Source organism: Rhodopseudomonas sp. BR0M22 (genome assembly GCF_010907035.1).
Classification (GTDB): Bacteria; Pseudomonadota; Alphaproteobacteria; order Rhizobiales; family Xanthobacteraceae; genus Rhodopseudomonas.
The window spans coordinates 1-57,671 of record NZ_QUMK01000008.1 but is presented as its reverse complement, the minus strand read 5'-3'; the positions used below and the strand labels follow the sequence as shown (position 1 = coordinate 57,671).

Genomic DNA, 57,671 nt, shown 5'->3' with positions numbered 1-57,671 from the left:
TGGTGCGGCTGGCGCAGGACATCGACACCCGTCATCTTCTGGTCGTCGGCGCCTACCGCGACAATGAGGTGGACGATGGCCATCCGCTCTCCTGCGCGCTGGCCGAGATCAGGCACAGCGTTTCGCATATCGAGGAGATCCGCCTCGCTTCGCTCGGCGCAGACGACGTCTGTGCGCTGGTCGCCGACGTTCTGCGCGCCGAGCCGGACCACGTCGCTCCGCTGGCGGCGCTGATCCATCGCAAGACCGGCGGCAATCCGTTTTTCGCGATCCAGTTCTTTTCGTCCCTGCTCGACGAGCAGCTCGTCAGCTTCCATCTGATGCACCACGAGTGGATCTGGAACGTCGATCTGATCGACGAGAAGGGCTTCACCGACAACGTCGTCGATCTGATGAGCCGCAAGCTCCACCGGCTCCCAGCTCGAACCCGGGAGGTGCTGCAGACGTTCTCCGCCCTCGGCATGAGCGCCGAAGCGTGCCTGCTGGCGCAGCTCCGCGACATCACCGTGGAGGATGTCCACGAGGCGCTGAAGGACCTCGTCGCCAACGAACTGCTGCTCCGCACCGAGGACGATTACCGCTTCGTGCATGACCGCGTGCGCGAGGCCGCTTACCGGCTGATCAATGCTTCGGATCTGCCGGCCGAGCATCTCGCCATCGCACGGCACTTCGCCAACACCGTTCCAACCTCGTCGGACGCCCTCTTCAGCATCGCCAACCACTACAATCTCGGCGCCCCGCTGCTGTCGTCGCGCTCGGAGATGGTTCTGGCGGCAAGCTACAATCTCGAAGCGGGCCGCGCGGCCAAAAAGGCGATCGCCTACAGTTCGGCGCGGGTCTATCTCGCGGCCGCGCTTTCCCTGCTCGGCGAGGAGCGATGGACCGGGCAGCCCGATCTGGCCTACGACGTCGAATATCTGCTCGCCGAATGCGAGTTTTTGACCGGCGCCCTGATAGAAGCTGACGAGCGGCTGCGCCACCTCGTCACCAAAGCGCGTGGCGACGTCGCAATTGCCGCCGTGGTTGCCCTGCAGATCACGCTCTACACCGCGATGGATCGCAGCGATTTGGCGATCGAGGCTTGTCTCGGATATCTGCACAATGTCGGCATCGTCTGGTCGCGGCATCCGGATCGCCAGGAGGCCAGCGCCGAATATCGACTGCTGACCCAGCGCATCGGCAGCCGCAGCATCGAGTCCCTGCTCGATCTTCCGACCTCGACGGACCGCTCGCGATCGGCGGCGCTCTCGGTCATGACGGCAGCGCTGGCGCCCGCGTTCTTCACCGATCTCAACTTGGTGTGCCTGCTGCTGTCCCGGATGGCCAATCTGAGCATCCAGCACGGCAACACCGACGCCTCGGCTCTCGCCTACGCGTATCTCGGCATGGTCGTCGGCCCCTGCTTCGGCGACTACGCCACCGCGCTCAAATTTGGCGACCTCGGGCTCCGCTTGGTCGAATCCCGCGGCCTCAGCCAATACAAAGCGCGCGTCCATCTGACTTACGGCGCTCATGTGCTGCCCTGGGCCCGCGCGCTCAACGAAGCGCAACCCTATCTGCGCCGTGCGTTCGAGGAAGCCAACGAGACCGGCGATCTGACTTATGCGGGGTTCTCGTCCTGCACGTTGATCACCAATCGACTGTCGGCCGGCGACCCGCTGGACGAAGTCGAGGTCGAGGCCGCCGCCCGGCTTGCGCTGATGAAGCGCGCAAAATTCGGCTTGATCGTCTACATCATCACCACGCAGCTCCAATTTCTGCGGTCGCTGCGCGGCGATACCGATGCGCTCGGCTCACTCAGCAGCGAGGGCTTCGATGAAGACCAATTCGCCAGTGAGCTTGCAGCGAACCGCAGCCTCGACATCGCATTGTGCTGGTTCTGGATCCGCAAGATGCAGGCGCTGTACTTCGCCGGTGATTACGTCGCGGCATTCGCAGCGCTGCGCAAGGCTCAGCCGCTGCTGTGGAGCACCGTCGGTCATCACGAATATTCGATCTACTATTTCTATGTCGGCGTGATCAGCGCCGCCAATATGGATTCGGCCACGCCTCCGGCGCCGCATGTCGAGCTGGCCGAACTCCTGGCCGACGCGCATCGACAGATGGCCACCTGGGAAGTCCACAATCCCGAAAACTACAAAGGAGCGCGTGCACTGCTGGAGGCCGAGATCGCGCGGCTGCAGCACCGCCCGTTCGAGGCGCTGCGGCTGTATCAGCAGGCGATCTCGTCGTCGCACCGCGGCCGGGTCTCACAGGTCGAAGCCATCGCCCATGAACTCGCGGCCTGCTTCTGCCGCCAGCAGGGACTCGACACCGCCTACCACGCCCATCTCGCCAAGGCGCGCGACGGCTATCAGCAATGGGGCGCCTTCGCCAAGGCCGCGCAGATCGATCGCGTGTATCCCGACGTCGCCGCCGCGCTTTCGGCATCGGCTCAGGTTCCCTCCAGCATTGCCGAGAGTTTCGATCTCGCCGCGGTGCTGCGCACCTCCGAGGCCGTCTCCAACGAATCCGGCGTGCCTCGGCTGATGGAAACCCTGATGACGTTGGTGCTCGAGCACGCCGGCGCGCAACGTGGTCTGCTGATCCTGCCGCAGGACGACGATCTGTCGATCCGCGCCGAAGCCAGGACCGCCGCAGCCGGGATCGAGGTCGCCCTACGCGACGACATCGCGTCGACCGACGAAGTGCCCCGGTCGATCGTCAACCTCGTCGCCCGCACCGGCGAAGCAATCACGATCGACGACGCTCTTGGCAGCCGATTTGCCGACGACCCTTACGTGGCGCGGCTGAAGGCGAGGTCGATCTTGTGCCTCCCGCTGATGAAGCGCAGCAAGCTGATCGGCATTATTTTCCTGGAGAACAACCTCACCGCCGGCGTGTTCACGCCGGGCAAGCTGTCGGTGCTCAAGCTGCTGTCGTCGCAGGCGGCGATGTCATTGAAGAACGCTTTCCTCGAAGAGAAGGACGCGCTGGTCGACGCCCTGCAGAAATCACAGTCCGAATTGATGCGAATGTCGCGGCTGACCGCAATCGGCGAATTGGTGATTTCGATCGCCCATGAAATCAATCAGCCGCTCACCGCCATCATCACCAATGCCGACGTCTGCCTGCGCTGGCTCAACAACGAACAGCCGTCGCTCGCCGAGGCCAAGAATGCCGCAAGCCGGGTGATCGAAAACGGCCGCCGTGCCGCGGACGTGGTTCAGACCATTCGCGGGCTGGCGGTGAAGTCGACGCCGCAAATGGTGCCGGTCGACATCAACGACGTGGCACGGGAAATCCTCTCGATCATTCAGAGCGAGCTGCGCCACCACAATATCCATCTCGAAATCCGGCTGGACAGCGGCGATGCTGTTGTTCTCGGCAATAAGGTTCAGCTCCAACAGGTGCTGCTCAACCTGACGATGAATGCGATCGAGTCGATGGCGACGATCGAAGGCCGCCGGATCCTCACGGTCGCCAGCGACACCAGCGATCCGGCCAACGTAACTGTCAGCGTCACCGATAACGGCCTCGGCTTCGATGATGATCGGATCGATCAGCTGTTCGAGGCGCTGGTCACCACCAAGCCGCAAGGCATGGGGATGGGCCTGTCGATCAGCAAATCGATCGTCGAAGCCCATGGCGGCCGGCTGCTCGCCACCTCGCTGAAACCGCACGGCGCGCGTTTTCAGTTCACGCTCCCGCGACCGGCTTAAATCCGGTTACCGCGCGGTTCAGTCCAGGCGAGTATCCGAGCCTGCCCGACGACGACGCGGGTCCATCATCCGAACATCCAAGTTCTCGTGCGAACCGACAAGAGCCGGAGGCACAGAGGCCGTAGATCAGGCTGGCTGAGATGCAGTCTTAATCAGGAGTCACGCGATGCCCGGTTCATCCTCTCCCACGGTGGTTCTGGTGCATGGCGCCTGGGCCGATGGATCGAGCTGGCGGCTCGTGATCCCGCATCTCCTCAGCCGGGGCATTCCGGTGGTCGCAGTGCAGAACCCGACCACGTCCCTCGCCGCCGACGTCGAAGCCACAAGGATCGTGCTGGATAGCATCCAAGGCGACGTCGTCCTGGTGGGCCACAGCTGGGGCGGCGCTGTGATTACCCAGGCCGGCAACGACCCGAAGGTCAAAGCCCTCGTCTTCGTTGCCGCGCTGCCGCCGAAGGTCGGCGAGTCGGTCGGCGATCTGGTCGGCTCGCACCCGCCTCCGCCGGGCCTGAGCCAGATCGTCGACGACGGCCATGGCCATCTCAAGCTCAGCGAAGCAGGCTGGATCAACGATGTCGCGCAGGATCTGTCGCAAGACGACGCGCGCGTGCTGGCGGTGCTGCAGCCGCCGCTGCCGACCACCACCTTCGCCGACAAGATCACCAAGGCGGCATGGGAAACCCGGCCGAACTGGTACATCGTCTCGACCGACGACCGCATCGTCAGCATCGAGCTCGAACGCGAACTCGCCGTTCGCCTGAATGCCAAGACCACCGAGCTGAAGGCTAGTCACCTGTCCATTCTGTCGCAGCCTCAGGCTGTCGCGGACGTGATCCTCGACGCCGTACTCACTGTCGCAGCGGCGTGAGAGCGTGTTCTGCCAAGCACCTCGATATGGAAACCAACAATGAGCAGCCCTGATCAGGAAGATGTGGCGCGATCGTCACGAGCGCCGACTCCCCGCGCCCTCCATATCACCCGACGCGATGCGATCGTGGGTGCCGCCTGCATCGCCCTTGTTCCCGGCACCGCCAGCGCACAGCCGGTCCACCCTCAGCGACCTTCACAAGGAGACCACGGAATGAGCAGCGGATTCGTCAAGACCAAGGACGGCGTCGACATCTTCTACAAGGATTGGGGCCCGAAGCAGGCCCAGCCGATCGTCTTTCATCACGGCTGGCCGCTGTCGTCCGACGATTGGGACGCACAGATGCTGTTCTTCCTGGCCAACGGTTATCGCGTGGTCGCTCATGATCGCCGCGGTCATGGCCGCTCGTCTCAAGTCGACACCGGCCACGACATGGATCACTACGCGGCCGACGCATCCGCAGTCGCCGAGCATCTCGACCTCAAGAAGGCCGTGCACATCGGTCACTCGACCGGCGGCGGTGAAGTGGCGCGTTACGTCGCCAAGTTCGGTGAGCCGCAGGGTCGCGTCGCCAAGGCCGTGCTGGTGTCTGCCGTGCCGCCGCTGATGCTGAAAACCGAGAAGAACCCCGGCGGCCTGCCGATCGAAGTGTTCGACGGCTTCCGCAAGGCGCTCGCCGGCAACCGCGCGCAATTCTTCCTCGATGTCCCGGCCGGCCCGTTCTATGGCTTCAACCGACCCGATGCGAAGACGATGCCGGGCGTCGTCAACAACTGGTGGCGCCAGGGCATGATGGGTAGCGCCAAGGCCCACTATGACGGCATCAAGGCGTTCTCCGAGACCGACCAGACCGACGATCTGAAGGCCATCACCGTCCCGACACTGGTGCTGCACGGCGAGGACGATCAGATCGTGCCGATCGAGGACTCCGCCAAGCTTTCGGTCAAGCTGCTGAAGAACGGCAAGCTGAAGACCTATCCGGGCTATCCGCACGGCATGCTCACCACCCATGCCGACGTGCTCAACGCCGACCTGCTGGCGTTCGTGAAGGAATAAGGCCCCGCGGCAACCAAGCAGCGGCCCGACCCGTCGTCGCGCCGGGCCGTTGCGTTTTACCTGGCTCCTACCAACCGTATTGCAACTGCGCGCCGAGATAATCGCTGCTGCGGCCACCGGCGGTGCGGATGGTGTCGCCGACCTCGAAATGCACTGCTTCGATCGCGCCGGTGAGATGTGCGTCGAAGGCGTAGTCGACGCGGAGTTGGCCGTAGGCGCCGGTCCAGGCGCTGCCAACGCCGGCGGTGCCGGACACCGGGACGTTCGGCTGCACGTAGATCGCGTCCGCCGTCGTGGCGCGCCATTGCAGGCCGACCGCCGCCATCAGCTTCAGCCGGCTCGCCGGCGACACGGTGATCGACGGCTTGAGATGGACGAGGTTCGCATAGCCGGTGAAGCCCGCCAGCGTGAAGTAATAGCCGTTCGGGAACAGTGGATTGAAGGTGCCGACGACGCCGTCGTTCGGTCGGTCGTCGCCGGATGCAGCATCGAACTGCAATCCGAGCCGTGGCTGCCAGACGGCCGGCAGCGTGTAGCCGGCGCGGGCTCCCACCGCCCAGGCGCGCGCCGCCGAGGCGCCTACCTGCCCGGTCTGCCCCATCGCTTCGAGGTCCCAATCGAGCGGGCCCTGCTTGCCGGCAAAGCGGATGTCGAAAATATGCCGGCGCTCATCGCCGGTGGCGTCGAGATAACGCGCGCCGGCGCGCTCATACAGCGAATAGTACGCCGACAGCTCGTTATTGCCGAGCACCTTGCGTTCGATGCGGAGCGTGCTGAAACGGAACTGATCCGACGAGCGATCGTCGAACGGCCGATCGTCGAAATACTGCACCGGCCGGCTGACGAAGCCGATGAACCGCCAGGTGCCGGTCTCCCAATCGGCCCACACAGCGTCGAACGACTGCCGCACGTTGGGGCCGTCGCGCGACGACACGAAACGCTGCAGGTCGAAGGCGAAGTCCTGCCGGCCGACTCGGGCCTTGAGCAGTCCGCCGGAGAACTGCTTGGTGTATTCGAGAAACGCCAGCCGCAGGTCGACCCGATCCTGATCGACCGAGGTGACATTCAGTTTATCGAACGCCCGATCGTCCTCGAGCTGGACGAACGCCCGCCAATTGGCATCGAAATGCACGTCGGCATGGACCTGCAGACGCTGAATGACATAGCTGTCGCGGGCATTGCCGGCTGTGCCGAACGCCGGGGCGTCGTTGAACTCGAACCGCTCGCGCAGATTGGCGCCGAACGACACATAGCTCTTCGGATCGGACACCCACAGCGGCACGTATTTGAGGGAATCGAACGGCTCGGTCCGCAGCTTCGGATCGGCCAGCACCGACCAATCCTCGGCCCAGCGGTTGGACTGGATCGCCGGCCGCGCCGGCGCATCGTCGGCCGCGCAGGCGAGACCGCCGAAGGCGATGAGCGCGACGGAGGCCAGCAGCGCCGAGCGGACGCGCACCGCACGCCGAACTTCCCCGCGCTCTCCGCCGACCGCCGTCACTCGGCCGCCGCCGCGTGCCGCTGCGCCGCGGCGTGGATCTCGGCCACGTAGCCGCCGGGGAATTGCAGCATCGCGGCCTTGCGGTCCTCGAACGAATAAGGCGGCACCAGCACCGTCACCCCTGCTTCCTTCGCCTTGGCCATCGTCGCATCCAGATCGGCGACTTCATAGCCCGTGGTCTCGTGGCCGTAAGGATACGGCAAATGCCCGTCGGTGACGAACACGGTCATCTTGCCGAATGCGGACTCGATCCGGATTCGCTTGATCTTGGCGTCGGGTTTCCCAACCTCGGCGCCGGATGCGACGCTGCTGTCCGACACGACCCGGCCGTGCGAGAACTTGACGAAGCTGCGCACGAACGCCTCGGCCCGATCGGCCGCGACATACACCCGGTTCTCCGGAACCGAAGTGAATGCGGCATAATCCGGCTTGGTCGTGTGCCAGTACAGCTGCATGTTGACCCCGCCGGGCCACTGCACCACCGCGTCGCGTCCGATCGGATCCGGGAAGGTCGACACGATCACGGACGCGCCCGCTGCGCGCGCCTGCCTGATCGCCACATCGATATCGCTGACCAGATAGCCGTTGCGCTCAGCGCCGAACGGATATGGGATCGGTGTCTTGAACCCGAACAACGACACCGTGCCCACCGGGGTCTGCAGCAACTGCGAGGTCGTGCTGCTCGGCGTCGGCGTCACGGTTGCGACCACCTGCTTGGTGCTCTTGCCACCGAAGGTGGCGAGAAAGCTCGCCACGAATTTATCGACGTCCTCGGGTGCCACATAGACATGTGTGGTGTCGTATTGCGGCGCGACCGCAACCGATGGGGTGGCATGGCGCGCTTCCTTCGCTGCCACCGGCGAACTCAGCACGGCGGCGATCGCCAGCAGCAGAAGGGGTTTCGAGATCTGTTTCACGGAAGTCTCCTCGCCAATATCAGGACGTCGATCGCCGTTGGTCGGACAGCATCGCCACCAGCACGAAGCCGGCGATCAGTCCGAGATGTTCAAAGAAGGCGTTGGCCTGCATCCCACGATCCGCTGCAGGCGCGGACCAGAACGCATTCGCCGTCAGCATCGCCACGAAGGTCAGGACGCCAAGCGCGCCGGCACCAAACCAGACCAGCCGATCGGCGAGCACCAGGAGCGAGCCCCCCAGTTCAACGATGATGGCGAGCGATGCCCACAGCCAGCCGGGATGCAGGCCGAACCTCTCCTGCTCGGCCACAGCCCCGGCGAAGTCGAACAGCTTCACCACGCCGCCGAGCAGATAGGCGGACACCAGCGCGAACCGCGCGGCGTGCCAGAGCAGCGGCGATGACAGGATCGTCGCCGCCCACCTCGGCTCGTCAGCCGGCCTCACCTCACACCGCCCAGCAAGCGCAGCCCAGCGCGCCCCAGAAGCTCTTCAGATCGGAGACCGGCAGCTTGCTCGACCACGCGGTGGCGTGATCGTGGCCATGCAGCGTGCAGCTGTTGGCGCAGCCGCACGACGTCATCGCCTGTACCGCGACCTTGCCGGCCGCACTTTCATCGTCCGCCCAGGCGGCGTAGCCGCCGAACCGGCGCACCGGCGACCAATCCGGCATCGCCGGCGGCGGCGCGCTGTCGTCGAGACCGGCGAACTCGCCGGCGCCATACACCACCTTGCCGCCGACCATCGTCAGCAGTGCGGTCGTATCGGCGATCTCGGCTTCGCTGCAGGAGAAGTAGTCGCGGTCGGGCACCACCACGTCGGCGAGCTGGCCGACGGCGATGCGCCCCTTGTTGCCTTCCTCGTTGGAGAACCAGGTGACGTTCTCGGTCCACATCCGCAGCGCGGTCTCGCGGTCGAGGCAGTTTCGCTGCGGCGTGATCCGCAGGCCGCCGACGGTGCGGCCGGTCACCAGCCAGGACAGCGACACCCACGGATTGTACGAAGCGACCCGGGTCGCATCGGTGCCGGCGGAGACCTTGACGCCGCTGTCGAGAATGCGCTTCACCGGCGGGGTCGCCTCCGCGGCGCCGAAGCCGTAGCGCTCGACGAAATACTCGCCCTGATACGCCATCCGGTGCTGCACGGCGATCCCGCCGCCGAGCGCTGCGATCCGGTCGATCGAGCGGTCCGAAATCGTTTCGGCATGATCGAAGAACCAGTGCAGACCGTCGAGCGGCGTGTCCTGGTTCACCTTCTCGAACACGTCGAGCGCGCGCGAGATCGTCTCGTCGTAGGTCGCGTGCAGACGCCACGGCCATTTGTTCTGCACCAGGATGCGCACCACCTCTTCGAGCTCGCCTTCCATCTCCGGCGGCATGTCGGGGCGTGGTACACGGAAATCCTCGAAGTCGGCCGCCGAGAACACCAGCATCTCGCCGGCGCCGTTGTGCCGGAAGTAATCGTTGCCCTGCTTGTATTTAGAGGTCTTGGTCCAGTTGAGGAAATCGTCCTTCTCGCCCTTCGGCTTCTGCGTAAACAGATTATAGGCGAGCCGGATCGTCAGCAGCCCCTCCTCGTCGAGCTTCTGGATCACTGCGTAATCGTCGGGATAATTCTGGAAACCGCCGCCGGCGTCGATCGCACCGGTGACGCCGAGCCGGTTCAGTTCGCGCATGAAGTGGCGGGTGGAATTGACCTGATAGTCGAACGGCAGCTTCGGGCCCTTTGCCAGTGTCGCGTAGAGGATGTTGGCATTCGGCTTGGCGAGCAGCAGGCCGGTGGGATTGCCATTGGCATCACGGGTGATCTCGCCGCCGGGCGGTTCCGGCGTGTCCTTGGTGTAGCCGACCGCGCGCAGCGCCGCGCCGTTGAGGATCGCGCGGTCATAGAGATGCAGCAGGAACACCGGCGTGTCCGGCGCCACGGCGTTGAGTTCGTCGATGGTCGGCAGCCGCTTCTCGGCGAACTGGTGCTCGGTAAAGCCACCGACCACGCGCACCCATTGCGGCGGTGGCGTGATCGCCACCTGACGCTTCAGCATGCCCATCGCATCGGCGAGCGAACGCACGCCGTCCCAGCGCAGCTCCATGTTGAAGTTCAGGCCGCCGCGGATGATGTGGAGATGGTTGTCGATTAGGCCGGGAAGCACCCGCAGGCCCTTCAGATCGATGACGCGCGTCGACGGACCTGCGAGCGGCAGGACATCGCGATCGTGGCCGACCGCCGTGAACCGCCCGTCCGTGATCGCCACCGCACTGGCGGTCGGGTTGCTCCGGTCCAGCGTCGTGAACAGGCCGCGATGCAGGATGACGTCGGGCGCGTTGCTCATGAGTGCTTCTCCATCTGGTGCGGTTCGGAAGTCGTGGACGCGTCGGCGGCGCGGCGCCCCGGCAGCATGCCGAAGATGTGCGGCGTGCACCTGGCGTCGCGCCACGCGGCCGCAAGGCTGTGGCCGGAGATGATCTGGCGCGCCACCGGCACGATCTGCTCGCCGGCCAGAATGCCGAGCAGTCCGATCAGCGCCACCAGCGGCGGCGCGGGCGAGCGCACGTTGAGCAGGCTGTAGATGACGCCGACCAACAGGCCGGCACCGAGCGACAGCAGATACACTTTCATCGTGCTCTCCCCGCGCCGGCCAGATCAAGCGGCCTTGGTGCCGCCCTCGGAGGCGTGTTCGCCGAGCGCCCACTTGGAGAAGCGGATCTGGATGCCGTAGGGCGAGTGCGCTCGCAGGATGTCCATCATGCCCTCATAGGTCTCCGAGCGCGCCCAGTCCTGCTGCAGTTCGAACGCGTACTGGCAGGAAGTGATCGGCACTGCGCCGGCCTGGATCGCCCGCTCCATCGAACGGTTGTGCGCTTCCATCGACAGATCGCCGCAGGCATCGGCCGGGATGTAGATCTCGTAGCCTTCCTTCAGCATGTCGAGCGTCGGGAACATCACGCAGGCTTCGGTCCACAGCCCGGCGATCACGAACTTCTTGCGGCCGGTGGCGGCGACGGCCTTACGGAAATTCGGATCGAGCCACGAATTCATCGAGGTACGGTCGATGATGTCGAGATTCGGAAACAACTCCGTGACTTCCGGCATGAACGGGCCGGAGAACGAATCCTTGGCCACCGTGGTCAGCACGGTCGGAATCTTGAACAGCTTCGCCGCCTTGGCGAGGATCTGGATGTTGTTGAACACCACAAGACGATCGTGCGACTGCACGCCCTGATACATCGCCGGCTGATAATCGATCAGCGCGATCGCGCTGTTCTCGGGCGTGAGCATATCCAGTTTCGACATCGGAACTCTCCAAGTTCGGGGCTGAGCTGAAGCAACTGGCGCAATCATGCCCTGCCGGCGCTTCGATCGCTTGGACGAACCCGTCGCCGCTTGCACGAACGCGCGGCGCCCTGCCCATGCTGACGACGACATCTCAGCGCAGGGCTTTGAGCGGTCAGCACTGATCGCATGCTTCAGCAGCCTGATGACGGGCGATCCCCCTGCTTGCGCCGCACGCAAACATTCAAACCGCATCAAGGTCCTGCAATCTTGCATGCCGGCGGCGCGTTAGGTTTCCGCTTTGGCAACCAGCGCCGGACAGATCACGGGCGCCTTCAACCCAGCGAGGACCGATGAGCAGCGTTGAAGGCGACCAGCGGCCGGCGACTCCGCCACGTCCCTCGTCCTGGGCAGCCTTTCACCACATCGCCTTCACGGTGGTGTGGACGGCCACCGTGGTGTCCAACGTCGGCACCTGGATGTTCAATGCCGCCTCCGGCTGGTTAATGACCAGCCTCGAGGCAGACCCGCTGCAGGTCGCGCTCGTGCAGGTCGCGTCCAACCTGCCGATCTTCCTGTTCGCCATTCCGGCGGGCGCGCTCGCCGACATTGTCGACAAGCGCAAGTTTCTGATCGTGGTGCAGATCGTCCTGACGCTGTTTGCCAGCGCCAGCGCCGCGCTGGTCTGGCTCGGCCTGATGACGCCGCCGCAACTGCTGCTGTTCACCTTCCTGCTCGGCGCCGGCGCCGCTTTTGCCGCGCCCGCGTTCCAATCGATCGTGCCGGATCTGGTGCCGAAGCAGGACCTCGCCTCCGCGGTCGCCAGCAACGGCGTCGGCATCAATATCAGCCGGGCGATCGGCCCGGCGCTGGGCGGCGTCGCGATCGGCAGCCTCGGCATCGCCGCGCCGTTCTGGATCAACGCGGTCAGCAACCTTGCGGTGATCGCCGCGCTGATCTGGTGGCGCCCCGCTCATCCGCGCAGCGGCACGCTGCCGCCGGAACGGCTAATCGAAGCGCTGGTCACCGGCATCCGGCATGCCCGCCACAACACCGAGCTGCGCGCGACGCTGGTGCGCGCGGTGGCGTTCTTCTTCTTCGCCAGCGCCTATTGGGCGTTGCTGCCGCTGGTGGCCCGGTCGCGGATCGCCGGCGGCCCGGAGCTGTACGGCATCCTGCTCGGCGCCGTCGGCGCCGGTGCAATCGGCGGTGCGCTCGTGTTGCCGAAGCTGAAGGCCGCGCTCGGCCCCGACCGGCTGGTCGCCGCCGGCACGGTCGGCACTGCGCTGTGCCTGGTGATGCTCGGCCTCGCCCGACAGATGGAACTGGCCGTCGCCGCGTGCCTGCTCGCCGGCGTCTCATGGATCGCGGTGCTGGCCAGCCTGAACGTCTCGGTGCAGGTCGTGCTGCCGGATTGGGTGCGCGGACGCGGCCTGGCGATGTTCGTCACCGTGTTCTTCGGCGCGATGACCGCAGGCAGTGCGCTGTGGGGCCAGATCGCCTCGTCGTTCGGGCTGCCGATCGCGCATTTCGCGGCTGCGGCGGGCGCGGTGCTCGGCATCGTGGCGACATGGCGGTGGAAACTGAAGGCCGGCGCCGATGTCGATCTGTCGCCGTCGATGCACTGGCCGACGCCGATCGTCAGCATCGATGCCGAGCCGGATCAAGGGCCGGTGCTGATCACGGTCGAGTATCGGATTGGAAAGGACGATCGCGCCGCGTTTCTCGCCGCGGTGCGGCATCTCAGCCGGCAGCGCCGCCGAGATGGTGCGTATCAATGGGGCGTGTTCGAGGATGCGGCCGATCCTGGACGCTTTGTCGAGACCTTCAAGGTTGCCTCATGGCTGGAACATCTGCGCCAGCACGAGCGCGTCACCAATGCCGATCGGGTATTGCAAGAGCAGATCCGGCTATTTGATGCCGAGCCCAAGGTGACGCATCTCATCGCCGTGCCGCATCGGCACGACAAACGGCTGCCACCGGATCGCCCGATCGCACCTTAGCCGCTTCAACAGCTCGTGCCGGCGCGCGAGCGCCTTTACGTCTTCCCCTCTGCCTTGCGCAGCAGATAGATGTCCATCACCCAGCCCTTTGCGGCGCGCACCTGGCGGCGGACGCGCTGAATTTCCGGCGCTATCTCCGGGAGCTTGCCCGCCACCAGCACTTCATCGTCCATGCCGAGATTGGCGCCCCAGAAGATCTCGGCGCCCTCGGCGTCGATCTTGGCGAAAGTCTCCTCGCCGTCGAGCATCACCACCGTTGTTTCACCCGACCAACGCCCCGCGGCGGCAAGCTTGCGCCCTGTCGTGACCATGACGGGTTCACCGATGCCGTTGAGCGCGATGCCGTGACGCGCTGTCAGCGCCTGCACCGCGGTGATGCCGGGAATGATCTCGTAGTCGAGCGCCATGCCGCACCCGCGCAGCCGGTCGAGAATACGGATCGTGCTGTCGTACAGCGACGGATCGCCCCACACCAGAAACGCGCCGCAGCCGTCCTCCGGCAGTTGCTCGGTCATCGCCTGCTGAAAGCGGCTCGCGATCTGGGCGTGCCAATCATCCACCGTGGCGCGATAGTCCTGCGGCTGCGCCTCGCGCTTCGGAATGTCGATGGTGACGAAGCGATAGCCGGGCGCCGTGATGAAACGCTTGCAGATCTGCTCGCGCGCGAGGCGCAGCTCGGCCTTTTCGTCTCCCTTGTCGGGAATGAAGAACACGGTGGCGCGGTTCAGCGCCTCGACCGCCTGAACGGTCAGGTAGTTCGGACCGCCCGGCCCGATTCCGATCAACAAGATCTTCCGCATCGTCGTCCTATTCCGCCACGCGAACGCCGCTTCACCGCGCCAGCGCCAGCAAGGCATCGAGATCGAGATTGGTTTCGCAATGATCGGCGAGCGCGTCCAGCGTCTCCTCGACCCGGCGCTCGAAATCGAGCCCGGAGGACGCCGCACCGAGCTGCGCCAGCCACGCGGCGCGGAACGCATCGCCGCCGAAGATGCCGTGCAGATAGCCGCCGCTGACGCGGCCGTCCGCCGATACCGCGCCCTCGGGACGCTCGCTACCGCCCTCCTCGAGCCTCAGCCATGGCCGCGCCAAACCTGGCCCGGTGGTGCGGCCCATATGCATCTCGTAGCCGACGACACGGCATCCGCTGACCCGATCGACCGCATCGATCTCGATCAGGCGCTTGTCGCCGGAAATCTCGGTCTCGATGTCGAGCAGGCCGAGCCCCGCGGTCTCGCCGGCAGGCCCTTCGATGCCTTGCGGATCGCGCACCACGCGGCCGAGCATCTGGAAGCCGGCGCACAGCCCGACGACGCGTCCGCCGCGGCGGACATGAGCGTGAATGTCGATATCCCAGCCCTCGCGCCGGATCAGGTCGAGCTCGGTGCGGGTCGCTTTCGAGCCCGGCAGCACCACGACATCGACATCGGCCGGAATCGGCGAGCCCGGCTGAATCCACTGCAGGTCGATGTCGGGCTCGGCCACCAACGGATCGAGGTCGTCGAAATTGGCGACGCGCTGCAGCCGCGGCACCGCGATCTTGAGCCGACCCCGGCTCGCCGCCGCGGCGCGCTCCAGCGCCAGCGAGTCTTCGGCCGGCAGCCGGTCGGCGCCGGGAAACCAGCGCAGCACGCCGAGGAACGGCCAGCCGGTCTCGGCCGTGATCGTTTTGCAGCCGGGCTCGAACAGCGAGAAGTCGCCGCGGAATTTGTTGATCAGATAGCCGACGACTCGGGACCGATCGCCCTCGCTCAGCAGCACGTAGCTGCCGACCAGCGCCGCCATGGTGCCGCCGCGATCGATATCCGACAGGAACACGACCGGCAGATCGGCCGCCTCGGCGAACCGCATGTTGGTGATGTCGGAGGCGCGCAAGTAAACCTCGGCGCCGCTGCCGGCACCTTCGACCAGTACCAGATCGGCCTCGGCGGTGAGCCGCTCGAAGCTGTCGACCACCGCCGGAATCAACCGCTGCCGCATGTGGTGATAGATTCGCGCCGGGCAGTTGCCGAGCACGCGTCCGCGCAGCACCACCTGGGCGCCGATCTCGGACTGCGGTTTCAGCAGCACCGGGTTCATGTGGATCGACGGCGCGACGCGACATGCGCGCGCTTGCAGCGCCTGGGCGCGGCCGATCTCACCGCGGACCAGCTCACCGTCCGGACCGAGCGGCAGATCGGAGTCGGATGCGACCGCGGCATTGTTGCTCATGTTCTGCGCCTTGAACGGCCGCACCACCAGCCCGCGCCGGGTGAAGGCACGGCACAGCCCGGCGACCACCATGCTCTTGCCGACGTCCGAACTGGTGCCCTGGATCATCAGCGAGCGGGCGCGCCGCGGACCAGTGGTCGCGCGCGGCGTGAATTGGATCCGGGAGATGAGCTCCTCGACATGGGCGTCGGTCATGAAACTACTCGATGGCAGGGAGTTGAGAGGAAACACCGCAGGCGCCGGCGTCCGCGGTCGACAGTGATCGGCAGCAGCGGCATCACTCAGCCAGGACCAGCCATCGCCACGACGCCTAGCAACAGGCCGATCTGGATCATCTGTTCGGTGGCGCCGAGCACGTCACCGCGATAGCCGCCGATCAGGCGCAGCGCGATCCACGGCGCCGCCAGACCGAACACACCCGCGGCGAGCAGTCCGACGATCGCTGCCGGCGGATTGAGCATGACCAGCCACAGAGCGCCGAGCACGCTGAACGCAGCCAGCCCGAACCAGCCCGCGCTGCTGATCGCGCGGGTCGGATAGCTCAGCTTGCCGGTGGCTGCGTCACCGGCGTAAGGCAGCGCCGACATCGCCGCGACGATGCCGGTCCGCCCCAGACTATAGCCGGCCACCAGAGTCGCGACGCCGAGCCACGGCGGCAGGCTCGCCAGCGCCGCGACGCGGATCGCAAAACTGAGGACCAGCGCCACCGCACCATAGAGGCCAAGGCGGCTGTCCTTGATCAGCGCCAGGCGCTGCTCGCGGGTGCTGCCGCCGAACAGGCCATCGGCGGTGTCCGCGATGCCATCCTCGTGCAGCGCGCCGGTGAGCGCCGCGCCCGCCGCCACAGCCATCATCGCCGGCACTACCCCCGACCAGATCAGCGAGCCTGCGAGCAGCACGCCGCCGCAGACCAAGCCGATCCCGGCGCCGACCAGCGGAAAGTACTTCGATGCGCTCAGCAGCCAGTCGTCGTCGAAACGCGCGGTGCGCGGCGTCGGCACCAGCGTCATGAACTGCACGGCATTGAGCAGGGATTGGAACTGCCGGCTCACGGTCGGGGTCCGAGCCGGCCCGCCAGCACGTCCGACAGCGCGGCGAGATCGTTGAGGATGCCGGCGGCGGCGCGCAACAACGGCACGGTCATCAATGCGCCAGTGCCCTCGCCCAGCCGCAAGCCGAGATCGAGATACGGCGTCGCCTGCATCGCTTCGAGCAGCACGCGGTGGCCGCGCTCGGCCGAGCGATGCGAGAACACGCAGTAATCGCGCGCCGCGGGCTGCAGCCTCACTGCGAGCAGCGCAGCCGCGCTGGCGATGAAGCCATCGATTACCACCGGCCGCCGCGAGGCCGCGGCGCCGAGCACTGCGCCGGCCATCATCGCAATATCGAAGCCGCCGAATTCGGCGAGCACGTCCAGCGGCGCCGTCGGCTGCGCCCGCGCCGCCGCCTGTTCGACGATGGCGCGCTTGTGCGCGACGCCGGCATCATCCATCCCAGCCCCGCGGCCGACGCAATCGAAGATCGGCTCGCCCGTCAGCGCGTGGGTGATCAACGCGGCAGAAGTGGTGTTACCGATTCCCATCTCGCCGATCGCGACGATGTCGAGCCCGCCGGCGACATCCTCGCGCACCAGATCGGCCGCCGCCGTGATGGCACGCGCGGCCTCCTGGTGAGTCATTGCCGGTTCGTGGCGGGCGTTGCGGGTGCCGCGGCGGATCTTGCGATCGATCAGCTTGGGATGTGGCGGCATATCGGCATCGATGCCGCCGTCGACGATCCGCACCTCGGTCGCGACCGCTTTCGCCAGAACATTCACGCCGGCACAGTCCGCCAGATACGCCTCGACCATCGCGCGAGTCACGCTCGCCGGATAGGGCGACACCCGATCGGCAGCCAGACCGTGATCGCCAGCAAAAATGAACACAGACGCACGCTCGGCCCGCGGGGGTGCCGGATGCCAGATCAGCCCGAGCTGCACGGCGAGTTCTTCGAGCCGGCCCAGCGAGCCCGGTGGCTTCGCCTTGCCGTCGAGACGTGCTCGCAGCTCAGCCTCGGGAGTGGGATCGATCAGCGGAACGGAAAGAATGCGTGGATCGAGCAAGGGCGCGTGCATCGGAAAGCTCGGCAATAGCAATGCGCTGCCGCCGCTTCCGCGGGGCAGTGAGGACGATCGAACGAAGTCGCGGCGACGACAGCGAAGCTGATCGCGCGGATTCGTTCGGGCGACGGCAGGATATCTCGGCAAGAAGCGGAGGCGCGCGTCAGATCGGCGGTCGGTGCAGCATGTCTGTGTCCTTCTTCGACCCACCGTCGAATGGCATGGTTTCAGGACTTCGGCCGGTCTCCTGGCTCGCGGACATTGTCCCGGTCGCCTTCCCGAGCGGCTGTTGCGCCGTGCTCAGTGGCGGTGTGACCGGAAGCGGTCCGCTTACAGTTGCGGGGGCAGCCGCGGACTTGGCGATTGCTCGCCGCACCGCATTCCCGTTTCACCCTTCGAACGAAGGGCACCGAAGCGAGCGGCACCACAGCACGCCGATGCCCCGGGCGCAAGATTGACAACGCCCCGGAGCCGCCCTCTAAGACGAAGGTCCACCAGGCCGCGCTTTTCTTGGCCGCTGTCGAGCGGCTCAGGCGCATCATCTCGACCGGATTGACCGCACCTTGCTGTGGGACGTGACAGTGATAGGCGGCGGAATCGCCGGTCTTTGCGCAGCGATCGCCGCACGCCGCGGCGGCGCCGCGGTCCGCCTGCTCGAAGCGGCACCGCGTCCGCTGCGTGGCGGCAATGCGCGCCACGGCCGCAATTTCCGGCTGACCCACGAGACGCCACTCGACTACGTGCCCGACACCTACACGGCCGCAGAATTGCGCGCCGAGCTGCGCTGCACCACGGGCGACACCGACCGGGCGTTGACGGAGCTGCTGATCGAACGCGCAGACAGCATCGCCGGCTGGCTAATCGATCACGGCGTGCATCTGCAGCCACCGGGCACTGGAGTGATGCCGTATTCGCGCCGCACCGCGTTTCCGCTCGGCGGCGGCAAGGCAATGATCAACGCGTTGTACGCGACCGCCAACCGGATGGGCGTCGCAATCAGCTACGACAGCGAGGCACGGTCGCTGCAGCGTGCCAAAGACGAAGGCTGGACGATCAACGTCCGCTCCGCTGGAGCGGACGCCGCCATCCGCACGCGGAGCGTTGTCGTCTGTGCCGGTGGCCCCGGGGCCGACCCAGCCTGGTTACGCGAAAAATTCGGCAGCGCCGCCGAAGGCTGGATGGTCCGCGGCACGCCTTATTCGGACGGTCGCCTGCTCGATCTGCTGATCGCGGCCGGCGGCTGTGCGATCGGCGATCCGACCACCTGTCATGTCGTTCCGGTCGATGCGCGCGGCCCGCAATTCGACGGCGGCATCGTTACCCGGATCACGTCGATTCCGCTCGGCCTCGTGGTCGACCGATCCGGCGCGCGCATCGATGTCGCAGGGGCCGGATCGCAGCCGACGCACTACGCCAAATGGGGACCAAGGATCGCCACCTGCCCCGGCCAACTCGCTTATCTGATACTCGATACCGATGGGCTCGCGCGCGCCGCGCCGTCTGCGCTGGCGCCGATCACCGCACCGGGCCTGAGCGACTTGGCGGCCATGCTCGCGATCGATCCAGCCGCATTGCTGCAGAACATCGATCACTTCAATGCAACGCCGGCCAACGCCGCGCGGACCATCACAGAACCACCATTCGCCGCCTATCCAATGCGGCCGGGGCTGACGTTCGTGCACTACGGCATCAAGGTCGATCCGACGATGCGGGTGGTGCAGGCTGACGGAAGCCGCCACGACGATCTGTTCGCGGCCGGCATGATCATGGCCGCGAATGTACTGCGCCGCGGCTATCTCGCCGGGCTCGGCATCACGCTGTCGGCCGTGTTCGGCCAGATCGCCGGCGAGGAGGCGGCGCGCCATGTCCGCGGCTGATCCGATGCTCGAGGCCGAGCGCGTGCTGCGGATCTGCAGCGCCTGCATGTATTGCGACGGGCTCTGCCCGGTGTTTCCGGCGATTGACGGCAAGCACGGCTTCGACCTGAGCGACGTCAGCTACCTGTCGAACCTGTGCCACAATTGCCAGGGCTGCTGGCATGATTGCCAGTACGCGCCGCCGCATCCGTTCGCCGTCAACCTGCCGGCGACATTCGCCGAACTGCGGCAGCGCTCCTATGCGGACCATCTGTGGCCGCCGATACTCGGTCGCGCCTTTCGTGCATCGTCGCTCGCCGTGCCCGCCACCGTCGCGCTCGCGCTGCTGATCAGCTTCGCGCTGGTGCTGGGCACGGGCTCACCAGAAGCATTACGGGCCACACACGCTGGCGAAGGCGCGTTCTATCGCGTGCTGCCGTGGCCGGCGATGGCCGGGCTCGCGGCCGCCACCTTCGGGTGGGCAGTCATCGCGGTCACGCTGGCGACCCTGCGATACTGGCGCACGATCGCGCCAAAGACGACGATCAGCGAGATCGTGCGCGCACTGCCGGTTGCCCTCTCCGACATCATCACGCTGCGCCACCTCGGCGGCGGCGGCCCCGGCTGCCATGACCATGATGAGCGAACCTCGCAGCGGCGACGGATCTTGCATCACCTGACCGCCGGCGGCTTCGTGCTCAGCGGCCTGTCGACGATCGTAGCCTCGGCTTATCATCACCTGCTGGGCGTGATGGCGCCCTACCCGGTCGCCAGCCTGCCGGTGATGCTCGGGCTCGGCGGCGGCGTGACGATGACCATCGGCGCTGTCGGGCTGCTGGGACTGGAAGCGTGGGCCGATCCCGCGCCGAGCGATCGCGGCGAAACCAGACTGAACGTTGCCTTTCTGATTCTGCTCGCCCTGGTCGGCGCCAGTGGGCTTGCGGTGCTCGGCTTCCGCAGCACGCCGGCGATGGGGCTGCTGCTCACCACTCATCTCGGGCTGGTGTTCGGGCTGTTTGCCGCTCTGCCTTTCAGCAAAGCGCTGCACGCGCCGTTCCGGGCGGCGGCACTGCTGCGGGCCGCGATCGACAGCCAGCGCCGCGCGTCGGCACGGGCTCCGGACGCAGCCAGCGACTCGCCTTGATCCCGATCAAGCTTGCGCGATTTTGATGATGTTTCGTCGGCCGGCACCCGACCATCAAGGTCGATTGACAGTTCGCCGTTTCCGTCCCAAACATCGCGCGCCGACGGTGTCCTGTCCTCGGACAGGACGAAGAGGGAATATCGGAAGGCCGCTGCCCGCAGCGGCCGAGCCGAAGCTGCCCCCGCAACTGTAAACGGCGAGCCGACGCAACACGCCACTGGATAACTTCCGGGAAGGCTGCATCGGCGACGACCCGTGAGCCAGGAGACCTGCCGTCGCCTGCTATGATGACGTCGTTTCGGGCGGGGTGCCCCGGGATGTCTTTCGGCGGTCCGGAGTGCAGGTCCGTTCGCCGGTTTTGAGCCATCGCCCGCGATGGCCAACCGACGAGATTCGGCGCGATGCCGTCCACTGCGCTCCATCCCGGTGTCTTTACCGGTTCTCAGCCGTCGCTTCCGCCGGACGCCGCCGAGATCGCGGTGCTGTCGCCCTGCGCCGAGACGCTGGCGGCCTTCGCTCAGGCATGGCCCGGCAACGCCCACCGATTGCGTGTGAGCGATCTCGGAAGCTTCGCTGCGCAGGCATGTGATCGCTCCCTCGACGCGTCGCCGCTACGCGCGCTCCTGATCGCTCTGCCGGATCAGGCGCGTCCTTGCCGTGGAGCCATCGAAGCAATCGCCGCATTCGCCGGCAGCCGACGCATTGCCTTCGCGGTCCTCTCTACCCGCGGACAGCCCGACGTTCCGAGCGAACTGATCACCAACCTGCCCCCCACCACGCTCCGTCGCCTGAACAGGCTCTACATTCAGCGCTCTGGCGACGCCGCACGCGCCATCCTGATGCAGCTCGCCCTCGCCGCGGGCCTCAGCATCTCTGCCATGGACGCGCCGAGCGAGAGCGTGACCGCCGAAGCCAACCAGCATCCCTCCATTCTCCCCGAGCTGATCGAGGACGCCGTCCGATGACCTACGCTTACGAACGAGACGGCGACGCGATCTATCGTCAGTCGTTTTCGATCATTCGCTCCGAAGCCGCGCTCGATCGGTTCACCGCCGACGAGGAAAAGATCGCGGTGCGGATCATCCACGCCAGCGGCATGGTCGAAGTCGCGGGCGACATCGTGTTCACGCCCGGCTTTGTATCGGCCGGCCGCGCCGCGCTGCAGGCCGGCGCGCCGATCCTGTGCGACGCCCAGATGGTTGCCAACGGCGTCACCCGCAAGCGGCTGCCGGCCGACAACGAAGTGATCTGCACGCTGAACCATCCCGACGTCCCGGCTCTCGCCGCAAAGCTCGGTACCACCCGATCCGCCGCTGCGGTCGATCTGTGGCGCGACCGATTGCAGGGTGCGGTGGTGGCAATCGGAAATGCGCCGACCGCGTTGTTCCGCCTGCTCGAAATTCTGGCCGAGCCCGGCGCACCGCGCCCCGCGGCGATTATCGGCATCCCGGTCGGATTCGTCGGCGCAGCCGAGTCCAAGGACGCCCTGCTGGCGGACTCGCCGTCGCCTTGCGTGATCGTGCGCGGCCGCCGCGGTGGTAGCGCGATGACCGCAGCCGCAATCAACGCCCTGGCGAGCGAACGCGAATGAGCGCACCGACCGTTTACGGCGTCGGTGTCGGCCCCGGCGCACCCGACCTGATGAGCGTCCGCGCCGCGCGGCTGGTCGGCGAAGCGCGGGTGGTGGCGTATTTCCGCAAAGCCGGACGTCCCGGCCACGCGCGCCGCATCGCCGACGGTCTGTTGGCGGACGGCGTGATCGAAGAGCCGATGGACTATCCGGTGACGACCGAGATCGCCCTCGACGATCCGGCCTATGCGGCGACGCTGCGCAGCTTCTACGAACAATGCGTCGCGCGGCTTTCCGAGCACATCGCTCAAGGCCGCGACGTCGTCGTGCTGTGTGAAGGCGACCCGTTTCTGTACGGCTCGTTCATGCATCTGCACAGCCGGCTGGCGCCGCGCGTCCGTGTCGAAGTCGTGCCCGGCATCTCCGGCATGGCGGCGTGCTGGACCGCGAGCGGCACGCCGATCACTTACGGCGACGACGTGCTTTGCGTGGTGCCGGCGACGCTCGGACCGGACCGGCTGAAGGCGGCGTTCGCCACCGGCGATGCGATCGTGATCATGAAGCTCGGCCGCAATCTGCCGAAGGTCCGCCGCGCCCTCGACGACGCCGGCCTGCTCGACCGCGCGATCTATGTCGAGCGCGGCGCGATGGCCGATCAGGTTGTGATGCCGCTCGCCGACAAGACCACCGACGACGCGCCCTACTTCTCGATCGTGCTGGTCCACGGACAGGGGCGACGGCCATGACCGGATCTGTCGTTGTCGCGGGCCTCGGGCCCGGCGCGCAGGAACTGATCACACCGGAAGTCAGCGCCGCGCTGGCGCGCGCCACCGATATCGTCGGCTACGCACCTTATGTCGCTCGCGTCGCCGAACGCGACGGCTTGCAGCGGCACGCTTCCGACAACCGCGAAGAACTCGATCGCGCCGGCTTCGCGCTGCGGCTGGCGACCGAGGGCCGGCATGTCGTGATCGTCTCCTCCGGCGATCCGGGCGTGTTCGCGATGGCGGCGGCGCTGTTCGAGGCGATCGAGGCCGGCGATCCGTCGTGGCGCGAGCTCGACATCCGCGTGCTCCCCGGCATCAGCGCGATGTTCGCCGCCGCGGCGCGGATCGGCGCGCCGCTCGGCCACGATTTCTGCGCCATCAACCTGTCGGACAATCTCAAGCCGTGGGAGACCGTCGAGAAGCGGCTGCGCGCCGCGGCCGAGGCCGATTTCGTCATCGCGCTGTACAACCCGATCTCGAAGGCCAGGCCGTGGCAGCTCGGCCGCGCCTTCGAGCTGCTGCGCAGCATCCATCCCGCGTCCGTGCCGGTGATCTTTGCGACCGCTATCAGCGATCCGCGCGAACGCATCGACGTGGCGCCGCTCGGCGAGGCGGTGCCGCAACGCGCCGACATGCGCACGCTGGTGATGATCGGCTCGTCGCAGACCAAGATCATTCCGCGCAGCAGCGGCGCTGCTTTCGTCTACACTCCGCGGTTCTCTGGAGCGCTGTCGTGACCAAGCCAGGCCATCACCTCGGCGACCGTGGCGACACTGCGCCGATCCGGCACCGCGGGCCGCTTCACCATGATCACCGGCAGCCCGAGTTCGCGCGCCGCAGTGATCTTGGCGACGGCTGCATCGCCGCCGGCATTCTTGGCGACGACGATCTCGGTACGGTGCGCCCGCAGCAGCGCGCGGTCGCCGGCGAGATCGAACGGTCCGCGCGCCACGACCACCTCGACATTCGGCAGCGGCAGCGGCCCGCGCGGTGGATCCACCAGCCGGACCAGATAAGCGTGCTGGGGCTGCGCAGCGAACAGCTCGAGGTTCTGCCGGCCGATGCCGAGAAACACCCGCCGCGGCGCTGCGCCGAGCGCGCTCATCGCCTGGTCGAGATCATCGACGTCGGTCCAGCGATCACCGGCGACCGCCTGCCACGCCGGCCGCTCCAACGCCAACAGCGGCACGCCCGCTTCTGCACAGGCGATCACCGCGTGGCGACTCATCTGCGCCGCGAACGGATGCGTCGCGTCGACGACGCGCTCGATCCGCTCGGCGCGCAAGTAATCGGCCAAGCCGCTGATGCCGCCGAAACCACCGACCCGAAACGGAATCGGCGGCGGCTTCGGCTGATCGGTGCGGCCGGCGAACGACAGCACCGCGTCAATGTTGGGCTCGGCGGCGATTGTCCTGGCGAGCGCCGAGGCATCGGCCGTGCCGCCGAGGATCAATACGCGCGAGCGGTGCGATGAAGGGAGCGTCATGATCACCAGCGATGACACGACGCAGCCCTGGCTGTCCATCGTCGGAATCGGTGAGGACGGCATCGACGGGTTGTCGGCGCGCGCACGGGCGCTGCTGGACACCGCCGAGCTGATCATCGGCGGTGATCGCCACCTCTCCCTCGTCGCCGCGTTGAACAAGCCCACAATGCCGTGGCGCGTGCCGTTCGCGGCTTCGCTCCCCGACCTGCTGGCGCAGCATGGCCGCCGCGTCGCCGTGCTGTGCTCCGGCGATCCGTTCTGGCACGGCGCGGGATCAGTCCTGGCCGATCACCTTGCGCCGACAGAATGGACCGCCGTCCCGGCGCCATCGACCTTTGCCTGGGCTGCGGCGCGGCTCGGCTGGCGCCTGGAAGACACCGTGACGCTCGGCCTGCACGCGCGGCCGGTCGCGACGCTGCGTCCGCATCTCCGCACGCAGGCGCGGCTGATCGTATTGGTGCGCGACGGCGCCGCGGTCGGCGAGATCGCCGCGTATCTCGCGGCGAACGGTTTCGGCGCGTCCGAACTGACCGTGCTCGAAGCACTCGGCGGCCCGCGCGAGCGCGTGCGGCGAACCACCGCCTCGATCTTCGCATTCCCTGACGTCACCGCGCCGGTCGCACTCGGCATCGCCGTCGCCGCCGAGCCGGACGCCGTGATCATGCCGTGCGTCAGCGGCCTGCCGGACGAGCTATTTCAACACGACGGCCAGCTCACCAAGCGCGAGATCCGCGCGGTGACGCTGTCGACGCTGGCGCCGCGCGGCCATGAGCTGCTGTGGGACATCGGCGCCGGTGCCGGCTCGATCGGAATCGAATGGCTGCTGGCAGCGCGCAGCAATCGCGCGATCGGGATCGAGACGCGCGCCGATCGGCTCGCCACCGCGCGCGCCAATGCCGAGGCGCTCGGCGTGCCGCAGCTCGATCTGCGGCTCGGCGCAGCGCCCGAGGCGCTCGCCGGACTGCCGACGCCTAACGCCGTGTTCATCGGCGGCGGCGCCAGCCGTCCGGGCGTGATGGATGCGGTGTGGCAGGCGCTGCCCGCCGGCGGCCGGCTGGTGGTCAATGCGGTGACGCTGGAGACCGAGGCGCTGCTAATCGACTGGCATCGTCGTCACGGCGGCGAGCTGCTGCGGCTCGGCGTCGAGCGCGCCTCCCCGGTCGGCGGCCTCACCGGATGGCGCGCGGCAATGCCGGTGGTGCAATGGAGCGTCCGCAAATGACCGCGGTCGTGATCGGCATCGGCTTTCGTTCCGCCGCATCCGCGTCGTCGATCATCGACGTGATCGAAGCCGCGCGCCGCACCGCCGCACCGCACCTGCCATCGGCGCTGGCAACCGCTGCCGACAAGGCCGCTCACAATGGCTTACGTGAGGCAGCGACGGCAACGGCTCTCCCGGTGTTGCCGATCGAAGCGACTGCGCTCGATCAAGCCGCCGCGCGTATCACCACGTCCTCCGCCGTCGTCGCGCATCACCGCGGCGTCGGCAGCGTCTGCGAAGCCGCGGCGCTGGCTGCCGCCGGACCGACCGCGCGGCTGATCATGTCCCGTTTGATCTCACAGGATCGCCTCGCGACAGCCGCGGTGGCGATCGAGGAGCCGCTGCCATGACCGTCCACTTCATCGGCGCCGGCCCGGGCGCACCCGACCTTATCACCGTGCGCGGCCGCGACCTGGTGATGCGCTGCCCGGTGTGTCTTTATGCCGGCTCATTAGTCCCGCGCGAGATCGTCGCACTGTGCCCGAAGGACGCGCGCGTCGTCGACACCGCCCCGCTCGACCTCGACGCCATCACGGCGGAGTTCGTCGCAGCCGACGCGGCCGGCCATGATGTCGCTCGGCTGCATTCCGGCGACCTGTCGGTGTGGAGCGCGATGGGCGAACAGATCCGCCGGCTGGAGCAGCACGGCATTCCCTACACCGTCACCCCCGGCGTGCCGTCGTTCGCGGCGGCGGCCGCCGTGCTCGGCCGCGAACTGACACTACCGGAAGTCGCCCAGACCGTGGTGCTGACCCGGACCTCGGGCCGCGCCTCGGCGATGCCGCCACGCGAGACTCTGGAAGCCTTCGCCGCCACCGGCGCGACGCTGGCGATCCATCTGTCAATTCACGTCCTTGCCGATGTCGTCGAACGGCTGCGTCCGCATTATGGCGACGATGGCCCGGTCGCGGTGGTGGTGCGCGCGAGCTGGCCGGAGCAGCAGGTGATCCGTGGCACGCTCGGCTCGATCGCCGCGCAGGTCGCCGCCGAAGGCATCGACCGCACCGCATTGATCCTGATCGGGCCATCGCTCGCCGCCACCGATTTCCGCGAGAGCTCGCTGTACGCCCCCGACTACGATCGCCGCTATCGCCGCTCGGCGGAGGACGGCCGTGACCGCGACTGATCCCGGACTAGCACCGTCAAAGCTTGGCCGGCCGCCCGGACTGATCATCGCGGCGCCGTCGACGAGCAGCGGCAAGACCACGGTGACGCTGGCGCTGCATGCAGCACTGCGCCGCCGCGGCCTCACCGTGCAGCCCTATAAATGCGGGCCCGATTACATCGATCCAGCGTTCCATGAGATCGCCGCCGGTCGGCCCTGCTACAATCTGGATTCCTGGTCGTTCGGCCAGGATCGCATCACGTCCCTGCTCGATGCCGCGGTAGATGCCGATCTCTGTCTCGCCGAGGGCGTGATGGGGCTGTTCGATGGCGGCAGCGCCATCGGCGCCTGGGGCAATGGCGCGACCGCCGATATCGCCGCGTTCACCGGCTGGCCGGTGGTGCTGGTGATCGACGTCGCCGGTCAGGCGCAGTCGGCCGCTGCGCTGGCGCTCGGCTTTGCCCGCTATCGCAGCGATGTCCGCATCACCGGCGTCATCCTCAACAACGTTGCGAGCGCACGCCATGAAGCGCTGGTCCGCGATGGCTTCGCCGCGCACGACCTTCCGGTGCTGGGCAGCTTCGAGCGCCAGCGCGATCTCACGCTGAAGAACCGTCATCTTGGCCTGGTGCAGGCGCGCGAGACCGCGAAGCTCGACACCCGCCTGCAGCAGCTCGCCGACAGCGCTACGCGCGGTATCGACCTCGACGCGCTGATCCGCGCCGCGCAGCCGGCGCGACCGATCGCATCGACGATCCGGCCGCTGCCGCCGCCGGGTCAGCGCATCGCGCTGGCGCATGACGATGCGTTCTCGTTCATCTATCCGCACCTCATCGCCGGCTGGCGCGCGGCCGGCGCCGAGATCGTGCCGTTCTCGCCGCTGAACGACGAAGGCCCCGATCCATCCTGCGACGCTGCGTGGCTGCCGGGCGGCTATCCCGAACTGCACGCCGGCCGGCTCGCGGCGGCGACGCGGTTCAAGGCCGCGCTCGGCGCATTCGCGGAAGCCCGCCCGGTGCACGGCGAGTGCGGCGGCTACATGACGCTGGGAGCCGGCCTGATCGATGCCGACGGCACGCGCCATGCGATGGCCGGACTGCTCGGCCTCGAAACCGACTTCGCCAGTCGCAAGCTGCATCTCGGCTACCGGCTCGCGACCTTGCAGGCCGCAGCCGCCGGCCACGCCGCAGGCAGCGTGCTGCGCGGCCATGAATATCACTATGCGCGCGTCGTCGCCGTGGCGGACGAGCCGCTCGCCGAGATCCGCGATCCCGCCGGACAGCTCACCGATGAGACCGGCAGCCGCCGCGGACACGTCACCGGCACCTTCTTCCATCTGATCGATGTCGCCGAGGAGGCGATCGCCTGATGTCCAAGTCAATCGAAAGCGCCGCCGCCAACGGCCGCATCACGCTGGTCGGCGCCGGCCCGGGCGATGCAGACCTGCTGACGCTGCGGGCGATCAAGCGGCTGCAGGCCGCCGACGTCGTGCTGTACGACGACCTCGCCGGCGAAGACTTCATGGCGTATCTCGATCCCAACGCCGAGATGGTCGCGGTCGGCAAGCGCGCAGGTCATCCCTCACCGCGCCAGGATGAAGTCAGCCGGCTCGCGATCAGCTACGCGCTGCGTGGCAAGCATGTGGTGCGGCTGAAGGCCGGCGATCCGACACTGTTCGCCCGCGCCGACGAGGAGTTGCGCGCCGCGCGCGAGGCCGGTATCGCGGTCGAGATCGTGCCCGGCATCACCACGGCGACCGCCGCCGCGGCGACGATCGGCGCGTCGCTGACCAAGCGCGGCGTCGCGCGCCGGGTGCAATTCGTCACCGGCCACGATGTCGACGGCCGCCTGCCGCGCGATCTCGACCTCGCAGCGCTGGCGGATGCGACGGCAACGACCTGCGTCTATATGGGCAAGGCCACCTTCCCGGCCCTCGCGGCGCAACTGATCGCCCGAGGCTTGGACGCAGCGACGCCGGCCGTGATGGTCGAGAGCCTCGGCTCCGACACCACAAATGTCGAACGCGGCACCGTCAGCGAGCTTGCCGCTCGCCTCACCGCCGACCGGCCGGCCGGCCCCTGCATGATCCTGTACGGCGCCGCGCTGGAGGAGCAGCGATGACGGCGACGGAGGGAACGACCGCCGGTCGGATGCGCGGTGCGCGCCGCCGCTGCGCGAAGTTGCTGGTGACGCTCGGCTTGATGGCGATGGCGTCGTCGCCGGTGCTCGCCGCCACCAAGCGCATTGCGTCGATCAACATGTGCACGGATCAACTTCTGATCGCGCTGGCCGATCCGGAGCAGATTGTCGGCCTCGGCCCTTACGCGCGCGATCCGCGTCTATCGTGGCTGGCGACCGAGGCCGAGCGGTTTCCGGCGCTCTCGGGCGAGGCGGAAGATTTGCTGGTGAAGGCGCCGGACGTGGTGCTGGCGGGCCGTTACGGCAAGCGCGCCACCCGCGAACTCCTCAAAGCGCAGAACATTCCGCTCGAAGAGTTCGACGTGCCGCGGACCATCGACGAGGTGAAGGCGCAGATCCGGCGGGTCGGCGACATCGCCGGTCATCCGGAGCGATCGGACGCATTGATCGCAACGATCGAGCGTTCCGTCGACCACGCCAAGGCCGCGACGGCGCACGGACATCGGCATGTACTGGTGCTGTCCCGGCGCGGCTGGGTCAGCGGTGGCGACAGCCTGATCAGCTCGTTGCTGCAAACCGTCGGCCTGACGAACGGCGCCTCCGCGCTTGGCTTCGATTATGGCGGCTTCGCATCGCTCGAAGCTATCGTCGCATCGCGGCCGGACCTGCTGCTGGTCGCCGAAGACCAGCCCCGCGCCGAGGACCAGGGCAAGGCATTCTTGCTGCATCCCGCGATCCAGCAGGCCTATCCGGCGAACCGCCGGATCGTCGTTCCCGATCAGCTCACCATCTGCGGCGGACCGATGCTGCCGGTGGCGATCGATCGGCTGACCGCCGCGATCGAGCGGATCGAACGAACCCAGGGACTCGCGACCGCCGAGCGGAACTGAGACGGTCACTCATCGCACAGCCTCATCGCTCGGCTCACGGCGGAACAGGATGTAGAGCGCCGGCAACACCAGCAGCGTCAGGATGGTCGACGACACGATGCCGCCGATCACCACGGTGGCGAGCGGGCGCTGGACTTCGGCGCCGGCGCCGGTCGCCAGCGCCATCGGCACGAAGCCGAGCGAGGCGACCAGCGCGGTCATCAGCACCGGACGCAGCCGCGTCAGCGCGCCCTCGCGCACCGCTTCGACCATCCGCCGCCCCTCGGCGCGCAACCGCCCGATGAAGGTGATGATCACTAGGCCGTTGAGCACTGCGACGCCGGACAGCGCGATGAAGCCGATGCCGGCACTGATCGACAGCGGGATGTCGCGCAGCAGCAGCGCGAAGATGCCGCCGGTCAGGGCCAGCGGCACGCCGCTGAACACCAACAGCGCATCGGCCGCCGACCCCAGACTAATGAACAGCAGCAGGACGATCAGCAGCAGCGCGATCGGCACCACGATGGTCAGGCGCTGCGTCGCGGAGACGAGCTGTTCGAACTGCCCGCCCCAGCCGATCCAGTAGCCCGCAGGCAGCTTCACCTTGTTGCCGATCAGTTGTTGCGCCTCGGCGACGAACGAACCGAGGTCGCGGCCACGCACGTTGGCAGAGACCACAATGCGGCGCTTGCCGTCTTCGCGGCTGATCTGGTTCGGCCCCGGCGCCACCACGATCTCGGCAAGCTCTGACAGCGGCGCGTAACGCATCTGCTGCAGAGGCGACGAGCCGAACGAGGCCGGTGTGGCCTTCGCCTGCCCCTCGGTCGGCGGCAACGGGATCGGCAGCGATTTGATCGCTTCGATATCTGTGCGGATCTGATCCGGCAGCCGAACCACGAGATCGAAGCGGCGGTCGCCTTCGAACACCAGCCCGGCCGATTTGCCGCCCACAGCGATCTCGACGAGGTTCTGTACCTCGGCCACGCTGATGCCGAACCGCGCCAGCGCTTTGCGGTCGAGCTTCACCGTGAGCACCGGCAGCCCCGCCACCTGCTCGCTCTTGACGTCGGCAGCCCCCTTGATGGTCTGCAGCACCGCCTGCACCTGACCGGCGAGCTGCGTCAGAACATCAAGGTCGTCGCCGAAGATCTTGACGCCGACGTCGCTGCGCACGCCGGAAATCAGTTCGTTGAAACGCAGTTGAATCGGCTGCGACAGCTCGTACAGGCTTCCCGCTACCTGTTCGGCCGCCCGCTCGATCTGCTCGACGACTTCGGCCTTTGGCTTTTTCGGATCCGGCCACTGCGCGCGCGGCTTCAGCATGACGTAGCCGTCCGAAATCGACGGCGGCATCGGGTCGGTCGCGACCTCGGCGGTGCCGGTGCGGGCGAACACATCCTTCACCTCCGGAATCGCCAGAATACGCTTCTCCAGCGCGATCTGCATGTCGAGCGACTGCGTCAGGCTGGTCCCGGGAATCCGCATCGCCTGGATCGCGGCATCGCCCTCGTCGAGGCTGGGGATGAACTCACCGCCCATCCGCGTCGCGGCGTAGCCACTCACCAGCACAAGCACGACCGCCCCCAAGACGACGGTCCAGCGGAGCCGGATCGCAAGATCGAGCAGCGGCAGATACGCCCGATGCGCCAGCCGCATGAACCAGTTCTCCTTCTCCGAGACCTTGCCGGTGACCAACAGCGCGACCGCGGCGGGCACGAAGGTCATCGACAGCAGGCTGGCGCCGAGCAACGCTATCAACACGGTCAGCGCCATCGGCGTGAACATCTTGCCTTCGACGCCCGTCAGCGTCAGCACCGGCAGATACACCACCGCGATGATCAGCGTGCCGAACAGGCTCGGCTTGATCACCTCGCGCGAGCCGGCGATGATGGTGTGGAACCGCTCCTGGCGGGTCAGCAGCCTGCCTTGCCGCTGCTGCTCGTGGGCCAGCAGCCGCAGGCAGTTCTCGACGATGATCACCGCGCCGTCGATGATGATGCCGAAGTCGATTGCGCCGAGACTCATCAGATTGGCGCTGACCTTGTTCTCGAACATCCCGGTGATGGTGAACAGCATCGCCAGCGGGATCACCAGCGCTGTGGCAAACGCCGCTTTGAAGTTGCCGAGGATCAGGAACAGGATCGCGATCACCAGCAGCGCACCCTCGACGAGGTTCTTCTCCACCGTCGCGATGGTTGCGTCGATCAGATGGGTGCGGTCGTACACCGCACGCAGCGACATGCCGTCCGGCAGCGACTTCTCGATCTGCTCGAGCTTGGCGGCGACCCGCTGCGCCACGGTGCGACCGTTCTCGCCGATCAGCAGCATCGCGGTGCCCAGCACGACCTCCTGGCCGTTCAGCGTCGCGGCACCGGTGCGCAGATCGGTGCCCTCCTTCACCTCCGCGACATCCATGATCCGAACCGGCAGGCCGCTGCGCGATCCGATCACGATCTGCCGGATCTCCTCGACGTCGCTGACCTGCCCCGGCGTGCGCACGAGATATTGCTCGCCGTTCTTCTCGATGTAGCCGGCGCCGACATTGGCGTTGTTGCTGGCAAGCGACGTCATCACGTCGCGAAAGCCGAGGCGGTAGGCCATCAGCTTCACCGGATCGGGTAGGACGTGGAACTGCTTGGCGAAGCCACCGATGGTATTGACTTCATTGACGCCGGGGACGTTGCGCAATTGCGGCTTGATGATCCAATCCTGCGCGGTGCGCAGATCGCTCGGCGTAAACGGCTTGCCGTCGGCGCGCGTCGCGCCCTGTTTCGCCTCGACCGTGTACATGTAGATTTCGCCGAGACCGGTGGAGACCGGCCCCATCGCGGTGTCGATTCCGGTCGGCAGCACGTCCTTCGCGCGCTGAATGCGCTCGTTGACGAGCTGCCGGGCGAAATAGATGTCGGTGCCGTCCTTGAAGACGACCGTCACCTGGCTGAGCCCGTAGCGTGACAGCGACCGCGTGTTGACGAGGTTCGGCAGCCCGCCCATCGCGGTTTCGATCGGGAACGTGATCCGCTGCTCGACTTCGAGCGGCGAATAGCCGGGTGCGTTGGTGTTGATCTGAACCTGGACGTTGGTGATGTCCGGCACCGCGTCGATCGGCAGCCGCGTGAAATTCCAGGCGCCGAACGCGCCCATCATCAGCACGCCGATCATCACCAGCCAGCGCTGGCGGACGGAGAAGGCGAGCACCTTGTCGATCATGCGCGGCCTCCGGCGATCAGCAGTCTCATATCAATGTTCATGCGATGCCGATCCCTTGCCGAGCTCCGCCTTGACGACGAAGCTGTTGGCCGCCGCATAGCGCTCGCCGGCCTTCAGGCCGGAAATGATCTCGACATTCTCGGCATCCCGTGCGCCGAGCTGCACGTCACGCACCTCGAAGTCGTCACCACTGCGGACGAACACCACGTTGCGGTTCTCGACGGTCTGGATCGCCGAGGCGCGGATCGCCAACGCGACCGGCTTGGCCGAGAGGATCAACCGCGCCGACACGAACAAGCCGGTGCGCAGTCGCAAGCCGTCGTTGGCCACCACGGCGCGAGCGAGCGCGCTCTGGGTGTCGCTGCTGCCGACCGGCGAGATGTAGGACAGGCTCGCTTCGATCGGCTTGCCGCCATCGGCGACGTCGATCAGCACCTTGTCGCCGATCCGCACTCGCGGCAGGTCGCGGCGATACACCGAGAAGTCGACCCACACGGTGGAGACGTCGGCGACGATGAACGCCGGCTTCTGCTCGGAGGCGTATTCGCCGAGCGAAATCTGACGATCGATCACGGTGCCGGAGATCGGCGCGCGCATCTCGTACACGCTGAGGCTCTGATTGCTCTCGATCCTGGCGAGCAGCTCGCCCTTCTCGACAGCGTCGCCGATCCGCTTCTTGATCTCGCGCACCACGCCGGGAAACCGCGGCGTGACCTGAACCAGCGTCTCCTGATTGGGTTGCAAGATGCCGTTGAGCACCAACGACTCGTGCAACGTCTCGGCCTGGGCAGTTCGGATCTCGATGCCCGACGCCGCCACCTTGGCGTCGCTCATCTCGACCTTGCCCTCTTCGTCATGGCCGTCGTGATCGTGCCCCTTCTCGCCCCCGGCGTGGGCATGCCCCTCGGTTTTCGTCGAGACGTGTTGCGCCGGCTCGCGCGATCCGATCGGCGCGTAAGTGGAAACGGCGGCGCCGAGCGCAAACATGGCGGCGGCACCACAGATCAACATCAACGGCTTCATCATCGCGCGCCTCCCCGCGCCAATGCGAAAGGATTGCCAACCAGACCCTCGATGGTGGCGACGGCGACGTGGAAATTCTGCTGCGCCTCCTGCTCACGCAGCCGCGCCTGGGCGACGCTTGCCTGCGCATCGAGAACTTCGAGCAGCGAGTAGCGCCCCTGGCCGTAGCCCTCAGAGATCGCGGCGGCGGCGTCCCTGGCCTTCGGGATCGCGGTGTCGCGCAGGATCGCCAGCTCGCGCAGTGAGCCTTGCAGCGAGTCGTAGGCACGTCCCGCGATCACGATCAGTGTGTTGCGATTGGCCTGGCGCTCGGCCGCGATCTTCGCCAGGTTCTCCTGCGCCGACAGGATGTTGCCCTGGTTCTGATCGAACAGCGGGATCGGCACCGACACGGACAGGCGCACGGCGCTGTCGCCGGTCTCGTTGTAGCGGCGCAGCCCGGCCGACACGGTGACGTCCGGATACGGCTTGAGGCGAGCCAGCAGCAGCTCGGCGTTGCGCTGCGCATACACCGCCTTCCAGCGCACCAGCTGCGGATTGGCGTCGATCGCAGCGATCACCGACTGAAACGCCGGCGGTTTGCCGATCGCCTCGAGGCGGCCGGACACGGACGAAAATCGCGGCGAAGTGTCTCCCATCAGGATCGCCAGCTCGCGGCGCGCGGTGTGCAATGCCGATTTGGTGCGCTCGCGATCCGCCTTCACCAGCGCCGACGCGACCTCCGCCCGGCCGGTTTCAGCGACGGACGATGCGCCCGCCTCGACCCGGCGCTGCAGCAGCGGCGTGATCGCATCGATCGCGGCGATCTGCTCGTCGAGGATATGGATGCGCCGCTGCAGCCCGAGCACCGTGACGAAAGCAATCGCGGTCTCCGACAGCACTTCGAGCCGCACCGCCTGGCGACCAATGGAGGCTGCATCGAGCCCCGCCTGCCCGGCAGCGATGCGGGCGTCGCGCTTGCCCCACAGCTCGAACATCTGGCTGATCTGCAGCGTCGATTCCGCAGACCGGGTGCCGCGATAGGTGCCGGAGCCGAACGAATTGTCCTGTTCGTAGGAGATCTCCGGATTGATCAGCGCGCCGGATTGGATGCGTTGTCCCCGCGCGATACCGATGTCGCGCTCGGCGGCCGTAAGCCGCGGACTGGCGTTGAGGGCGCGCTGCAGCGCGCTGCCCATGGTCAGCGTTTGCGCACGCGCTTCCCCAACCAGCACACCGCCAGCGAGAACAGCCACCGCGCACGCGAGCCGCGTGGCGATCGAAAATTGCATGATGAAGACCTGACGGACGACGGATTCAGGGCGCGCGGCGCCCAGCGGTCATGTTCAGATCAGGGCTTTTGGTGGCGGAGGGTCGATGACGCGGAGAATGCTGCGGCGTTCGGCGTCTTCATGCCGCACAGGCGAGGACACGAGCTCGGCTGCAGTCGCGACGACGCTCGGGCTCGGCAGCGACACCGAGAAGCAGCCGTGGCAGTGGTGATCGGACGCAAGCACATTGTCCGAATGGTCACCGCCGTGCGACGGCAGCGTGACGATCGCGGTCGGGGAACCCGTGGTCACATCAAGATCGCACAGCCCGTGCACGGCGCCCGCGAGCAGATACATCACCAGCACGGCCATAGCGATGGCCTGGCGCGAAACGCGCGGCAGGCGATGCTGGAAGATGCGGGCAATCAGCGTCACGGCGGCTCTCTCGGGTCGAGGCAGCCGGATAGCACGCGGCTCGCATTCGTGTCGATCCGCAATAACATAACAAAATCGCGGCGGATCGATCTGTCGCAGCGCGGGAACCCGCTCTTTCGAGCCTACTGCAAAGCAGCCGTGACCGGCAGATCGTCGAGCACGCAGCTTCGCCAATCGGTTCCACATCCCGTCGGCCAGCTTCCACCGATCGCCATGAACAGCGCTGCCGCATCCGACAGGCGCGTCGCCTCGGCCTGAACATGCGCGATCGAAGCGTTGAGATAGGTCTGCTGCGCGTTCAGCACCACGACCTGATTGACCTGCCCGAGCGCAAGTTGCTTGCGAATGATGTCGAGGCTGGCCTTCGCCGCGGCCTCTGATTTGGCGGCAGCGCGCACCAGGGCGGCATCGTGCTGCAGGCTCTGCAGTGCGTCGGCGACGTTCTGCAGCGCCGAGATCACGGCCTGGCGATACTGCGCGTCGGCTTGCTCAAGCGCCGCCTCGGCGGAGCGCTGCTTGTGCAGCAAGGTCATGCCGTCGATGATCGGCTGGGTGGCGTTGGCGGCCAGCAGATAGAACCCGGTGCCAGGTGCGAACAGTTGCGCAAAGTTGGTGGCGCTGGCGCCAGCCGTGCTGGCGCCGACGCTGATATTCGGCAGGCGCGCCGCAACCGCAACGCCGACCTGCGCGCTCGCCGCGTGCAGATTGGCCTCCGCAGCCCGCACGTCCGGCCGCCGCCGCACCAACGTGCTCGGCACCAGCACCGGGATGTTGCGCGGCAGGCTGAGGCGCGCCAGCTCGAAACGTTCCGGAACCTGCGCAGCCGAATAATTGCCGGCCAGGGCGGTCAACAGATCGCGTTGAATCGCCAGTTGCTTCTCCAGCGGCGGCAAGGTCTGCTCGACCTGGGCAAGCGCCGCCTCTTGGGTGAGGACATCGACCTGCGCCGCCTGCCCTGCCTCGAACTGCGACTTCAGGATGCCGAGGATGTCGCGCTCGATCGCCACGATCTTCTTGGTGGCAGCGATCTGGCCGCGCAGCGAGGCCTCCCCGATCGCCGCGGTGACGACATTCGCGGTCAGTGTCAGATGCGTCGCCTCCAGCAGGAACTGCTGCTGCTCGGTGACGGCATCGAGGCTCTCCACCGCGCGCGCGTTGCCGCCCCAGATGTCGAACGTGTAGGCGATGTTGAGCTGGGCGGTGTGCAGCGACAGCCGCTGCTGGGGCGCATCGGAGGCTTCGTTGTTCGACGACAATTGCGTCGATGGACCATAGCTGGCGCTGACTTGCGGAAAGAACAGTCCGCGCTGCGCCAGCGCATTGAAGTGCGCCACCTTGATCGCAGCATCGGCCGCCTGCAGGGTCGGATTGCGCACCACCGTCGCGCGCACAAGCCGATCGAGCGGCTCGGAGCGGAACGCCGACCACCAGCGGGTCGGCACATCCTCGGCGGCCACGAAGGGCTGGGCTTTGCCTGGCGGCTTCGCCGGCAAGGCAGCCGCCGTGTAGCGATCGACCTCGGGGGACGGCGGCTGCACGAAATTCGGCCCGACCGCACAGCCGGCGAGACAGACGCACGTGCCCAGGGCGCCGAGCCAACGCAGCATTACGGCTCTCCCTGTGGTGCGGCCTGGGAAGTCGCGCTGGTCCGCCCCGCCTCCTCGCGAGCAAAAGCGAGCTTGCGCAGCGCCGGCGCCACCGCCAGCAGCAACAGCGGACCGATGAACATGCCGCCGACCACAACGGTCGCCAAGGGCCGCTGCACCTGGCTGCCGATGTCGTGCGACAGCGCCGCCGGGAACAGCCCGACGCCGGCCGACAGCGCCGTCATCAGCATCGGCCGCATCCGCTGCTCGGAGGCCTGCCGCACCGCATCGGCGACGCTCACGCCGCTGGCGCGCAGTTCGCGGAAGTAAGTGATGTTGAGGATGCCGTCCATCACCGCGACGCCGAGCAGCGAGATGAAGCCGATCGCGGCCGAGACGCTGAATTCCAGTCCCGACAGATACAGCGCGATAACGCCGCCGCCGGCCGCGAACGGAATGCCGAGCAGTGCAATCAGGCTGTCGCGCAGCGTATTGAACAGCGCATAGAGCAGCACGAACACCAGCAGCAGCGTGATCGGCACCACGATCATCAGCCGCGCTTTGGCATCCTGCAGATTGTCGAACTCGCCGGACCAGATCAGCCGATAGCCGGGCGGCAGCTGCACCGCGTCGTTGACCCGCTGCTGTGCCTCGGCGACGGTGCCGCCAAGGTCGCGGCCACGGACGCTGAACTTGATCGGAATGTAGCGCTGGCTCCTCTCGCGGTAGATGAAGGAGGCGCCGGTATCGAGCGAGATGGTGGCGACTTCGCTGAGCGGGATATAGGCGTTGACGCCGCTCGGCGTCGCGTAAGCGATCTTCAGCTCGCGCACCGCGTCGACGCTTTCGCGAAATTTCGGGTCGAGCCGCACCGCGACGCCGAACTGCCGATCGGCTTCGAGCACCGTGGTGGCGATGCTGCCGCCGACAGCCGCCTGGATCACCGAATTGACGTCGCCGGTGTTGAGGCCGTAGCGCGCAGCGCGTGCGCGATCGACCTTGATGTTGAGGTTGGGCTGGCCGAGCAGATGGAATACGCCGAGGTCGGCGACGCCGCGCACCTTGGCCATCTCCTGCACCACCTGCCCGGCGAGTTGCTCCAGCACCTGCAGGTTGGGGCCAACGATCTTGACCGAGTTGGCGCCCTTCACGCCGGACAGCGCTTCCTCGATGTTGTCCTGGATGTACTGCGAGAAATTGAAGGTGACGCCCGGCAGCTCGGCGTCGAACTCCTTCTGCAACTGCTCCGCCAGCATCTCCTTGGTCAGGCCGGCCGGCCATTCCGAGAACGGTTTGACCGGCGCGAACAGCTCGACATTGGAGAACGCCGACGCATCGCTGCCATTGTCCGGCCGGCCGTGCTGCGACACCACGGTGATGACTTCCGGATGCCGCAGCAGGATCTCGCGCATCTTTCGGACGTAACTGGTGCCGGCATCAAGCGACATCGTCGGCGGCATCGCCGCCCGGATCCAGAAATTGCCCTCCTCCAGCGCCGGCAAAAACTCACTGCCGAGACGGCTCGCCGCCAAACCGGCAACACAAAGGAAAACCAGGCCAACAACCGCCGCGACCTTGGTGCGGCCAAGCGACCAGCGCAGCACCGGCTCATAGGCGCGGCGCAGACCGCGCACGATCGCCGTCTCGTGTTCTTCGATCGCTTTCGGCAGCAGCAGCGACGCCAGCACCGGCGTGATCGTGAAGGTCGAAATCAGCGCACCCGCCAGCGCGTAGCCGTAGGTGCGTGCCATCGGCCCGAAGATCTGACCTTCGACGCCCTGCATGGTGAACAGCGGCACGAACGCCGTCACCGTGATTGCCGCGGTGAACAGCACCGCCTTGTCGACCTGCAGTGCGCTCAGGAAGATCAGCCGCAACCGATCGGTCCACACCTGCGGCTCGCCCATGCCGGCGCCGCTCTGCTGCAGTTGCGCCAGCATCCGCCGCTGCTGCTCGGCAGGCGATTGCAGATTGCGGAAGATGTTCTCCATCATGATCACGGCGGAATCGACGATGATGCCGAAATCGACCGCGCCGAGCGACAGCAGGTTGGCATCCTCGCCGCGCAGCACGAGAATGATGATCGAGAAGAACAGCGCGAACGGAATGCTGGCGCTGACGATCAGCGCGCTGCGCAGATCGCCGAGAAAGACCCATTGGATCAGGAACACCAACAGGCAACCGACGATCAGATTGTGCAGCACCGTCCGAGTGGTTACTGCGACGAGCGCGCCGCGATCGTAATACGGCACGATCTTGACGCCGGGCGGCAGGCTGCCGTCGCGATTGAGCTTGGCGACCTCCTCCTCGACCTTCGGCACGATATCGTTGGTGTGCTGTGTCCGCCCCATCACCACGATCGCGGCGGCGACGTCGTCGCTACCGTCGCGCCCCGCGATGCCGAGCCGCGGCACGTAGCCCACCGAGACCTTGGCGACATCCTTGATCTGGATCGGCAGCCCGCCCGATTGGGTCAGCACGACGTTCTCGATGTCCTGGACCTTGTAGCCATTGGCGATGGAATCATCGCCGCCGGAATCGACTAACCCAATGCCGCGGATGTTGACCGACTGCTGGCCGATGGTGATCTCGCGCGCACCGACATTCAGGTTGGCGTTGCCGAGGGCCGATACCATCTGCGGCACGGTGATGTTGTAGGCCTCCAGCTTCTGCAGATCGGCATCGACGTTGAACTGCTTGGTGGTCCCGCCCCAGGCGTTGATCTGCACCACCCCGGGCACCGTCATCAGCCGCCGCGCCACGATATAGTCCTGCACGGTGCGCAGATTGGTCAGCCCGTAGTTCGGCGGCCCGACCAATTGATAGCGAAAGATCTCGCCGACCAGGCTCGACTGCTGAATGGTCGGCACCAGGTTGTTCGGCAGCGAGATATTCTGCTGGATCGAATTCGCCGCCTGGGTCAGCGCGAAATAATAGTCGACACCGTAAGCGAAGGTGACCCGGACGAACGACAAGCCGTAGAACGAGGTGGAGCGAATGTTGACCACGCCGGGCGTCGGATATAGGCCGACCTCCATCGGGATGGTGTAGTACTTCTCCATCTCCTCGGCTGACAGCCCCGCGGCCTGGGCGGTGATCTCGAGGATCACCGGCGCGGGATTAGGATAGGCTTCGACATTGAGCCGAGTGAACGCCGCGATGCCGGCGCCGCAGAACACGATCAGCGCCAGGACGATGATGGCCTTGCGGGTCAGGCCGAACTCGATGATGCTTTTAAACACGATGAACGCCGCCGGCTTTTGTGTCGGTCAGCCGCTTGCGGCGTTCGCGAGCTTGTTGCTGAGGAAGATCGCGCCGGTCCCCACCACCAGCTCACCCGGCGCGACGCCGTCGAGGATCTGCCGGCGGCCGTTTTGCGCCAGACCAATCTTGACCAGCCGGCGCTGAAAGCTGCGGCGGTCGCGTGTCACCCACACCGACATGGTGCCGTCGCCCTCGCGCACCACCGCGTCGAGCCGCACCGCGGGTGACGTAACCGGCTTCGCCACCTCGATCGTGAAATTGGCCAACATGCCGGGGCGCAGCAGATTGGCCGGATCGTCGATCTCGGAACGGACTAACTGGCGGTGCGAACTCGGGTCGATGCTGCTGCCGAGTGCGGTCACCCGACCGCGAAACACCTGACCAGGATAGGCCGCCACCCGCGCCTCGACCGGCTGACCAAGCCGGAACGCGGGCGCATCGGTCTCAATAACGTTCGCCACCATCCATTTGATCGACAGATTGGCGAGCGTCAGCGGTGGAGGCGCGCTGCCGGGTTGCACGTAGAGGCCCGGCGCCGCGTTGCGTGCGGTCACCTGCCCGTCCACCGGGCTGCGCACGATCAGGGTGGAGTCGACGTGGCGCTCGGCGATGATGCGGTCGATCTCGGCTTCCGACTTGCCGAAGATACGGACTGCATCTCGCGCTGCCTTGTGATTGCCTTCAGCGGTCTGCTGATCGGACGTGGCCTGATCGACATCGCGCTGCGGCGCGCCGCCGGTCTTGAGCAGCTGGCGCACCCGGTTGAGATTGCGGTTCTGCAGCTCCAGCACGCCGGCGGTCGCCAGCAGCGTCGACTCCGCCTGCAGCAGGTCGGAGCTGTCGATGGTAAACAGCGGAGCGCCCTTCTTCACCTCGTCGCCGAGATTGAAGAAGGTGTCGATGATCCGTCCGGCATAGGGCGTGAACACCTGTACCAGCAGGTTTTCGTTGTAGGCGATCGATCCCAGCGCGTCCTTGGTAATAAGGAATTCGCGCTGCTCGACCGGTTCGATGCTGATCGCCTCGACCTGTTTGGCCGAGAGAGCGATCGTCTGCTGGGCGAGATCGATGCCATCCCGGCTCGTGTCCACCGGCTGCGCTCCGGCCGTCGCGACGAGACTGCCGGATCGCATGGCAAGCGCCACGCACCCGCCCGCAACCAGAAGCGCGACCGCGGCAGCGTAAATCGGTGTCTTCCAGCTGTGCTGCATCTGCGCCCCGCAGTCGAACAGATCGGCCGTTTCCGGACGCCTTCGCTGTGGTTAGCAGACCGAGCTTACACCAACCTGACACGGCGCCGTCGTGCTCGCAAAATTACCAATTACGGCGCAGATCTGCCCGCTGTACGCTCGCGGCTTGCACGTGGTACGAAGCACAAGCACAGACCGTCAAAGCTTTGCCCCGCGATGCGCCTCCTGATCGTCGAAGACAACCTCGAACTGGCGGACCTGATCTCGCGGGGCGTCAACGCCGTCGGCTACGATGTCGATATTGTCAGCGGCGTCGAGGATGCGCGCGCTGCACTCGCATCGGTGAACTACGTCGCGATGGCGCTCGACCTCGGATTGCCGGACGGCGACGGCATGTCCCTGCTGCGCGAACTGCGCGCCGGCCATGAATCGATCCCGGTGCTGGTGCTGACCGCGCGCAGCGGCGTGCAGGATCGCGTCTCCGGCCTGAAGGCCGGTGCCGACGACTATCTGGTCAAGCCGTTCGCGATCGAGGAGATGGTGGCGCGCATTGAAGCCATTCTGCGTCGCCCTGGTCACCTGCTCGGCCGCTCGCTCACCCTCGGAAATCTGACTTTCGATACCGAAGGACGCCAGATCTTGATCAGCGGCGAGCCGCGCCTATTGTCGGGCCGCGAGCTCAACGTGCTCGAATTGCTGCTGCGCCGGCAGGGTCGCGTCGTGCCGAAGAAGACGCTCGAGGATCAGATCTTCGGGCTTGGCGGCGACGTCGCCTCGAACGCGGTCGAGGTCTATGTCTCGCGACTGCGCAAGCAGCTCGAAGAGCTCGGCGCCACGGTGCAGATCCGGACGATCCGCGGCGTCGGCTATCTGCTGTCGGAGATCAAGTAAGTGTTCCGGCGCGACTCTCTCGCCGCCCGCATCCTGCTGCTGCATGTGGTGGCGCTGACGATCACCGCGGTGGTGCTGCCGCTGATCCTGTTCTGGCTGCTCAACCGCGAGATCGACCGGCTGCACGGCGACGCCATGCGACGCCAGGCCGAGGTGGTCGCCGAACATCTCAGCGTCGGCCCGGACGGACAGCTCAACCTCGCCCTGCCGCAGGATCTGCGCGACGTATATTCGGCCGCCTACGGCCGCTATGCCTATGCGGTGATCGACGGCTCCGGCCAAGTGCTGTTCAGCTCGAACCCGGACCGCAAACCACTGCTGCCACGCCGATCCGCGGAGCGCGCCTCGTGGTTCGGTCTCGTCACCGGATCGACCGGCCTTTCGGGAGACAGCATCGAGCGACGCATCGGTGGCCGGACGCTGACAATTCAGGTGGTCGAGGATCTGTCGAACGGCGACGTCATCATCGACGATATCGCCGCCAACTTCTTTCATCGTGCCGGCTGGATCACGCTGCCGATCCTGCTGCTGCTGCTCGCGTTCGACATCGTGATCTTCCGGCGTGCGATCCGCCCTCTGGTCGATGCGTCGGAACGCGCTGCCGGCATCACCCCGAGCCGCACCGACATCCGGCTGCCGATGCAGGGCATCCCCAGCGAAATCCGGCCGCTGGTCAGCGCGGTCAATCAGGCGTTCGACCGGCTCGAACACGGCTTCAACGAGCAGCGCCGCTTCACCGCGGATGCCGCCCACGAATTGCGGACACCGCTCGCAATCCTCAGCGCGCGGATCGAAACGCTGGAGCCGAAACCGGCCGGGAAAGACCTGCAACGCAATCTTGCCGCGATGAGCCGGATCGTGTCGCAGCTGCTCGATGTCGCCGAGATGGACGCGATGCGGGTCGATCCGGACGAAACCGTCGATCTCGTCGACATCGCGACCGAACTGATCGAAACCGTCGCACCGGCCGCGCTCGCCGCCGGCAAGGAGATCGGCCTGCGCGGTGGAGATGCCCCCGTCCCTGTGCGCGGCAACGCCGAGATGATCCGGCGTGCGCTGCGCAACCTCGTCGACAATGCGATCCGCCATACACCACCCGGCACCGAGGTGATGATCGAGATCGATCCAGCCGGACCCAGCGTCGCGGTGCGCGATCATGGCCCCGGCATTGCCGAGGCCGACCGCAGCCTGATCTTCGAGCGGTTCTGGCGCGGTGACCGCGCCCGCAGCGATGGCGCCGGACTGGGCCTTGCGATCGTCAAAGCGGTCGTCGACGAACACGGCGGCGCCATCGATGTTTGCGGCGCGCCGGGCGGCGGCGCGCTGATCACGTTGACATTTCAGAAGCCGGACGCCCCCTCACGCTGACGGCCGCAGCCTGAGGGAGTTTGTCGGATTGAGGTCTGATCAGACAACCGGAGGCGTGGTCGCGCCGGCGCCCAGCGATCGCTGCACCATCACCGTATCGGCCCAACGGCCGTAACGATACGCGACGCCCGGCAGCCGTCCCACGATGCCGAAGCCGAAACTCTGGTGCAGGCCGAGCGAAGCGGTGTTGTCACCATCGATATAGCCGATCATCTGACGGAAGCCGGCCGCGGCGCAGGCGTCGATCAGCTCGCGCATCAGGTCCCTGCCGATGCCGCGGCCGAGGTGATCCGGATGCACATAGATCGAGTGCTTCACCGTGTAGCGATAGGCCGGCCGCTTCCGAAACAGCACGACGTAGGCGTAGCCGACCACGACCCCGGCGCGGATCGCCACCAGATGCGGGAAGCGGCGATTGCGCAAGTTCTTACGCCGCTCCTTGAGGTCGTCCGGCTGCGGCGTGCCGTGGTCGTCGATCCCTTCGTCGAGACCACGCCGGATGTAGTAGCGATAGATGTCGAGCATCGCCTCGACATCGCCGTCGTGCGACGGACGGATCAGGATCGGCAAAACTCTGTCCACGGCAACTCCGACAGATGCAGGCGAGCTGACTATTCGGCCACGACGTAGGTGTAGAGGCGAACACGTCCAGCTTCGTCGGCCTCACGATAGACGCCCTGGATTTCAACATCGAAGCCGGGGAATTCGTTGAAACTGCGCTCGAACATCTGCAAGTAATCGAGCATCGGCTTGGCCCGCTCGCTCAAGCGCTCGCCGGGCACGATCGTCGCAATTCCGGGCGGATAGACCACGAACGGCGTGGTGGCAATTCGGCCCGCGATCTGGCTGATCGGCAGGTAGTCGACATCGTTGCGCACCAAGAAGCGCGCCGCGGCGTGCGGCGACATCGCGATCTCGGGCAGATGTTCGGGCAGGAACTGCTTGGCCTGCAGCGCGCTGACATCGGCATCGCGGAAGAACCGGTGCATCTGGCCGCACAAGTCGCGCAGCCGCACGCCGGCATAGCGCGCCGGCCGGCGCCGGCAGAATTCCGGGATCACCTCTTCCAGCGGCGCATTGTCGTCGTGCAGCTTCTTGAACGCGACGAGGCCGCTGATCAGCGTGCCGGCCTTGCTCGCCTCGACGCCCGGCGTCAGCAGAAACAGCAGCGAGTTGAGATCGTTCTTCTCCGGCACGATCCGGTTCTCGCGCAGATATTGCGCCACCACCGGCGCCGGCACGCCATGCTCGGCGTAGCGGCCGGTCGCCCGATCGAAGCCGGGTGTCAGCAACGTCAGCTTGTTCGGATCGGTCATGGCAAAGCCCGGCGCCATGTCGGCAAAGCCGTGCCAAGCCTCGCCCGGCGCGATCTGCCAGAACGCCGGGTTGGTCGCGAGCTGATCGGTGCTCACCGCCTCCCAGGCAACATCGTGCACCGCGCCTTCGCGCGCGGCGTCCGCGATCGCCACCCGATCCGGCACGAACGGATCGAAGAACCAGCGCCGTTCCGGCCGCGCTTCCTTCTCCTCGAACTCCCTCCGCACCGCGCGGATCTTCTTGCGCAGCTCGATGCCGAGCCGGATCGTATCGTCCCACAGCACTTCGCCGGAGCGGCCCTTCATCATCTGCGCGCCGACATCGAGCGAGGCGAACAGCGGATAGAACGGTGACGTCGAGGCGTGCTGCATGAAGCTCTCGTTGAAACGCCGATGCTCGACCCGCCGCTTCTGGCCGCGGATGTGGCGATCCTTGATGTGGATCTGCGACGCCTGGGAGAAACTGGCGAGCTGCTTGTGGGTCGACTGCGTCGCGATGATGCCCGGCGCGTCGTCGCCGAGATTGGCCAGCCCCATCGCGAAGCGGCCGGCATAGAGCGGATGAAACTTCATGAAGCCGGCCCAGGCTTCGTCGAACAGAATGTAGTCGCACAGGTGCCCGATGCGGCGCAGGATCATCTCGGCGCTGTGGATGGTGCCGTCATAGGTGCACTGCTCGACCACCGCCACGCGGAACGGGCGCGGCTTGCGCCACGCTTCCGGGTCCTTGACCAGCGGATGGCTGCGGATGCGTTCGCGCAGCGCCTCTTCATCCAGCGCGTCCCACGCCATCGGCCCGATCAGCCCCCAGGCATTTCGGACGGTCGGAATGTAGACCGGAATCCCGCCGCCCATCATCAGCGCGCCGTGATGCGCCGCCTTGTGATTGTTGCGATCGAACAGGACGAGATCGCCGTCGGTGACGAGCGCCCCGAGCGCGACCTTGTTGGAGGTCGAGGTGCCGTTGAGCACGAAGTAAGTCTTCTCGGCGCCGAAGATCTGCGCCGCTTCCTTTTGTGCGCGAAGCGCCGGCCCCTCATGGGTGAGCAGATCGCCGAGGTCGAGCACCGAATTGTCGAGGTCGTCGCGAAACACCGCCTCGCCGAGGTGCTCGATGAATACCCGGCCGATCGGACTGCGGCTGTAGAACATGCCGCCGTTATGGCCGGGGCAGGTCCAGAGCTGGTTGCCCTCCTCCGCATAGTCGACCAGCGCGCCGAAGAACGGCGTCTTCAGCGTGTCGGCATATTGCTTCAGCCGGCTGATCAGATTGCGCGCGATGAAGGTCGGCGTCTCCTCGGAGAGAAAGACGTAGCCGTCGATGAAATCCAGCACCTCGACCGGCACTTCCTCGAACCGCTTGCGGCGGATCAGCAGCACGATCGGGAAATCCAGACCGCGCCGGCGCATCAGGTTGATCAGCGCGGCGGTCTTTCCCTCGAGCCCCTTCTTGCCCCAGTCGACCACCATGCAGCCGATCGCGGCGTCGGTCTGCACCGCGATCTCGGCATCCTCGAGCTTGCGTGCCTTGACGATCTCGAAGCCGGAGCGCTCGATCTCGGCGACAATCTGGTTGAACCGAAGCCCTTCGAGATCATCCGCGTCGAAGGTGGGAGCCGAGAACAGAAAGGTGAAGCGCCTGAAATAATCCATGAGGGTGCCCGGTTGAGTTGCCGTCACTCTGTCGCCGCGTTGTGTGACAGTGTGGTGACGCGAACCGCCACTGCGCTCGGATGGCGCGCGACCGGCCGCGACAGCCAACGGCGAACATGGCGGATTGGTTCACCCCCACGGGCTCCTGCTGCGCGCGCGTGACGTCTCAGTGCCGGCGAGATCGTGCGCGCTGATCCGGCCGCCCCAGAATCACCGAGCAAGTCGCATCAGAGAGAACGGGCGCGGCCACGTCCGTGACATGCGTTCGAGCTGTTTCGCTACATATGGAGGAGATCGAGAAACCGACTCGCACTGACGCGTGCGTCGGATACCACCCATCACCGCCCCTTTGATTGCTATACCGCGTCTTAAAGGGGGGGCTTGGTGGGCGCACTAGGGCTCGAACCTAGGACCCGCTGATTAAGAGTCAGCTGCTCTACCAACTGAGCTATGCGCCCGCAGCCGTTTCGGCTGGGTCCCTTGCGGGGACGGCGTCGTTTAGCAAAGCCCACCGGGGATGTCCAGCAATGCGGGCGACTTTTTTCAGTTCTGTGACGAGAAACTTCAGGGCGTGAAAACCGCAGCCGGTTCAGAGTGTTTCGAGGCGACGAGATGGCGCCTGGACGTGCGCTGATGCGCACTGCCCTTGCGCGAAGCCACCGGACGCGGTGGTGGAATCGCCGGACCGACCTGCTCGTGCTGCGCCGAGGGCGCATGGCAAGTCGGCCGAGCAAGGCTCCGGCGGGCATGGAGGCCCGCCGGGCCTGTTCGGCGTGGAGCCTCAGAGCCTGCTCGGGCCGTCGCCATCGTCCATCGGGCCGTGGCGGTCCATCATCGGGCCGCGGCCGCGATCACCGCGATCCCAGCGCGGACCGCGATCGTCGTCGCCGCCCCGGTCCCGGTGCATGAAGCCGTGATGATGGCGCCAGCCGAAGCCGCCGCCCTCCATCCGGGTCAGCACCCGCAGGCGGCGCTTCTGGCCGTCGTCGAGCGATTTGTAGAGCGGGTCGGCGGCATCGGCGATCTTCTTCATCGCGGCCGCGGTCGCGGCCATCGAATCGGCGCGGTCGCGCAGCCGCGCCACTGGATCGACGTCACGCGGCTCGCGGTCGTCGTCGCGGGCCTTCATCCGCGCCTCGGCGCGATCGATCCGCAGCTTGACCATATCCTTCACCGCGGCCTCGACCGGCGGCCACAGCTTCTCTTGATCGGGGGTGAGCTGCAGCCCGGCCTTCACAGCCGCAATCTTCGCGTCGGCGAATGCGCTGCGATCCTGAGCGCTGAACGCGTGCCGGCCATGCTCGAACCAGCCGCGATGCTCGGCGTAAGCCGCCGTCGAACCGGCGAACACCAGCGCGGCGACACCGGCGAGCAGAACCTTCTTCATGGCAACCTCCTTCGAAAGGTGGCCATGAAGATGAGCGCCCTGCCCGACGGCTTCAACTTAACGATTGGACAGACGAGGCCGTCTTACCAAGATGTAATGTGTTGTTAGCAGACCGAAACGAACGGACACCAACTACAACATTCCGAGCATCCGCGGCAGCCACAGCGAAATCTCAGGCACGTAAGTCACGAGGCCGAGGAACGCCAGCATGGTGAGCAGCCACGGCATCACCGCCACCGTCAGTTCGGTGATCCCCATTTTGGCGATGCCGGAGGCCACATAGAGATTGAGGCCCACCGGCGGGTGGCACATGCCGACCTCCATGTTCACCACCATCAGGATACCGAGATGGACCGGGTGAATGCCGAGCTTGACCGCGACCGGGAACAGGATCGGCGCCATGATCAGCACGATCGAGGTCGCTTCCATCACGTTGCCGGCGAGCAGCAGCAGGATGTTGACGACCAGCAGGAACCAGATCCAGTTGACACCCGCGGTCGACATCCAGCTCGCGATTTGCTGCGGGATGTTTTCGTTGGCCATCAGGAACGAGAACAGCACGGCGTTGGTGATGATGTAGAGGATCATCGCGCTCATATTGGCCGAGCCGAGCAGCACCCGCGGGACGTCGCGCAGGCCCATGTCGCGATAGACGAACACCGCGATGATGAAGGCGTACACCGCGCTGATCGCCGCCGCTTCGGTCGGCGTGAACATGCCGGCATAGATGCCGCCGAGCACGATCACGATCAGCAACAGGCCCCAGATGCATTTGCGGAACGCGTCGAACCGCTCCCCCCAGCTCGCCTTCGGCAGCCGCGGATAGTCGTGCTTCCAAGCGCGGTAGAAGGTCGTGAACCCGAGCAACGACGCCAGCATGATGCCGGGAATGACGCCGGCCATGAACAGCTGACCGACCGAGGCCGACGACACGCGGTTGCCGTCCGGATCGAGCGCGATCGAGCCGCCTGTCGCCACCGCATACACCACCATCACGATCGACGGCGGGATCAGAATGCCGAGCGCACCCGAGGTGGTGATGACACCGGCGCCGAACCGCTTCGGGAAGCCCTGCTTCACCATCGCCGGCAGCATGATCGAGCCGATCGCGATCACGGTCGCGGGCGAGGAACCGGAGACGGCCGCGAACAGCGCACAGGCCATCACGCCCGCAAGACCGAGGCCGCCGTACCAGTGCCCGACCATCGTGGTGGCGAAGTTGATCATGCGGCGGGCGACGCCGCCGTGGGTCAGGAAGTTGCCGGCCAGGATGAAAAACGGGATCGCCATGATCTCGAAGTTCTCGATGCCGGTGAACAGCTTCAACGACACCGCTTCCATCGGCACGTTGGTCATCAGCACGACGAACGACAGCACGGTGAGACCGAGCGCGATCGAGATCGGCATGCCGGTCAGCATCAGGGCAATCAGCAGCCCGAAGATGATTGCGGTGTTCATCGGACGGCCTCCGCCGCTGCGGCTGCGGACCCGGGCATATGCGGCTCGTCGATCCCCTCGACCTGGCCGTGGTCGTGATGCGGCAGATGATCATGGCGCCAGAAGTGGTAGGCGACCTGCAGAAAGCGGAAGCACATCAGATAGGAACCGAGCGGAATGCAGAGATAGACGATCCAGCTCGGGATCTCGAGATCCGGCGAAGTCTGATTGGTGTCGATCAGGCCGTAGACGAACTTGGCCCCCATCGTGCCGATGATGAAGGTGAAGAAAGCGCCGCAGAACAACCCGAACAGGATCGTCACCTTGCGCAGATTGGGCCGCATCACGTTGACCAGCACGTCGACGCCGACATGGATGCCGGTGCGGACACCGTAGGCGGCGCCGAACTTCGCCATCCACACGAACATGTAGATACACAGCTCCTGCGCCCACGACAGGTCGATCGGAAACAGGATCGGGTACAGGAATGGAATGCCGACCAGATAGCGATGCATCACCGCGATGAAGATCAGCAGCGTGGCGCCGCCGATCATCGTGGCAATCAGAATCTCCTCGAGCCTGTCCAGGATGCGCAGGACCATACATTCCCCCTGTGGATCGGCCGGTCGCCTGTGTCGCAGCGAACATAGGGCCGTCTCGTGATTCCAGTCCCGCAGCCCCCTGCGGTCCGGCAAAAGCCGAGGGCGCCCGCGTCAACACGCGGGCGCCCGTTCGCAAATGTTACTTGGTCGGGCCGCCGCCGCTTTCCTTGACGAACTCTTCGATCAACGCCTTGCCGACGCGGCTGCCGACCTCGTCATACACCGGCGCCATCGCCTTGCGCATCGCGAGGTTCTGCTCCGGCGTCAGCGTGATGATCTCGGTCTTACCCGACTTCTTCATCTCTTCGAGAGCTTCTTCGTTTTCCTTCTGCGACTGGCTGTTGCCGAACTCGGTGGCTTCCTTCATCGCCTTGTCGAGCTGCGCGCGGACGTCGGCCGGGATACCGTCCCAGAACTGCTTGTTCACGATCACCGCGTAGCCAATGTAGCCGTGGTTGGTGACGGTGGTGTACTTCTGCACTTCGTGCATCTTCTGGGTGTACATGTTCGACGGCGTGTTTTCCTGGCCGTCGACGACGCCGGTCTGCAGCGCCTGGTACACTTCGGAGAACGCCAGCACCTGCGGAATCGCGCCGAGCGAACGGAACTGGGCGTCGAGGACCTTCGACGACTGAATCCTGAACTTCAGGCCCTTGTAATCTTCCGGCGCGATCAGCTTCTTGTTCGCGCTCATGATCTTGAAGCCGTTGTCCCAGTAAGCGAGACCGGTCATGCCCTTGGAGTCGAGCAGCTTGAACAGCTTGGCACCGACCGGACCGTTAGTCACCTTCCGCAGCGCGGCGATGTCCGGCAGGATGTAGGGCAGATCGAAGACTTCGAATTCCTTGACGCCGGCCGGGCCGAACTTGGAGATCGAAGGCGCCAGCATCTGCACGGCGCCGAGCTTCAGCGCGTCGAGCTCTTCCTTGTCCTTGAACAGCTGCGAGTTCGGATAGACTTCGACCTTGACCTTGCCGTCGGTGTATTTCTCGGCGAGCTCTTTGAACTTGTCGGCGGCCAAGCCCTTCGGCGTGTTGGGCGCCACCACATGACTGAACTTGATGACGATCGGTGACTGCGCGGCTGCCGGACTTACCAGCCCGAGCACGGCGAGCGATGCGAGTGCAAAAATGGATTTACGCATGTTTTCTCCCGATTCCTTTTGAGGAACGCCCCCAGCGTCCCTGCCCCGTCCGATTATCAGCCGCACCAATACAGAGAAGCACTACGAAAGGCTATTGCCCCTTCGCAGGGGCGTCGTCAACAACTGCCGCAGTGCGAAAAAAGGGCGATGCACAACGGCATCGCCCTTTCGAGTCGTTCCAGAAGTTGTAGCTGTCAGCCGCGGTTGTGCGACTTATTCACGCAATCAGCCGGCCACCGCGACGGTCGGCGCGTCCTCGCGGACGCTGCGCTGGCGCTTGGCGACGATCTTGTTCAGCGCGCCCAGATAAGCCTTCGCCGACGCCACCAGGGTGTCCGGATCGGCGGCGCGGGCGGTCATCGAACGTCCCTCATGGCTCAGCCGCACGGAGACTTCGGCCTGTGCGTCGGTTCCTTCGGTCACGGCATGCACCTGATACAGCTCCAGCTTGGCGTCGTGCGGCACCAGCGCCTTGATGCAGTTGAACACCGCATCCACCGGACCGTTACCTTCGGCCTCTTCGATCCGGATCTGGCCGTCGACGTCGAGCTTCATGGTGGCGCGCTGCGGACCGTGGGTCCCGGCGATCACGGTCAGCGACATCAGCTTGATCTGGTTCTGGCCGTGCAGCAATTGCTCGTCCACCAGAGCCTCGATGTCCTCGTCGTAGACGTCCTTCTTGCGGTCGGCCAACGCCTTGAACCGCACGAATACGTCCTCGATCTGGTTCCGCGACAATTTGTAGCCGAGGTCTTCCAGCTTGTGGATCAAGCCGGCGCGGCCGGAGTGCTTGCCCATCACCAGGGAGGTGCCCTTCACGCCCACCGTCTCCGGCGTCATGATCTCGTAGGTCTGAGCGTTCTTGATCATGCCATCCTGGTGGATGCCGCTCTCGTGCGCGAACGCGTTACGGCCGACGATCGCCTTGTTGTACTGCACCGGGAACGAGGTCGCTGCCGACACCGTCTTGGAGGCGTGGGTCAGCATCGTGGTCTCGATCCGGTTCCAATACGGCAACTTGTCCTGCCGCACCCGCATCGCCATCACCAGCTCTTCCAGCGCGGCATTGCCGGCGCGCTCGCCGATGCCGTTGATGGTGCATTCGATCTGACGCGCGCCGCCCGCGACACCGGCCATCGAATTGGCCACCGCCATGCCGAGGTCGTTATGGCAGTGGACCGAGAACCGCGCCTTGTCCGAGTTCGGCACGGTTTCACGCACCTTGCGGAACAGCTCACGATATTCCTCAGGTACTGCATAACCGACCGTATCCGGCAGGTTGATCGTGGTGGCGCCCGCCTTGATCGCCGCCTCGATGCAGCGGCACAGGAAGTCGAACTCGGTACGGGTGGCGTCTTCCGCCGACCACTCGACGTCGTCGGTGTGGTTGCGGGCGCGGGTCACCGACGAGATCACCATCTCGTAGACCTGCGCGGCCTCCATCTGCAGCTTGTACTTCATGTGCACCGGCGAGGTGGACAGGAAGGTATGGATGCGGCCGCGCTCGGCCGGCTTGATCGCCTCGGCGCAGCGGTCGATGTCCTTGTGGGCCGCGCGCGACAACCCGCAGATCACCGAGTTCTTCGAGCGCTTGGCGATCTCGTGCACCGCCTCGAAGTCACCATCGGAGGCAAACGGGTAGCCGGCCTCGATGACGTCGACGCCCATGTCGTCCAGCATCCGGGCGACGTTCAGCTTCTCCTCGAACGTCATGGTGGCGCCGGGGCACTGCTCGCCGTCGCGCAAGGTGGTGTCGAAAATGATGACGCGGTCCTGTTCGGACTGGGTGGTGGTGGTCATGAAAAATGTCCTTTGGTCGGGGCGCCGCGCGGGCGCATGAGGGGCTGGCTGTCGTGCGATCCCCTGAGTGCCCAGGCAAAATTGCCCAGACGGCCCTCAGGGGCGGCTAAGAAGCAGCAGCCCGCCAAGCGCGAGGGTCTCGAGCGCGAGGGTCGAGATCAGCGCAGTCGGAATCGCGGACGCGGCGGAGACCGCCGTTCCTTCCATCCCGATGCTCGCGCGACCGATCGTCATTCCCGACACCTTCATGGCCCGATCGTCGTCGACATCTCTTGAGAGAAGGTTGACGCAAGTGTCCGACGGACCGAACGGTTAATCTTGTAAACGACCTCGCCACCGTTTCGCAACGCCAAATCATGGTCAAAACCCGCGATAAAGCGTCAGAAACACTGACCTAAACCATGGTCGGGCTGGCGATGCACCGCCGTGGGTTTCTTCACCCGCCGAAACCGCTTATGGCTGTGCACAAGCCGAACGACCCCGACCGGAGCACCCGCTTTGAACTCGATCGCCCATTCCACGCTCGCCGCCGCCAGCCCCACCATCCGCCACGACTGGACCCGCGAGGAAGCGGCGGCGATCTATAACGCGCCTTTCGCCGATCTGATGTTCCGGGCGCAGACCATTCACCGCCAGAGCTTCGATCCCAATCAGGTCCAGTGCAATCAGCTGCTCAACGTCAAGACCGGCGGCTGCGCCGAGGATTGCGGCTATTGCAGCCAGTCGGCCCATCACGACACCGCCCTGCCCGCCTCCAAGCTGATGGAGCCGGCCAAGGTGATCGAGGCCGCCAAGGCGGCCCGCGACGCCGGAGCGACGCGCTACTGCATGGGCGCGGCATGGCGCTCGCCGAAGGAGCGCGACATGGCTCCGATCATCGAGATGGTGAAGGGCGTCAAAGCGCTCGGCATGGAAGCCTGCATGACGCTCGGCATGCTGAGCGACGATCAGGCCAAGCAGCTCGCCGACGCCGGCCTCGATTACTACAACCACAACGTCGACACCTCCGAGGAATTCTATTCCTCCGTGGTGAAGACTCGCAGCTATTCGGACCGTCTCGATACGCTGGAGAAGGTCCACGACGCCGGCATCAAGGTTTGCTGCGGCGGCATCCTCGGCCTCGGCGAGAAGCCGACCGATCGCGTCGAGATGCTGCGCACGCTCGCCAACCTGCCGCAGCATCCGGAGAGCGTGCCGATCAACATGCTGATCCCGATCGAGGGCACCCCGATCGCCAAGACCGCGACGCCGGTCGATCCGTTCGAATTCGTCCGCACCATCGCGCTGGCGCGGATCATGATGCCGAAATCGGATGTCCGCCTCGCCGCCGGCCGCACCGCGATGAGCGACGAGATGCAGGCGCTGTGCTTCCTCGCCGGCGCCAACTCGATCTTCATCGGCGACACCCTGCTGACCACGCCGAACCCGGGCGACAGCAAGGACCGCGCGCTGTTCAACCGCCTCGGCATCACCCCGCGCGACGACCTCGGCGTCCACGCCCACGGCTGAGGGGCGACGACGCTCCGATAAACGCGTCATGGCCGGGGTGTCCCAGCCATGACGAGGTCGTTGCGCGTGCAGGCTCATGGTTCGAGACGGCGCTTCGCGCCTCCTCACCATGAGGCCGCGTTGGCAGACCTGGCGCGCTCTGCTTAGTCCCTCATGGTGAGGAGCCTTGGCATCGCTTGAAGAGCGAGGCCGAGGCGCCTCGAACCATCGGGCCGCGGCGTCACCGCACCTTCTTACTCAATCATCTCCGCTCAGCAGCATCGTCAGGTAGGTGGTGACGAAGCGCGGCATTGTGGGCAGGAAATCGTCTTTCGAGCGCACCAGATGGACGCGGGTGAATTCCGGCTCCTGCTCCCGAGCCAGATACGCCTCGATCCGCGCCTTCAGCGCGTCGCTGGGCAAATAGACGTCGAGGATCCGCAGCATCGCCACCAGCGGACCGGCTTCGACGCAGTGCCAGTGATCCGCCGCGCGATAATCGGACCGCACCAGCCCGGTCTCCTCCTTGACCTCGCGCGTCACACTGGCGGCGATGTCGAGGCGGTGGTTGCGAACGTCGGACAGGTCAGGCGTTCCGCCGGCGAAATACACCTTGCCGGCGTTGGCGGTGTGCGCGCCCATCTCGCCCAGCACGATCGCGCCGTCAGCGGCCCGGATCACTCCCATGCCAAAGCCGTTGAACACCGACGGGTCCGGAAACTCCCAATCGCGCCAGGACAGGAAGCTGGCGTAGTCGACCTCGAAATACTCGGCACTGAAGCTGCCGCCGTCGAACCGCGGCTGACGGCCGAGCAGCACGCGGCCGTTCCACAATTTCGGCTGCGCGACCTGACGCTCGGCGAAATGCGCGTCGATGTCGGCGCGGCGCTTGTCGGCGAACGGCCAGACAAAGCCGCTGACCCACAGATCGAGATTGTTCACCCGATGGATCGTGACGGGCCCAGGATCGATCACGCACGCACCTTCATTTGGAGCCAGGGGAGCCCTTCGCCGCCTGTTCGACGAAGGCGTTGGTGTAGGTCTTGGTAACGTCGATATTGGCCTTCGCCACGTCCGGCGAGCTGGTGCTGAACACCGCCAGCACGGCGTCCGCCCCCTTCGGATCCATCAGTCCGGTGGTCGAGTACATCGGGATCGTGTTCTTCAGCGCCGCGACATACTGCGCTTTATCTTTGCCGACGATGTTGGCCGGCATCTTGTCGGCGGTTTCCTCGGCCGAATGGGCGTGGATCCAGTTCAGCGTGCCGAGGATCGCCTTGGTCAGTGCCAGCGCCTCGTTCGGATGCGCCTTGATCCAGGCCGTGGTGGCGTACAGCGCGCCGCCCGGATAGTCGCCGCCGAACACCTCGCGGGTGTCGTGCTCGGTGCGGGTGTCGCTGAGGATGCGGAGGTCGGCATGCGCCGCCTGCAGGATCGTCACCGCCGGATCGAGCATCACCGCGGCGTCGATCTGGCCCTGCTGCATCGCCGCCACCGCGGTGGCGCCGAGGCCGACGCCGACCACCGAGACGTTGTTCGGGTCGATGCCGTTCTTCTTCAGCTGATACTTCAGAAAGAAATCGGTCGACGAGCCCGGGGCGCTGACGCCGACCTTCTTGCCGGCGAGATCCTTGATCGACTTGATCTCCGCAGTGTGGGCCGGGGACACCGCCAGCACCAGACCGGGATAGCGGTCGTAGACCACGAAGCTCTGCATCTCCTGCTTCTTGGCGGCGAGGTTGACGGTGTGGTCGAAATAGCCAGAGACGACGTCGGCGCTGCCGCCGAGCACGGCTTTGAGCGCATCCGAGCCGCCCTTGAGGTCGACAAGTTCGACGGCGAGCCCGGCCTTGTCGTACTCGCCGAGCTGCTTGGCCAGCACGGTCGGCAGATAGCACAGGCAGGCGCCGCCGCCGATCGCGATCGTCACCTTGCTCTGCGCCTGCGCGGCGCCGGCGGTGAGCAGGATCGCGGCGAGCGCCGCGACGACGTGTCGAAAGCCGACCTTCATGGTGTTGGTTCCCCCCAAACGAAACGGCAAGAACCATATGCCAAAGCCGCGCCCCGCTCTAGTCCGCCTGCGGCCCGCCGCTCGGCTGCGGCCGCCATACCAACAGGCGCCGCTCCACGAGGCTGACCGCGAGGTCGATCAGGATCACGAACACCGACAGCACGAACATGCCGGCGAATACGCCGGCGACATCGAAAGTCCCCTCGGCCTGCTGGATCAGGTAGCCGAGCCCGGCGGCAGCGCCGAGATATTCCCCGACAACTGCACCAACTACTGCAAAACCGATCGCGGTGTGCAGCGACGAAAACATCCACGACAGCGCCGACGGCCAGAACACATGCCGCATCATCTGCCGCTCGCTCATCCCGAGCATCCGCGCGTTGTCGACCAGCGTCGCGCTGGTTTCCTTGACGCCCTGATAGACGTTGAAGAACACCACGAAGAACACCAGCGTCACGCCTAGCGCGACCTTGGACCAGATGCCGAGCCCGAGCCACAGCGTGAAGATCGGCGCCAGCACAACGCGCGGCAGCGCGTTGACCATCTTCACATAGGGATCGAACACCGCCGCCACCCGCGGCTGCCGGGCGAACCAGAACCCGACAAGCACGCCCGCGACCGAGCCGATCACGAAGGCGAGCAGCGACTCCTGCAGCGTGATCCACAAATGCTTCCAGATCATCCCGGAAGCGAACCAGGCGATCACCTGCTTGGCGACATCGACCGGCGTCGAGAAGAAGAACGGCGGCAGCAGCAACTTGCCGGCGATCGGCACCGTGGTGAGCACCTGCCACAC

48 protein-coding genes, 1 tRNA gene and 2 riboswitches (1 of these 51 running past the window's edge) are annotated in these 57,671 nt (G+C 66.1%); of the genes, 19 read left to right on the top strand and 30 right to left on the bottom strand.

The genetic code is table 11. The features are described 5' to 3' along the window. The 3 genes from DY468_RS04090 to DY468_RS04080 all read left to right on the top strand — a co-directional run. A protein-coding gene (locus tag DY468_RS04090) for a trifunctional serine/threonine-protein kinase/ATP-binding protein/sensor histidine kinase (protein ID WP_349644241.1) crosses the window boundary here: on the top strand, positions 1 to 3,701 show its 3' portion. Its footprint begins 1,390 nt before the window's first position; the window shows 3,701 of its 5,091 coding nt (coding positions 1,391-5,091); its start codon lies beyond the left edge, outside the window; it ends in the stop codon at positions 3,699 to 3,701. Positions 3,702 to 3,867: 166 nt separating this feature from the next. After that, on the top strand, positions 3,868 to 4,569 hold the full coding sequence (locus DY468_RS04085; RefSeq protein ID WP_164602621.1) for an alpha/beta fold hydrolase: 702 nt from the start codon (positions 3,868 to 3,870) through the stop codon (positions 4,567 to 4,569). 213 nt (positions 4,570 to 4,782) lie between these two features. Continuing rightward, positions 4,783 to 5,625, top strand: a complete 843-nt coding sequence (locus DY468_RS04080) for an alpha/beta fold hydrolase (RefSeq protein ID WP_011157660.1) — start codon at positions 4,783 to 4,785, stop codon at positions 5,623 to 5,625. A gap of 67 nt (positions 5,626 to 5,692) precedes the next feature. Here DY468_RS04080 and DY468_RS04075 read toward each other — a convergent pair whose 3' ends face one another. Genes DY468_RS04075 through DY468_RS04050 form a run of 6 tightly spaced genes read right to left on the bottom strand, consistent with a single transcriptional unit; the run spans position 5,693 to position 11,332 of the window. Continuing rightward, positions 5,693 to 7,126: an alginate export family protein gene (locus DY468_RS04075; RefSeq protein WP_164602619.1), complete on the bottom strand. Its 1,434-nt coding sequence runs from the start codon at positions 7,124 to 7,126 to the stop codon at positions 5,693 to 5,695. After that, positions 7,123 to 8,043, bottom strand: a complete 921-nt coding sequence (locus tag DY468_RS04070; RefSeq protein ID WP_164602617.1) for a VOC family protein — start codon at positions 8,041 to 8,043, stop codon at positions 7,123 to 7,125. The genes DY468_RS04075 and DY468_RS04070 overlap by 4 nt, the downstream gene beginning before the upstream one ends. 19 nt (positions 8,044 to 8,062) lie before the next feature. Continuing rightward, complete coding sequence (locus DY468_RS04065) at positions 8,063 to 8,488, bottom strand: DoxX family protein (RefSeq protein WP_164602615.1); 426 nt, start codon at positions 8,486 to 8,488, stop codon at positions 8,063 to 8,065. Position 8,489: 1 nt separating this feature from the next. After that, on the bottom strand, positions 8,490 to 10,370 hold the full coding sequence (locus tag DY468_RS04060) for an amidohydrolase (protein ID WP_164602613.1): 1,881 nt from the start codon (positions 10,368 to 10,370) through the stop codon (positions 8,490 to 8,492). Then, a complete protein-coding gene (locus tag DY468_RS04055) occupies positions 10,367 to 10,657 on the bottom strand; it encodes a XapX domain-containing protein (RefSeq protein WP_114358350.1) in 291 nt (96 codons plus the stop codon). The genes DY468_RS04060 and DY468_RS04055 overlap by 4 nt, the downstream gene beginning before the upstream one ends. Before the next feature lie 24 nt (positions 10,658 to 10,681). Next, complete coding sequence (locus DY468_RS04050) at positions 10,682 to 11,332, bottom strand: hydrolase (RefSeq protein WP_012495662.1); 651 nt, start codon at positions 11,330 to 11,332, stop codon at positions 10,682 to 10,684. Positions 11,333 to 11,664: 332 nt separating this feature from the next. Here DY468_RS04050 and DY468_RS04045 point away from each other — a divergent pair, with 332 nt between their 5' ends. After that, a complete protein-coding gene (locus tag DY468_RS04045; RefSeq protein WP_164602611.1) occupies positions 11,665 to 13,314 on the top strand; it encodes an MFS transporter in 1,650 nt (549 codons plus the stop codon). Positions 13,315 to 13,349: 35 nt separating this feature from the next. On the opposite strand, the gene cobF is transcribed toward DY468_RS04045, so the two are convergent. The 4 genes from cobF to cobT form a co-directional block, all read right to left on the bottom strand. Then, the gene (gene cobF / locus DY468_RS04040; protein ID WP_164602610.1) at positions 13,350 to 14,114 is read right to left on the bottom strand and encodes a precorrin-6A synthase (deacetylating); all 765 of its coding nucleotides are present in this window, start codon (positions 14,112 to 14,114) and stop codon (positions 13,350 to 13,352) included. Positions 14,115 to 14,145: 31 nt separating this feature from the next. After that, positions 14,146 to 15,720, bottom strand: coding sequence for a cobyric acid synthase (locus DY468_RS04035; RefSeq protein WP_164602609.1), 1,575 nt, complete (start codon positions 15,718 to 15,720; stop codon positions 14,146 to 14,148). Between the two features lie 86 nt (positions 15,721 to 15,806). After that, positions 15,807 to 16,577, bottom strand: a complete 771-nt coding sequence (locus DY468_RS04030; RefSeq protein ID WP_164602608.1) for an adenosylcobinamide-GDP ribazoletransferase — start codon at positions 16,575 to 16,577, stop codon at positions 15,807 to 15,809. Next, the gene (gene cobT / locus DY468_RS04025; protein ID WP_164602607.1) at positions 16,574 to 17,638 is read right to left on the bottom strand and encodes a nicotinate-nucleotide--dimethylbenzimidazole phosphoribosyltransferase; all 1,065 of its coding nucleotides are present in this window, start codon (positions 17,636 to 17,638) and stop codon (positions 16,574 to 16,576) included. Before cobT ends, DY468_RS04030 begins: the two co-directional genes overlap by 4 nt. Positions 17,639 to 17,843: 205 nt before the next feature. Then, a riboswitch (cobalamin riboswitch) is annotated at positions 17,844 to 18,052 on the bottom strand. Positions 18,053 to 18,198: 146 nt separating this feature from the next. On the opposite strand from cobT, the gene tcuA reads away from it, so the two are divergent. The 6 genes from tcuA to cobJ all read left to right on the top strand — a co-directional run bounded on the left by tcuA (position 18,199) and on the right by cobJ (position 23,697). Then, a complete protein-coding gene (gene tcuA / locus DY468_RS04020) occupies positions 18,199 to 19,500 on the top strand; it encodes an FAD-dependent tricarballylate dehydrogenase TcuA (RefSeq protein ID WP_164602606.1) in 1,302 nt (433 codons plus the stop codon). Next, positions 19,487 to 20,623, top strand: coding sequence for a tricarballylate utilization 4Fe-4S protein TcuB (gene tcuB, locus DY468_RS04015; protein ID WP_164602605.1), 1,137 nt, complete (start codon positions 19,487 to 19,489; stop codon positions 20,621 to 20,623). The genes tcuA and tcuB overlap by 14 nt, the downstream gene beginning before the upstream one ends. 87 nt (positions 20,624 to 20,710) lie before the next feature. Then, a riboswitch (cobalamin riboswitch) is annotated at positions 20,711 to 20,914 on the top strand. Positions 20,915 to 21,024: 110 nt separating this feature from the next. Beyond that, on the top strand, positions 21,025 to 21,588 hold the full coding sequence (locus tag DY468_RS04010; protein ID WP_164602604.1) for a hypothetical protein: 564 nt from the start codon (positions 21,025 to 21,027) through the stop codon (positions 21,586 to 21,588). Then, positions 21,585 to 22,214, top strand: a complete 630-nt coding sequence (locus DY468_RS04005; protein WP_164602602.1) for a precorrin-8X methylmutase — start codon at positions 21,585 to 21,587, stop codon at positions 22,212 to 22,214. The genes DY468_RS04010 and DY468_RS04005 overlap by 4 nt, the downstream gene beginning before the upstream one ends. Then, positions 22,211 to 22,939, top strand: coding sequence for a precorrin-2 C(20)-methyltransferase (locus DY468_RS04000; RefSeq protein WP_164602600.1), 729 nt, complete (start codon positions 22,211 to 22,213; stop codon positions 22,937 to 22,939). The genes DY468_RS04005 and DY468_RS04000 overlap by 4 nt, the downstream gene beginning before the upstream one ends. After that, entirely contained in the window at positions 22,936 to 23,697 is a 762-nt protein-coding gene (gene cobJ / locus DY468_RS03995; protein ID WP_164602598.1) for a precorrin-3B C(17)-methyltransferase, read from the top strand. Before DY468_RS04000 ends, cobJ begins: the two co-directional genes overlap by 4 nt. Here the strand turns inward: cobJ and DY468_RS03990 are convergent. Beyond that, the gene (locus DY468_RS03990; protein ID WP_205511903.1) at positions 23,664 to 24,446 is read right to left on the bottom strand and encodes a cobalt-precorrin-6A reductase; all 783 of its coding nucleotides are present in this window, start codon (positions 24,444 to 24,446) and stop codon (positions 23,664 to 23,666) included. The genes cobJ and DY468_RS03990 overlap by 34 nt on opposite strands. Between DY468_RS03990 and cbiE the strand changes: the two genes are divergently transcribed. The 6 genes from cbiE to DY468_RS03960 are packed head-to-tail and all read left to right on the top strand — an operon-like array spanning position 24,445 to position 29,841. Next, complete coding sequence (gene cbiE, locus DY468_RS03985) at positions 24,445 to 25,668, top strand: precorrin-6y C5,15-methyltransferase (decarboxylating) subunit CbiE (RefSeq protein WP_164602596.1); 1,224 nt, start codon at positions 24,445 to 24,447, stop codon at positions 25,666 to 25,668. The genes DY468_RS03990 and cbiE overlap by 2 nt on opposite strands. Next, positions 25,665 to 26,057 (top strand): cobalamin biosynthesis protein, encoded by a 393-nt coding sequence (locus DY468_RS03980; protein ID WP_164602594.1) that lies wholly within the window; start codon positions 25,665 to 25,667, stop codon positions 26,055 to 26,057. The genes cbiE and DY468_RS03980 overlap by 4 nt, the downstream gene beginning before the upstream one ends. Beyond that, the gene (gene cobM / locus DY468_RS03975; RefSeq protein ID WP_164602592.1) at positions 26,054 to 26,833 is read left to right on the top strand and encodes a precorrin-4 C(11)-methyltransferase; all 780 of its coding nucleotides are present in this window, start codon (positions 26,054 to 26,056) and stop codon (positions 26,831 to 26,833) included. The genes DY468_RS03980 and cobM overlap by 4 nt, the downstream gene beginning before the upstream one ends. Further along, the gene (locus DY468_RS03970) at positions 26,820 to 28,181 is read left to right on the top strand and encodes a cobyrinic acid a,c-diamide synthase CobB (protein WP_164602590.1); all 1,362 of its coding nucleotides are present in this window, start codon (positions 26,820 to 26,822) and stop codon (positions 28,179 to 28,181) included. Before cobM ends, DY468_RS03970 begins: the two co-directional genes overlap by 14 nt. Next, positions 28,181 to 28,933 carry a uroporphyrinogen-III C-methyltransferase gene (gene cobA / locus DY468_RS03965; protein WP_164602588.1) on the top strand — a complete coding sequence of 251 codons (753 nt, stop codon included), beginning with the start codon at positions 28,181 to 28,183 and terminating at the stop codon, positions 28,931 to 28,933. The genes DY468_RS03970 and cobA overlap by 1 nt, the downstream gene beginning before the upstream one ends. Next, a complete protein-coding gene (locus tag DY468_RS03960; RefSeq protein WP_502706208.1) occupies positions 28,930 to 29,841 on the top strand; it encodes an ABC transporter substrate-binding protein in 912 nt (303 codons plus the stop codon). The genes cobA and DY468_RS03960 overlap by 4 nt, the downstream gene beginning before the upstream one ends. Before the next feature lie 9 nt (positions 29,842 to 29,850). Here DY468_RS03960 and DY468_RS03955 read toward each other — a convergent pair whose 3' ends face one another. The 7 genes from DY468_RS03955 to DY468_RS03925 all read right to left on the bottom strand — a co-directional run bounded on the left by DY468_RS03955 (position 29,851) and on the right by DY468_RS03925 (position 41,679). Beyond that, positions 29,851 to 33,030 carry an efflux RND transporter permease subunit gene (locus DY468_RS03955; protein ID WP_164602586.1) on the bottom strand — a complete coding sequence of 1,060 codons (3,180 nt, stop codon included), beginning with the start codon at positions 33,028 to 33,030 and terminating at the stop codon, positions 29,851 to 29,853. A gap of 30 nt (positions 33,031 to 33,060) precedes the next feature. Further along, positions 33,061 to 34,056 (bottom strand): divalent metal ion exporter adaptor subunit IhpB, encoded by a 996-nt coding sequence (gene ihpB / locus DY468_RS03950; RefSeq protein WP_164602584.1) that lies wholly within the window; start codon positions 34,054 to 34,056, stop codon positions 33,061 to 33,063. Continuing rightward, positions 34,053 to 35,324, bottom strand: a complete 1,272-nt coding sequence (gene ihpA, locus DY468_RS03945) for a divalent metal ion exporter subunit IhpA (protein WP_164602582.1) — start codon at positions 35,322 to 35,324, stop codon at positions 34,053 to 34,055. Before ihpA ends, ihpB begins: the two co-directional genes overlap by 4 nt. A 54-nt stretch (positions 35,325 to 35,378) precedes the next feature. Further along, the gene (locus DY468_RS03940; protein ID WP_164602580.1) at positions 35,379 to 35,738 is read right to left on the bottom strand and encodes a hypothetical protein; all 360 of its coding nucleotides are present in this window, start codon (positions 35,736 to 35,738) and stop codon (positions 35,379 to 35,381) included. 122 nt (positions 35,739 to 35,860) lie between these two features. Continuing rightward, positions 35,861 to 37,345, bottom strand: a complete 1,485-nt coding sequence (locus DY468_RS03935) for an efflux transporter outer membrane subunit (RefSeq protein WP_164602578.1) — start codon at positions 37,343 to 37,345, stop codon at positions 35,861 to 35,863. Further along, positions 37,345 to 40,566, bottom strand: coding sequence for an efflux RND transporter permease subunit (locus DY468_RS03930; RefSeq protein WP_164602576.1), 3,222 nt, complete (start codon positions 40,564 to 40,566; stop codon positions 37,345 to 37,347). Before DY468_RS03930 ends, DY468_RS03935 begins: the two co-directional genes overlap by 1 nt. Positions 40,567 to 40,593: 27 nt before the next feature. Continuing rightward, positions 40,594 to 41,679, bottom strand: coding sequence for an efflux RND transporter periplasmic adaptor subunit (locus tag DY468_RS03925; protein WP_349644240.1), 1,086 nt, complete (start codon positions 41,677 to 41,679; stop codon positions 40,594 to 40,596). 315 nt (positions 41,680 to 41,994) lie between these two features. On the opposite strand from DY468_RS03925, the gene DY468_RS03920 reads away from it, so the two are divergent. Beyond that, a complete protein-coding gene (locus tag DY468_RS03920; protein ID WP_164602572.1) occupies positions 41,995 to 42,669 on the top strand; it encodes a response regulator transcription factor in 675 nt (224 codons plus the stop codon). Continuing rightward, positions 42,670 to 44,037 carry a sensor histidine kinase gene (locus tag DY468_RS03915; RefSeq protein ID WP_164602570.1) on the top strand — a complete coding sequence of 456 codons (1,368 nt, stop codon included), beginning with the start codon at positions 42,670 to 42,672 and terminating at the stop codon, positions 44,035 to 44,037. A 39-nt stretch (positions 44,038 to 44,076) separates the two neighbouring features. Here the strand turns inward: DY468_RS03915 and DY468_RS03910 are convergent, their stop codons facing one another. From DY468_RS03910 to DY468_RS03870, 9 genes are all read right to left on the bottom strand, one after another. Beyond that, a complete protein-coding gene (locus DY468_RS03910) occupies positions 44,077 to 44,619 on the bottom strand; it encodes a GNAT family N-acetyltransferase (protein WP_164602568.1) in 543 nt (180 codons plus the stop codon). A 29-nt stretch (positions 44,620 to 44,648) separates the two neighbouring features. Further along, positions 44,649 to 47,006, bottom strand: coding sequence for an Orn/Lys/Arg family decarboxylase (locus DY468_RS03905; protein WP_164602566.1), 2,358 nt, complete (start codon positions 47,004 to 47,006; stop codon positions 44,649 to 44,651). 382 nt (positions 47,007 to 47,388) lie between these two features. After that, positions 47,389 to 47,464 (bottom strand) — tRNA-Lys (locus tag DY468_RS03900). 323 nt (positions 47,465 to 47,787) lie between these two features. Beyond that, a complete protein-coding gene (locus DY468_RS03895) occupies positions 47,788 to 48,393 on the bottom strand; it encodes a Spy/CpxP family protein refolding chaperone (protein WP_164602565.1) in 606 nt (201 codons plus the stop codon). A 132-nt stretch (positions 48,394 to 48,525) separates the two neighbouring features. Next, entirely contained in the window at positions 48,526 to 49,851 is a 1,326-nt protein-coding gene (locus DY468_RS03890; protein WP_164602563.1) for a TRAP transporter large permease, read from the bottom strand. Beyond that, positions 49,848 to 50,432, bottom strand: coding sequence for a TRAP transporter small permease (locus DY468_RS03885; protein ID WP_104512519.1), 585 nt, complete (start codon positions 50,430 to 50,432; stop codon positions 49,848 to 49,850). The genes DY468_RS03890 and DY468_RS03885 overlap by 4 nt, the downstream gene beginning before the upstream one ends. Before the next feature lie 139 nt (positions 50,433 to 50,571). Beyond that, positions 50,572 to 51,576: a TRAP transporter substrate-binding protein gene (locus tag DY468_RS03880; protein WP_164602561.1), complete on the bottom strand. Its 1,005-nt coding sequence runs from the start codon at positions 51,574 to 51,576 to the stop codon at positions 50,572 to 50,574. 225 nt (positions 51,577 to 51,801) lie between these two features. Then, on the bottom strand, positions 51,802 to 53,376 hold the full coding sequence (locus tag DY468_RS03875) for a 2-isopropylmalate synthase (protein WP_164602559.1): 1,575 nt from the start codon (positions 53,374 to 53,376) through the stop codon (positions 51,802 to 51,804). Positions 53,377 to 53,472: 96 nt separating this feature from the next. Then, on the bottom strand, positions 53,473 to 53,625 hold the full coding sequence (locus DY468_RS03870; protein ID WP_164602557.1) for a hypothetical protein: 153 nt from the start codon (positions 53,623 to 53,625) through the stop codon (positions 53,473 to 53,475). Positions 53,626 to 53,874: 249 nt separating this feature from the next. Between DY468_RS03870 and bioB the strand changes: the two genes are divergently transcribed. After that, positions 53,875 to 54,885, top strand: coding sequence for a biotin synthase BioB (gene bioB, locus DY468_RS03865; protein WP_164602556.1), 1,011 nt, complete (start codon positions 53,875 to 53,877; stop codon positions 54,883 to 54,885). Positions 54,886 to 55,122: 237 nt separating this feature from the next. On the opposite strand, the gene DY468_RS03860 is transcribed toward bioB, so the two are convergent. From DY468_RS03860 to DY468_RS03850, 3 genes are all read right to left on the bottom strand, one after another. Beyond that, positions 55,123 to 55,839, bottom strand: a complete 717-nt coding sequence (locus DY468_RS03860) for an NUDIX hydrolase (RefSeq protein ID WP_164602554.1) — start codon at positions 55,837 to 55,839, stop codon at positions 55,123 to 55,125. A gap of 10 nt (positions 55,840 to 55,849) precedes the next feature. Further along, positions 55,850 to 56,875 carry an ABC transporter substrate-binding protein gene (locus DY468_RS03855; protein ID WP_164602553.1) on the bottom strand — a complete coding sequence of 342 codons (1,026 nt, stop codon included), beginning with the start codon at positions 56,873 to 56,875 and terminating at the stop codon, positions 55,850 to 55,852. Positions 56,876 to 56,933: 58 nt separating this feature from the next. Next, the coding region (locus DY468_RS03850) for an ABC transporter permease (RefSeq protein ID WP_164602551.1) at positions 56,934 to 57,671 on the bottom strand (738 nt) is incomplete at its 5' end.

What these genes read in the sequence shown, in the direction of transcription:
- ihpA (WP_164602582.1), bottom strand. Translation starts at nt 35,324, where the DNA reads ATGCAATTTTCGATCGCCACGCGGCTCGCGTGCGCGGTGGCTGTTCTC.
- DY468_RS03980 (WP_164602594.1), top strand. Translation starts at nt 25,665, where the DNA reads ATGACCGCGGTCGTGATCGGCATCGGCTTTCGTTCCGCCGCATCCGCG.
- DY468_RS04055 (WP_114358350.1), bottom strand. Translation starts at nt 10,657, where the DNA reads ATGAAAGTGTATCTGCTGTCGCTCGGTGCCGGCCTGTTGGTCGGCGTC.
- DY468_RS03905 (WP_164602566.1), bottom strand. Translation starts at nt 47,006, where the DNA reads ATGGATTATTTCAGGCGCTTCACCTTTCTGTTCTCGGCTCCCACCTTC.
- DY468_RS04045 (WP_164602611.1), top strand. Translation starts at nt 11,665, where the DNA reads ATGAGCAGCGTTGAAGGCGACCAGCGGCCGGCGACTCCGCCACGTCCC.
- tcuB (WP_164602605.1), top strand. Translation starts at nt 19,487, where the DNA reads ATGTCCGCGGCTGATCCGATGCTCGAGGCCGAGCGCGTGCTGCGGATC.
- DY468_RS03960 (WP_502706208.1), top strand. Translation starts at nt 28,930, where the DNA reads ATGACGGCGACGGAGGGAACGACCGCCGGTCGGATGCGCGGTGCGCGC.
- DY468_RS03875 (WP_164602559.1), bottom strand. Translation starts at nt 53,376, where the DNA reads ATGACCACCACCACCCAGTCCGAACAGGACCGCGTCATCATTTTCGAC.
- DY468_RS03990 (WP_205511903.1), bottom strand. Translation starts at nt 24,446, where the DNA reads ATGACGCTCCCTTCATCGCACCGCTCGCGCGTATTGATCCTCGGCGGC.
- DY468_RS04000 (WP_164602600.1), top strand. Translation starts at nt 22,211, where the DNA reads ATGAGCGCACCGACCGTTTACGGCGTCGGTGTCGGCCCCGGCGCACCC.
- DY468_RS03890 (WP_164602563.1), bottom strand. Translation starts at nt 49,851, where the DNA reads ATGAACACCGCAATCATCTTCGGGCTGCTGATTGCCCTGATGCTGACC.
- DY468_RS04050 (WP_012495662.1), bottom strand. Translation starts at nt 11,332, where the DNA reads ATGTCGAAACTGGATATGCTCACGCCCGAGAACAGCGCGATCGCGCTG.
- cobM (WP_164602592.1), top strand. Translation starts at nt 26,054, where the DNA reads ATGACCGTCCACTTCATCGGCGCCGGCCCGGGCGCACCCGACCTTATC.
- DY468_RS03885 (WP_104512519.1), bottom strand. Translation starts at nt 50,432, where the DNA reads ATGGTCCTGCGCATCCTGGACAGGCTCGAGGAGATTCTGATTGCCACG.
- DY468_RS04005 (WP_164602602.1), top strand. Translation starts at nt 21,585, where the DNA reads ATGACCTACGCTTACGAACGAGACGGCGACGCGATCTATCGTCAGTCG.
- DY468_RS03895 (WP_164602565.1), bottom strand. Translation starts at nt 48,393, where the DNA reads ATGAAGAAGGTTCTGCTCGCCGGTGTCGCCGCGCTGGTGTTCGCCGGT.
- DY468_RS04085 (WP_164602621.1), top strand. Translation starts at nt 3,868, where the DNA reads ATGCCCGGTTCATCCTCTCCCACGGTGGTTCTGGTGCATGGCGCCTGG.
- cobJ (WP_164602598.1), top strand. Translation starts at nt 22,936, where the DNA reads ATGACCGGATCTGTCGTTGTCGCGGGCCTCGGGCCCGGCGCGCAGGAA.
- cobA (WP_164602588.1), top strand. Translation starts at nt 28,181, where the DNA reads ATGTCCAAGTCAATCGAAAGCGCCGCCGCCAACGGCCGCATCACGCTG.
- cbiE (WP_164602596.1), top strand. Translation starts at nt 24,445, where the DNA reads ATGATCACCAGCGATGACACGACGCAGCCCTGGCTGTCCATCGTCGGA.
- DY468_RS04010 (WP_164602604.1), top strand. Translation starts at nt 21,025, where the DNA reads ATGCCGTCCACTGCGCTCCATCCCGGTGTCTTTACCGGTTCTCAGCCG.
- ihpB (WP_164602584.1), bottom strand. Translation starts at nt 34,056, where the DNA reads ATGATGAAGCCGTTGATGTTGATCTGTGGTGCCGCCGCCATGTTTGCG.
- DY468_RS03920 (WP_164602572.1), top strand. Translation starts at nt 41,995, where the DNA reads ATGCGCCTCCTGATCGTCGAAGACAACCTCGAACTGGCGGACCTGATC.
- DY468_RS03855 (WP_164602553.1), bottom strand. Translation starts at nt 56,875, where the DNA reads ATGAAGGTCGGCTTTCGACACGTCGTCGCGGCGCTCGCCGCGATCCTG.
- DY468_RS03955 (WP_164602586.1), bottom strand. Translation starts at nt 33,030, where the DNA reads ATGATCGACAAGGTGCTCGCCTTCTCCGTCCGCCAGCGCTGGCTGGTG.
- DY468_RS03870 (WP_164602557.1), bottom strand. Translation starts at nt 53,625, where the DNA reads ATGAAGGTGTCGGGAATGACGATCGGTCGCGCGAGCATCGGGATGGAA.
- DY468_RS03935 (WP_164602578.1), bottom strand. Translation starts at nt 37,345, where the DNA reads ATGCTGCGTTGGCTCGGCGCCCTGGGCACGTGCGTCTGTCTCGCCGGC.
- DY468_RS03880 (WP_164602561.1), bottom strand. Translation starts at nt 51,576, where the DNA reads ATGCGTAAATCCATTTTTGCACTCGCATCGCTCGCCGTGCTCGGGCTG.
- DY468_RS04035 (WP_164602609.1), bottom strand. Translation starts at nt 15,720, where the DNA reads ATGACCGACGCCCATGTCGAGGAGCTCATCTCCCGGATCCAATTCACG.
- DY468_RS04060 (WP_164602613.1), bottom strand. Translation starts at nt 10,370, where the DNA reads ATGAGCAACGCGCCCGACGTCATCCTGCATCGCGGCCTGTTCACGACG.
- DY468_RS04080 (WP_011157660.1), top strand. Translation starts at nt 4,783, where the DNA reads ATGAGCAGCGGATTCGTCAAGACCAAGGACGGCGTCGACATCTTCTAC.
- cobF (WP_164602610.1), bottom strand. Translation starts at nt 14,114, where the DNA reads ATGCGGAAGATCTTGTTGATCGGAATCGGGCCGGGCGGTCCGAACTAC.
- cobT (WP_164602607.1), bottom strand. Translation starts at nt 17,638, where the DNA reads ATGCACGCGCCCTTGCTCGATCCACGCATTCTTTCCGTTCCGCTGATC.